Origin of the sequence: Anaerocaecibacter muris, from assembly GCF_943192945.1 — a bacterium.
GTDB lineage: Bacteria > Bacillota > Clostridia > Christensenellales > Pumilibacteraceae > Anaerocaecibacter > Anaerocaecibacter muris.
On sequence record NZ_CALPCE010000001.1, the window covers coordinates 288357 to 346027 of the forward strand.

Annotated in this window: 36 protein-coding genes, 6 tRNA genes and 1 pseudogene (2 of these 43 cut by a window edge); 39 read left to right on the plus strand and 4 right to left on the minus strand. The window is 45.4% G+C overall.

Features of this window, described 5'->3' with window-relative positions; all coding sequences use genetic code 11:
* The 13 genes from NFR57_RS01100 to NFR57_RS01155 all read left to right on the plus strand — a co-directional run.
* On the plus strand, positions 1-6568 hold the 3' portion of the coding sequence (locus NFR57_RS01100; RefSeq protein WP_251181990.1) for a leucine-rich repeat protein. 752 nt of this gene lie to the left of the window's left edge; only the last 6568 of its 7320 coding nucleotides appear in the window; its start codon lies off the left edge, out of view; the stop codon is at positions 6566-6568.
* Positions 6568-8073 (plus strand): leucine-rich repeat protein, encoded by a 1506-nt coding sequence (locus NFR57_RS01105; RefSeq protein ID WP_251181991.1) that lies wholly within the window; start codon positions 6568-6570, stop codon positions 8071-8073. Before NFR57_RS01100 ends, NFR57_RS01105 begins: the two co-directional genes overlap by 1 nt.
* 3 nt (positions 8074-8076) lie before the next feature.
* Complete coding sequence (locus NFR57_RS01110; RefSeq protein ID WP_251181992.1) at positions 8077-9522, plus strand: M26 family metallopeptidase; 1446 nt, start codon at positions 8077-8079, stop codon at positions 9520-9522.
* Between the two features lie 60 nt (positions 9523-9582).
* Positions 9583-12159, plus strand: coding sequence for an ABC transporter substrate-binding protein (locus NFR57_RS01115; protein ID WP_251181993.1), 2577 nt, complete (start codon positions 9583-9585; stop codon positions 12157-12159).
* Positions 12160-12176: 17 nt separating this feature from the next.
* The gene (locus tag NFR57_RS01120; RefSeq protein WP_251181994.1) at positions 12177-13172 is read left to right on the plus strand and encodes an ABC transporter permease; all 996 of its coding nucleotides are present in this window, start codon (positions 12177-12179) and stop codon (positions 13170-13172) included.
* Between the two features lie 13 nt (positions 13173-13185).
* Positions 13186-14526, plus strand: coding sequence for an ABC transporter permease (locus NFR57_RS01125; protein ID WP_251181995.1), 1341 nt, complete (start codon positions 13186-13188; stop codon positions 14524-14526).
* Between the two features lie 7 nt (positions 14527-14533).
* On the plus strand, positions 14534-16303 hold the full coding sequence (locus NFR57_RS08805) for an ABC transporter ATP-binding protein (protein WP_420840759.1): 1770 nt from the start codon (positions 14534-14536) through the stop codon (positions 16301-16303).
* A 359-nt stretch (positions 16304-16662) separates the two neighbouring features.
* Positions 16663-17574, plus strand: a complete 912-nt coding sequence (locus NFR57_RS01135) for an ABC transporter ATP-binding protein (RefSeq protein WP_338022258.1) — start codon at positions 16663-16665, stop codon at positions 17572-17574.
* Between the two features lie 5 nt (positions 17575-17579).
* Complete coding sequence (locus NFR57_RS01140) at positions 17580-17852, plus strand: hypothetical protein (protein WP_251181997.1); 273 nt, start codon at positions 17580-17582, stop codon at positions 17850-17852.
* A gap of 91 nt (positions 17853-17943) precedes the next feature.
* On the plus strand, positions 17944-18069 hold the full coding sequence (locus tag NFR57_RS08690; protein WP_275557160.1) for a P-loop NTPase family protein: 126 nt from the start codon (positions 17944-17946) through the stop codon (positions 18067-18069).
* Between the two features lie 86 nt (positions 18070-18155).
* Positions 18156-19223: an alpha/beta hydrolase gene (locus NFR57_RS01145; protein WP_251181998.1), complete on the plus strand. Its 1068-nt coding sequence runs from the start codon at positions 18156-18158 to the stop codon at positions 19221-19223.
* A gap of 88 nt (positions 19224-19311) precedes the next feature.
* Entirely contained in the window at positions 19312-20814 is a 1503-nt protein-coding gene (locus NFR57_RS01150; RefSeq protein WP_251181999.1) for an O-antigen ligase family protein, read from the plus strand.
* Positions 20801-21637: an Mrp/NBP35 family ATP-binding protein gene (locus NFR57_RS01155; RefSeq protein ID WP_251182000.1), complete on the plus strand. Its 837-nt coding sequence runs from the start codon at positions 20801-20803 to the stop codon at positions 21635-21637. Before NFR57_RS01150 ends, NFR57_RS01155 begins: the two co-directional genes overlap by 14 nt.
* A gap of 89 nt (positions 21638-21726) precedes the next feature.
* Here the strand turns inward: NFR57_RS01155 and NFR57_RS01160 are convergent, their stop codons facing one another.
* Positions 21727-22233 (minus strand): DNA-deoxyinosine glycosylase, encoded by a 507-nt coding sequence (locus NFR57_RS01160; RefSeq protein ID WP_251182001.1) that lies wholly within the window; start codon positions 22231-22233, stop codon positions 21727-21729.
* A gap of 163 nt (positions 22234-22396) precedes the next feature.
* Here NFR57_RS01160 and NFR57_RS01165 point away from each other — a divergent pair, with 163 nt between their 5' ends.
* From NFR57_RS01165 to NFR57_RS01205, 10 genes and pseudogenes are all read left to right on the plus strand, one after another.
* A complete protein-coding gene (locus NFR57_RS01165) occupies positions 22397-23014 on the plus strand; it encodes a sugar O-acetyltransferase (protein ID WP_251182002.1) in 618 nt (205 codons plus the stop codon).
* Between the two features lie 249 nt (positions 23015-23263).
* Positions 23264-34333 (plus strand): leucine-rich repeat protein, encoded by an 11070-nt coding sequence (locus NFR57_RS01170; protein WP_251182003.1) that lies wholly within the window; start codon positions 23264-23266, stop codon positions 34331-34333.
* Positions 34334-34567: 234 nt separating this feature from the next.
* Positions 34568-35659: an InlB B-repeat-containing protein gene (locus tag NFR57_RS01175; protein ID WP_251182004.1), complete on the plus strand. Its 1092-nt coding sequence runs from the start codon at positions 34568-34570 to the stop codon at positions 35657-35659.
* Between the two features lie 26 nt (positions 35660-35685).
* Positions 35686-36846 (plus strand): AAA family ATPase, encoded by a 1161-nt coding sequence (locus tag NFR57_RS01180; protein ID WP_338022257.1) that lies wholly within the window; start codon positions 35686-35688, stop codon positions 36844-36846.
* A complete protein-coding gene (locus tag NFR57_RS01185) occupies positions 36846-37745 on the plus strand; it encodes a DUF58 domain-containing protein (RefSeq protein ID WP_251182005.1) in 900 nt (299 codons plus the stop codon). The genes NFR57_RS01180 and NFR57_RS01185 overlap by 1 nt, the downstream gene beginning before the upstream one ends.
* Positions 37742-37915, plus strand: a pseudogene (locus NFR57_RS08810) (BatA domain-containing protein); the annotation flags it as partial. The gene NFR57_RS01185 and the pseudogene NFR57_RS08810, both read left to right, overlap by 4 nt.
* 33 nt (positions 37916-37948) lie before the next feature.
* Complete coding sequence (locus NFR57_RS01190; protein ID WP_251182006.1) at positions 37949-39634, plus strand: DUF58 domain-containing protein; 1686 nt, start codon at positions 37949-37951, stop codon at positions 39632-39634.
* Positions 39635-39779: 145 nt separating this feature from the next.
* Positions 39780-42362, plus strand: a complete 2583-nt coding sequence (locus NFR57_RS01195; protein ID WP_251182007.1) for a vWA domain-containing protein — start codon at positions 39780-39782, stop codon at positions 42360-42362.
* A gap of 29 nt (positions 42363-42391) precedes the next feature.
* Positions 42392-45178 carry a leucine-rich repeat protein gene (locus tag NFR57_RS01200; protein ID WP_251182008.1) on the plus strand — a complete coding sequence of 929 codons (2787 nt, stop codon included), beginning with the start codon at positions 42392-42394 and terminating at the stop codon, positions 45176-45178.
* A gap of 77 nt (positions 45179-45255) precedes the next feature.
* Complete coding sequence (locus NFR57_RS01205) at positions 45256-46404, plus strand: FprA family A-type flavoprotein (RefSeq protein WP_251182009.1); 1149 nt, start codon at positions 45256-45258, stop codon at positions 46402-46404.
* 141 nt (positions 46405-46545) lie between these two features.
* Here NFR57_RS01205 and NFR57_RS01210 read toward each other — a convergent pair.
* Positions 46546-46621 (minus strand) — tRNA-Lys (locus NFR57_RS01210).
* A 184-nt stretch (positions 46622-46805) separates the two neighbouring features.
* On the opposite strand from NFR57_RS01210, the gene NFR57_RS01215 reads away from it, so the two are divergent.
* From NFR57_RS01215 to NFR57_RS01230, 4 genes are all read left to right on the plus strand, one after another.
* Positions 46806-46882 (plus strand) — tRNA-Ile (locus tag NFR57_RS01215).
* 6 nt (positions 46883-46888) lie between these two features.
* A tRNA-Asp gene (locus NFR57_RS01220) sits at positions 46889-46965 on the plus strand.
* 6 nt (positions 46966-46971) lie between these two features.
* Positions 46972-47047 (plus strand) — tRNA-Phe (locus NFR57_RS01225).
* 17 nt (positions 47048-47064) lie between these two features.
* Positions 47065-47140: transfer RNA gene (locus NFR57_RS01230), tRNA-Thr, on the plus strand.
* 184 nt (positions 47141-47324) lie between these two features.
* Here the strand turns inward: NFR57_RS01230 and NFR57_RS01235 are convergent.
* Positions 47325-48023: an esterase/lipase family protein gene (locus NFR57_RS01235; RefSeq protein ID WP_251182010.1), complete on the minus strand. Its 699-nt coding sequence runs from the start codon at positions 48021-48023 to the stop codon at positions 47325-47327.
* Positions 48024-48143: 120 nt separating this feature from the next.
* Between NFR57_RS01235 and NFR57_RS01240 the strand changes: the two genes are divergently transcribed.
* From NFR57_RS01240 to queF, 8 genes are all read left to right on the plus strand, one after another.
* Positions 48144-48935, plus strand: coding sequence for a formate/nitrite transporter family protein (locus tag NFR57_RS01240; protein ID WP_251182011.1), 792 nt, complete (start codon positions 48144-48146; stop codon positions 48933-48935).
* 23 nt (positions 48936-48958) lie between these two features.
* Complete coding sequence (locus tag NFR57_RS01245; RefSeq protein WP_251182012.1) at positions 48959-49804, plus strand: DegV family protein; 846 nt, start codon at positions 48959-48961, stop codon at positions 49802-49804.
* Between the two features lie 54 nt (positions 49805-49858).
* Entirely contained in the window at positions 49859-51121 is a 1263-nt protein-coding gene (locus NFR57_RS01250) for an MFS transporter (protein WP_251182013.1), read from the plus strand.
* A 252-nt stretch (positions 51122-51373) separates the two neighbouring features.
* On the plus strand, positions 51374-51793 hold the full coding sequence (gene queD / locus NFR57_RS01255; RefSeq protein ID WP_251182014.1) for a 6-carboxytetrahydropterin synthase QueD: 420 nt from the start codon (positions 51374-51376) through the stop codon (positions 51791-51793).
* Between the two features lies 1 nt (position 51794).
* On the plus strand, positions 51795-52460 hold the full coding sequence (gene queE, locus NFR57_RS01260) for a putative 7-carboxy-7-deazaguanine synthase QueE (RefSeq protein ID WP_251182015.1): 666 nt from the start codon (positions 51795-51797) through the stop codon (positions 52458-52460).
* An 8-nt stretch (positions 52461-52468) separates the two neighbouring features.
* Entirely contained in the window at positions 52469-53041 is a 573-nt protein-coding gene (gene folE, locus NFR57_RS01265) for a GTP cyclohydrolase I (protein WP_251182016.1), read from the plus strand.
* Positions 53038-53724 (plus strand): 7-cyano-7-deazaguanine synthase QueC, encoded by a 687-nt coding sequence (gene queC, locus NFR57_RS01270; RefSeq protein WP_251182017.1) that lies wholly within the window; start codon positions 53038-53040, stop codon positions 53722-53724. Before folE ends, queC begins: the two co-directional genes overlap by 4 nt.
* A 1-nt stretch (position 53725) precedes the next feature.
* On the plus strand, positions 53726-54217 hold the full coding sequence (gene queF, locus NFR57_RS01275; protein WP_251182018.1) for a preQ(1) synthase: 492 nt from the start codon (positions 53726-53728) through the stop codon (positions 54215-54217).
* 252 nt (positions 54218-54469) lie between these two features.
* On the opposite strand, the gene NFR57_RS01280 is transcribed toward queF, so the two are convergent.
* Positions 54470-54544: transfer RNA gene (locus NFR57_RS01280), tRNA-Gly, on the minus strand.
* Between the two features lie 159 nt (positions 54545-54703).
* Between NFR57_RS01280 and rpmF the strand changes: the two genes are divergently transcribed.
* The 4 genes from rpmF to smc form a co-directional block, all read left to right on the plus strand.
* On the plus strand, positions 54704-54892 hold the full coding sequence (rpmF, locus tag NFR57_RS01285) for a 50S ribosomal protein L32 (RefSeq protein ID WP_251182019.1): 189 nt from the start codon (positions 54704-54706) through the stop codon (positions 54890-54892).
* Between the two features lie 53 nt (positions 54893-54945).
* The gene (gene plsX / locus NFR57_RS01290; protein ID WP_251182020.1) at positions 54946-55968 is read left to right on the plus strand and encodes a phosphate acyltransferase PlsX; all 1023 of its coding nucleotides are present in this window, start codon (positions 54946-54948) and stop codon (positions 55966-55968) included.
* On the plus strand, positions 55961-56617 hold the full coding sequence (gene rnc / locus NFR57_RS01295; RefSeq protein WP_251182021.1) for a ribonuclease III: 657 nt from the start codon (positions 55961-55963) through the stop codon (positions 56615-56617). The genes plsX and rnc overlap by 8 nt, the downstream gene beginning before the upstream one ends.
* An 88-nt stretch (positions 56618-56705) precedes the next feature.
* A protein-coding gene (gene smc, locus NFR57_RS01300; protein ID WP_251182022.1) for a chromosome segregation protein SMC crosses the window boundary here: on the plus strand, positions 56706-57671 show its start. 2664 nt of this gene lie beyond the right edge of the window; only the first 966 of its 3630 coding nucleotides appear in the window; the start codon lies at positions 56706-56708; its stop codon lies beyond the right edge, outside the window.

The following is a 57671-nucleotide window of genomic DNA, read 5'->3' on the forward strand; positions in this document are numbered from 1 at the left end:
CGCCGTTGTTCCGTATCTTACCGCTACCAAGCAGTCCGCGCAGCAGAGCGAAAACGTAAACGAAGATAATCTTTACTTAAAGAGCAAGTTGCCGTTTGCATACGACTATGCGGACAGCGACGCCAACGTATATCCCAAGGAAGCTCACGGCACGCACGTCGCGGGCATTATCGCAGGCAAGTCGGACGAAATTACGGGCGTTGCGACGGGCGCGCAGATTGCTACGTTTAAGGTATTTTCGGATTTCAGAAACGGCGCTGAAACCGAATGGATTTTGGCGGGCTTGGAAGACGCCGTTATACTCGGTGTGGACGCTATCAACATGTCGCTCGGCACGTCGTGCGGTTTTTCGCGCGAAGTGGACGAGGAAGCTATAAACAAGGTTTACGACGCTATCAACGAAGCGGGCATTTGCCTTGTCGTTGCGGCGAGTAACGACGCTTCGTCGGCGCAGTCCAGCACGTGGGGAAATACCAACCTTGCGAGCAATCCCGATTCGGGCACCGTCGGGTCCCCCGGATCTTATACAGCCTCGCTGTCCGTCGGTTCGGTCAGCGGCGTTAAAACCAAATATTTCACAGTTGACGGCAGAGAGATTTACTTTGCCGAGTCGCGGCTTGTAGGTAAAACGGACGCAAACGATTTTGTCGGGGAGTTGCTTGGCGATAAAGAATCGGGTGAATACGAATACGTCGTTATTCCCGGCGTAGGTTTGTCCGCCGACTATATGGGCTTGGACGTCAACGGCAAAATAGCGGTTGTCAAGCGCGGAACGACCAATTTTGAAGAAAAAGTTAAAATTGCGCAAAACTTGGGCGCGGTCGGCGTTATAGTTTATAACAACGTTTCCGGTACAATCAGCATGTCTGTCGGCACCAAGCCGCTTATTCCGAGTTGCTTTGTAACAATGGACTTGGCGGAACCGATTGTGGCAAGCGGATCTGGCACGCTCAAAGTGTCCAAAGAATTTCTTGCCGGTCCGTTCATGTCCGACTTTTCGAGCTGGGGCGCGTTGCCCGATCTTACGCTCGCTCCCGACATAACGGCGCACGGCGGCGAAATTTATTCGTCAATCCCCGGCGGCGACAAGTACGACAAAATGAGCGGCACGTCCATGGCGGCGCCTAACCTTGCGGGCGCGCTTATTCTCGTGCGTCAATACGTAAAAGAAAAATACGGCGAGAACGCAAGCACTACGTCTATTCGCGACGAGTCTTACAGCCGCATGATGAGCACGGCTACCATTGTCAAAAACGAAGAGGGCAACCCTTATTCGCCGCGCAAGCAGGGCGCGGGCATTGCCGACATTGCGCACTCAATAAACACAAAGGCTTATCTTACGGTGGACGGATCGAATAAACCCAAACTTTCTTTGGGCGACGATCCCCAACGCACGGGCGAATATACGTTGCAGTTCAACATAGTCAATACGTCCGAGAGCGCGTTGAGCTATAACCTCGATCAGTTTGTAATGACGGAAAGCATGTCGAGCGACGGCAGAACGGTCGCCGAAAAAGCGTACATGTTTAACGACACCGTCAATACTTACGCATTGCGACAGGTCAAGGGTAAGGCGTTTATAAACGACAAAACGATTACCGTCGGCGGCTATGGCGAAGCGGCGATAACAGTAAAGATCCAACTCTCGCAAAAGAACAAAGATTATCTTAATTCCAACTTCAAAAACGGCATGTTTGTCGAGGGCTATGTAAGACTTGTCAGTAACAACCTCGACGGAATAGACCTTAATATCCCGTACATGGGATTTTACGGCAACTGGGCGGACGCGCCTATGCTCGACGTTACCGCATATCAGGTAGGCGAATCGGAAGCTGACGACTCGATTCTTCCCGAAGAAAAATTGCGCCCCGACGTGTACGGCACTTTGCCTTATTCCGGTTTCGCTTCTTCGAGCGGCGTTGACGGCATGGGCTATTGGGGCATGGGTAAATTCACGTTTATTCCCGCAAGCGGATATGCCGAGCCTGCCGCGCAAGAGAAGTACGCGGCGCTTACTACCAATACCGACGGCGACTATTTGTTCTATATGGTCAGCGCGGGCTTGCTCCGCGGCGCAAAGCGCGTAGATATGGAAATACGCAACAGCGCGACGGGCGAGCTTATTTGGTCGGGCGTCGATTACAATGCGCGTAAAAGCCATTCTTCGGGCGGCGAGCAATCGGGCGGCTATGTGGAAGTCGATCTCGATATAAGCAAACTCAACCTTCCCAACAACTCCAAGTACACTTTTACAATGAAGTGTTATCTTGACTGGAAAGACGGCGACGGCAACAATACTTACGGAAACAATAACGAGTTTTCGTTTGAATTTACCGTCGATAACGAAGCTCCGTCCGTTTCGGACGTTGCGGTTAGAGAGGAGCAAACTCAAAACTCCAAGCGTCATATACTCGAATTGACGTTGTTTGATAACCATTACATACAGGGTTATGCTGTTTATACGTATTCGGGTAAGGACAGCGACGGCATGCTTACAGGCGTAACAAGTCTTGCCGACGGCATGATCCCCGCAGATTCGGAATTTAATACTAACACCAAGTTCGAGCTCAACGTTTCGCAGTATTGGAGCACAATTCAAGCTAACGGCGGTAAAATGTACGTAACGGTTTACGACTATGCCAAAAACCAAGCGTCTTACGAAGTCGTTGCAAAGCAGGAATCGGACTTGCGCATAGAAAAAACGCGCAATGCAAAAGATTCGTATGTGCTTGTGCCCAACGGACAGATCGACATGTCCGATAATATCATTGTTAAGGCTAACACCTTTGACGACGTTGACGAGGAAGACAAATCTTATGTCGAAGGGTATTGGTCGGAAGATCTTATTTGGGAAAGTTCCGATCCGTCGGCTGTCGAGGTAGACAGACACAGCGGACTTGTTACCGCGCTTAAAAATTGCTCGGGCGTAATCATAACCGTGCGCACGAACAATGTAGACGCATTTGACGAAAACGATAAACTGCACTGCTTGAAGTTCGAGTTTTCGGTAAGCGGCACGCCGACTACCGTCAATATTTCGGGCGTGGATATGTACGAGGTCAAGCAATCGCCCGACGGCGGCGACGGCGTTAAGTATCTTACGGACGGGCTTGCGCTCGAACGCGGCGAGAGTGCGACGCTATCCGCCGAAATCAAGCCTTACAATTTCAAAGGCGATTTCGAGTTGGAGTGGACGAGCACGAGTTCCAATGTAAAAATTACAAACGTATCGCAAGATGGCTTGTCCGTTGATATATTTGCGGTGCAAAGCGGTTCCGCGACAATACGCGCTACCGTAAAGGGCAGTCGTATATCCGGTTATGTTTCGGTGCGCGTAAAAGAAGAGTTCACCATACATAACAACGTTTATTTGAAATCGTATACCGGTCGCGGCGGCGATTACGTAAACGAGCGCGGCGAAACCGAGCACAACGTTGTAGAAATCCCCGGAGATAAGGGTATTGTTTATATTTACCCGAACGCTTTTGCGGGCAACGAGTATATCAAAAAAGTAATTATACCGGAAGGCGTTACAACCATAATGCGCGGCGCATTTGCAAGCTGTCCGTCGTTGGAAGAGGTTGTATTGCCGTCTACCGTCGAAACGATCGAGGAATTGGCGTTCTTCCAAGGCGTAGATAAATCGGGTAAATACACGGGCAATCTCAAAAAGATAAACCTCGGCAATGTAAAAACAATAGGCGAACGCGCGTTCTTGGGCGGCATGATGGAAGAAATCGATCTGTCCGAATGTACGTATATTGACGCGCTCGGCTTTGCGTATTGCAACAAACTCAAAAAGTTCGACCTTTCGCGCGTCGGTACCGTCAGCGGCGGGGCGTTCTTGGGGTGCGGCGCGCTCGAAAGCGTTAATATTCCCGAAAATACGACGCTCGGCAGCAGAACGGCTAATTTCGGCGAACTCGGTGTGTTTGAGGGTTGCTCGGCGCTCAAAACGGTTACTATTCGTTCCAAGACGGTAGGCAACCGTGCGTTCTTGCAGTGCACCGCGCTTAAAAGCGTAACGTTTATGAACGACGTCGATGTAATCGGTATAAACGCGTTTGCGGCTTGTACGGGCTTGACCCAAGTCACATTTAACGGTTCCGTTTACAAGATTGACTCCGCGGCGTTTTATAAATGCAGCGGTCTTACAAGCATTACGTTGCCCGCAGGTCTAACCATACTCGGCGCATACGTATTCTCCGACTGCGCAAACTTGAAAACAATCAAAATTTCGTCCGGCGCGCTTTTGACCGACGTAAATATGAGCGCTCTGTTTAACGACAACTTGCAAGCTCCTATACAGTCTTTTGTCGTAGAAAACGGCAATAAATATTTGTCGTCAGAAGACGGTGTGTTGTTCGATCGCGGCAAAAAACGCCTTGTTGCGTACCCGTTCGGCAAAATGAGCACGTCGTATAAAATTCCCGACGGCGTCAAGACAATAAGCACCGGCGCGTTCTCAAACGTGTTAAATCTTGAAACAATCGATTTAAACCAAGTCGAATTTATCGAGTCTTATGCTTTTGCCTATGCGCGTTCTTATACTTATACAAACGGCAGCGTAGCGTTGCTCGGAATAACGAATTACCAAAACGTTAAGCATATCGGTACGGGCGCGTTTTTGAGCGCAAACATAACCGAATTGCCCATTTCCGAAAATACCTCTTATATCGGCGACGGCGCGTTCCAAGGCTGTGTCAAGCTGTCCGCGGATATTGACAGCTTAACGATTGGCGAAAACGTTAAATATATAGGCGATTTCGCTTTTGCGGGATACGAACTTAAAGCCGGCGGAATTGTGTCTTTACCGTTAAAAACAGTATCGTTTGAAAACAGTTCGCTCGAATATGTCGGCGCAGGCGCGTTCGCATACAATACCAATATTTCGTCCGTCAATTTAGGCAAGCTCAAAGCGGTGAGCGAGGGCATGTTTATGAAATGCACGGGCTTGTCACGCATAAAAATCCCCGACACTGTTACGAGTATCGGTGCGTCGGCGTTCGGAGCAAGCGGTATTGCAAGCGTTACGTTCACCGATAAATCCGCGCTTACATATATCGGCGACAGTGCGTTCCTCGAAACGCGGATTATGACTTTTAACGTACCGAGCGGCGTTAAAGCAATCGGCGACAATGCGTTCAGAGGCTCGCAGTTGATTAATATAAATCTTAACAATGTGGAAAGCGTAGGCGAGTATGCTTTTGCCCAAACCCCGTTGGTGTCGGTGTCGTCCGACAAGTTGACCAAAATCGGCGAAGGCGCGTTCAACGGCTGTGCGCGGTTGACGGAAGTATCGTTGGCTAACGCAACCGATATTGGCGCGGCGGCGTTCTCCACTTGCTATAATCTCGCCACCGTATCTTTGCCCAAAGTCAAAACGATAGGCAACGACGCGTTTGTCGGCTGTTCCGCGTTAGAAAAACTTACGCTTGCAAATGTCGAAGAAGTAGGCGACAGAGCGTTTGAAAACGCGAGCAAACTTAAAACGCTCGAACTCGACAGCGTAAAGAAAATAGGAAAACGCATCATTGCGGGCACGGCTGTTTCGACGCTCAACTTGCCCGTATCGCTCCAAAAGGTAGCCGAGGGCGCGTTTGTCGGCGCGTCAAACCTCGAACGCATTTCCGTAAACGCGGCAAACAAGTCGTTCGTAACCGACGAGCACGGCGTGTTATACAGCGTAAACGACAAAGGTTTTTACACTTTGTTGAGTTATCCTGCGGGCAAGACCGATAAAGAATATACCGTTCTCGACAGAACGATTAAGCTCGGCGCGCGTTCGTTTAACGGTAACAAGAGTTTGACGAAATTAACGTTGCCCGTGCATTTGCAGGTGATCGGTATTTCCGCTATGAGCGGCATGAGCAGTCTTAATCAAATTGTACTCAATGCGGTTGACGCTCCCACGCTCGAAAGCGAAGTTTATACGTACTACAAGACGAACGGAAGCGGGAAGCCGGAACTCGACGAAAACGGCGAACCCATTATCGATCGTATTGAAAACGTGTACGACAACTTCCCGTTTGCAATAAACGGCGAGGCGGGCGCGGGCTTCTCTATCGTAACGCCCAAAAATCACAGCGGTTACGACAATCGCGTATGGAAGATGTACGTCGGCAAGTATATCCGTCACTCCGACAAGGTTCACGCGTCGATAGCGACTTTGGACTATATCGAGCAAATAAAAGCGCTGCCCGAAAATCCGTCGGCGGAGTATGCCGCGGAAATAACGGTGCTTGTGCGTATTTACAACATGCTTACCGCCGAACAGAAGAAGTTTGTAACGGGCGACTACAAGACCAACGACAACTCGATCGACGTCGATTATTACACCGCGTTGTTGGGCGGAAAGAATTACCGCGAGGAACTTCTTAAAAAACAGAGCAACATGCAAAAGGCTTCGGCACGCGCGCTGATTTCCGCGGTTGCGGGCAATACGTCTGTGCGCGCCGATAGCGGCTTTGCCGTTGCGCCTTGGATAATAGTCGGCACTGTTGTGTCGGTGGTTGCTACCGTGATTGCGTTCGCCGCAATAGCTAATAAAAAGAGGAGCGGCAAATAATGAAAATCGGAAAGATAAAAACAGGAATAATTTGCGGCTTGACGGCTGTGTCCGCGACGGTGGCGTTGTGCGCGTGCGGCGATAAAAATACCGCTAAAAAATATACGGTATCGTTCGATACTCGCGGCGGCACAAATGTTTCTTCGTATTCGCTGGAAGCGGGCGCGACGGTGCGCCGTCCTTCGGGCACGCCTACAAAAGAAATGTTTGTGTTCGACGATTGGTATACCGACACTTCGTATACGCAAAAGTTTGAGTTTAATTCGCGCATGCCCGCTTACGACATTACCGTATATGCGGGGTGGATTGGCGAAGCGAGCGTTATGGTTACATACGACGCAAACGGCGGCAAATATGCCGACGGCGCTAATACCATGGACGGCATAGGCGTTGTGGGCGAAGCGTTTGCCGCGCCGACGACCGTGCCGACGCGTAACGGCTATGTATTCGGCGGGTGGTTCACGGATCGCGCATGCACTGTTCCTTACACGTTTTCGTCCTATCCCGTGGACGCTTTGACGCTGTATGCGGGCTGGAATACCGACGCGGCTTATGCTTACTATTCGTATTACGGCAACGGCAGACTTATAGACAAAGTGCCTGTCAAAAAAGGCGAAACTGCGGAAGCCCTTGAATTTTTGGACGACGAGCTTGTGTTCGACGGCTGGTACAGCGACGAGAACTTGACAAGAAAATACACTTTCGGAAGTGCGGCTGCCGATGTTAATCTGTATGCGGCATATTATACCGACGGACTGACCGTGAATAACGGCAAAGTAGTAGGTTACAGCGGCACGGTGGGCGACGTAATTGTCCCGCACATTTATAACGGCGTAAAAGTAACCGAAATAGGCGATTATGCGTTTTACCGTTCGAGCGAAACCACGGCGATCACTTCCGTAACTTTGCCTGATACCGTAAACAAAATAGGCAAGGGCGCGTTTTATGACTGCCAGTACTTGACGGACGTTAATCTTAATTCAAATATCACGGTTATAAGCGACGAAGCGTTTTACAACAATATGCGGTTAAAAAACTTCGGCGACATTTCCAAAGTAACCAAAATCGGAGAAGCTGCGTTTATCGGTTGCAAAGCGATAGTCGAATTGACTTTGCCGAGCGCTCTCACATCGATCGGCGAGTACGCTTTTGCGGATTGCACTACGCTCCAAGAATTGACCGTGCCTGCGGGCGTTAGGGTAATTTCCGACTATATGTTCAGCGGTTGCACGTCGCTCAAAAAGGTAGATATTCAGTCGCCCGTATTGAGTACTATTTATACAGACGCGTTTGAAAGGTGCTCGGCGTTAAAAGAAGTATATATCAGATGCACTCAATTCAGATCTACGCTGTTCGAGGATGCGGAAACCTCAATGGAAAGTCCGTTTGCATACATTGCAAACGTTACGGTTTACGTTCCGTCGTCTTTGCTCGATTTATATAAAAACGAATACGGCGTGCTCGATAACGGCACTTTGGCGGAAAAATTTGCGGTGATAGGATAAACAATGAACAAAAACATCAGCACAATACGCAGAAAGATAACTCTGCCGATAATATTACTTATCCTTGCCGCTCTTTGCCTGTTCGGTTGCGTCGCATGCGCGCACGAATTTCTTACGGAAGAGGACGTCAAAAAGGATTTTCCGATTGCCGTAATATTCGACTACAACGGCGGAAACGTCGAGGGCGAGGCGACAACCAAAATTCGCGTCAAAGAAAACAGCTATGTGCCCGAACCCGGGAACGAGCAGTTGAGCAATCTTGCCGCGCCGACGCGTGCAAAGTACACGTTAAAAGGCTTTTTCTTGGCTAAAACCGACGAGGACGGCAAACCTATTCGCGGCGAGGACGGCAAACCCGTTTTAGACAGAGAGTGGGATTTCAAGACAGACAAGCCCGACGCGGATATAACGCTTTTCGCCGATTGGTGGGATAACTACGAAATGATCTTGCATTACGGCGACAACCTCACCAAAAGCATAGATATTCCGCGTAATCCCGACGGAACGCCTACCGCAGTAACTGCGGCGGACGCGCGAGTGCTCAATTACACGTTTATAGAGTATTACAAAGACACTCAAAAGAAAGAGCCGATAACATTCCCGCATACGTTCGAGTTTGAACAAGGCAAACTCAAAGTCGATATTTACAGCGATTCGCTCGAAGGCACGTTCAGAATAATCCGCAGGGCGAGCGATTTAACGGGCTTTTCGTTCCTTAACACGACAAATATCTGTTTGCTTGCGGACATTGATATGAATGAAATTTACGACGCGGGCAAAAAATTCTCGCTCCCCGCGACGTATAGCGGACAGTTCTTGGGCAGAAACCACACTATTTCCAATTTAGTCGTTACAGCAAAGGCGTCAGGTCCGCGCGACAGCAACTTCGGACTTTTCAACATAATAGACAGCGGCGCTAATATTTCCGACGTAACGTTTGAAAACGTAACGCTAAATTACGACCTGTCCAACTTGCTTGTATCCGATTATTATGTAGGGTTGCTTGCGGGCAGAGTTCGCGACGAAGCCACAGTTAAAAACGTGCATGTATCGGGTACTCTCAATTACAGTGTTGTAGCGGGTTACGACGGCAGTAAACTTAACGTACATGATATGTGCGGTATAGTTATCGACGGCGCTGAAATGACGGATGTGACAGTTGACGTTACTGCTATAAACGGCGCGGCGGTTGCTTACACCGAGAACAGAGATTATGCCGTTTATGTCAAGTATACAAAGACCGCCGCCGGCACGGTTGCTGGCGATGTGTACGGACTTGCGTCGCGCAACAGCGAAACGTCCAAGCATACCGTCATAAAAGCAAAAGAGGACGGTATCGTAAAAGTAAGCGACGGACAGTGGACGTTTACCGACGAAAGCGGAAAAGTTTACAATATAACGGTTTCGGTATCCGGTAGCAATATCACTTCGACCGTTTCCGCGGCATAAGATTTCGACAAAGTAAATAAAACATAAAATTAACGTAATTGTTTCTGAAAGGAGGCTATAATGAAGAATAAAAGACTATTGAAAACAGTGGCAAAGACCATGTGCGCCCTTACTGTTTGTACGGGCGTTGTAACGCCGCTTATGGGTTGTAAAAAAGACGGTATTTCCAACGAAACCACGCCGTTGGTTCTTGCGACCGATGTTTTGGACGGCGTGTTCAATCCGTTTTTCTATACTTCGGGCACGGACGGCGAAATAGTAGGTCAAACGCAAATAGGCATGCTCACGAGCGACGAGGACGGACAACCGGACGCGGGCTGGGACGAAGCGTGCGTGGCGTTTGACTATTCTGTAGTCACGACAGGCAATAAAGACTTGGTGCAGGGAAACGATTACAGCAATTATTACACCGATTATTACTTTGCCATTAAAGACAACGTCAAGTTCAGCGACGGCGTATTGCTTACAATGAACGACGTTTTGTTTAACGTGTATATGTATCTCGACCCCGCCTATACGGGTTCGAGCACTATGTATTCGGTTGCCATCAAAGGCATCAACAAATACAGAACACAGACCGATAGCGAGGGCGATCAAAATGCGTCGGACAGCTACTTTAATTCGTTGACGGACACGCGTATCAACAGTATTATCGCATGGGCGACCAACGACGAAGAGGGCGATTGGGGCGCGTGGAGCAATTACGAGGACACAAAATATCCAAATACAATGGAAAAAGATATTTTGCAAATTCATAGTTTGTTTAAAGAAGAGCTTGAGAGCGATTGGCGCAATTCCGAATCCATCGATGCGGAAAAAGAGTACGTCAAATATAAAGATCAAAGCGGCAAATTGCTTATAACGACGCACGAGGACGTGTTCCTTTACCAGTACGGCATTTTGGTTATGGTGCCGCACTACGGCGATGACGGTAAAATCGCGTATTACGAAAAGCAAAACAACTATCCGTTTACCGATTACAGTCAAGATAAAGTTATCAATTACGTTTACGCGCGTATGTTTGACAGCTATGAAAATGCGTCTAAAACATACAAGCAGAATTTGTTAAGCGCGATTACTCAATATGCTACCGCTTCCACTTTCCGCAGCTATGTTCGTGCGGACGTTATTCAACGCGAACTTGCCGGCAGTCAGCAGTTCAAAAACTGCGAAGGCGTTATGCCCGAAAAACTTACGGAGATACCTACCGCAGTGGATGCGGAAGGCAATGTTACCGCGACGCGCGAATTAAAGGACGCGGAAGGCAACAACCGCACGTTTGATGTTTTGCATATAAGAATAGACGGCGTTGACCCCAAAGCGATTCAAAACTTTTCGTTTACCGTCGCTCCCGGGCATTATTACGGCAAAGATTGGGATAATGTCGACGGCGTAAATTATTTCGGCGTTAAGTTTGCAAATTACGACTTTATGAACGAAGTGCGCGCAAATCAAGTGCCGCTCGGCGCGGGACCGTATCGTGCAAGCGCGGAAAACGGCAAAGCCAATCCCGCAAAATCCGAATTCTACAAGGATAAAGCGGTATTTTTGGAACGCAACGATTATTTCTTGCTCGGCAAACCGAAAATCAAGAAATTGCGTTACAAAGTAGTTTATAACAACATGTTGTACAACGTCGTTAAGACGGGCGAGGTGCACTATGCGTCGCCGTCGCTTACCGCAAACATGATTGCTTCCCAGCTCGAAGGTTCGGATAAGAGCATAGTACAGTATGCTATGGCGGATAACCTCGGTTACGGCTATATCGGAATAAGTGCTCAATACATTAACAATATTTATATCCGTCGCGCTATTATGTCCACGCTCGACGCGCAGGAATGTGTCGATTATTACGGCGGCGGTAAATACGCTTCGCGCATAGCAAGACCTATGTCGAGAACGCTTAAAGATTATTATCCGACCGATGTAACCGATTTGAGCCGTATCGAATGTATTGACGGATCTATTTTGGATTATGAATATGATTCGCAAGCGGAGCCGGCGGATCGCGGCGCAAAAGCGTTGGCATTTGCTCTCGAGGCCGGCGCGGAACCGCGCAACGGCTTGCTGTATTTGGACAATAAACCGCTCAAATACACGTTTACGATAGCGGGCGACAGCGACGATCACCCTGCAAACGCGTTGCTTTTGAAGTCTGCGGATATACTTAACGATATAGGCTTCCAAATCACGGTAACGCACGACTCGCAGGCTCTTGCAAAGCTCGCCAACGGTCAGCTTACCGTATGGGCGGCGGCGTGGAGTTCTTCGTCCGATCCCGATATGTATCAGGTTTATCACAAAAACTCCTCGGCAACCAGCACCAAGGCGTGGGGCTATTCGTACCTTACGAGTTCGCTGTGCGACGATTATCAGCGCGGTATTCTCGATACTCTTTCCAATTACATCATGGAGGGTCGCGAAACGACAGATAAAAACGAACGTAAAGCTACTTATAATAAAGCGCTCAATGCGTTGATGGAGCTTGCCGTGGAATTCCCGACCTACCAGAGAAAAGTCTTTTACGTATGGCAAAAAGGGTTGCTTGACGAATCCACTATGTTTGCGGAAAAGGAAGGCAAAACTTACCGTTCGCCGTTGTCGGAAATTTGGAACGTAAGTTTTATCGAGGGTTAATCACAAAGGTTAAATAAATGGTTAAGTATATTCTAAAAAGGGTATTGTACTCGATACTCATACTGTTTGCCGTATCGTTGTTGCTGTACTTGCTCATGCGTTTGTTGCCCAGCAACTACATAGACGAAAAGTTCAGAGCACAGCTTGCCGACGGTACGATCAAACAAGAGGAAGTAGACCGCATTAAGGCGCTGTACGGGCTTTTGGATAATTCGTTCGGCGGAATAATGGCGGGCTACTGGGGCTGGCTTACCGCCGCGCTTTCGGGCGATCTCGGTACGTCGTTCTTGTACGGCGTGCCGGTTGGCGAAGCCATCGCCGACCACATGTGGGTTTCCTTTTCCGTAGCTATCATAGCGTATATATTGCAGTTTGTAATAGCTATTCCGCTCGGAATAAAGGCGGCGACAAGGCAGTACGGAGCGGTTGACTACGCCACGTCTGTATTCGCCATGGTCGGTATTTCGTTGCCGTCGTTCTTCCTTGCGATATTACTTATACGCGTGTTTGCGGTAGGTTTGGGCTGGTTCCCGTCGCAGGGCTTGTACGAATTGACGGGCGGCGACGTGAGCGGCGGCGAGCGACTTTTGGATATGCTTTACCACATGGTTTTGCCTATGATTACGATAGTTATAGGCTCCATCGGCGGACTTATGCGGCATACCCGCACAAATACGTTGGAAGTGCTTAATCAGGACTATATTCGTACCGCGCGCGCGAAAGGTCTTTCGGAAAACAAAGTCGTATACAAACATGTATTCCGCAACACAATGGTTCCTATCGTAACAATGACTGCCGGCATTATTCCCAGTCTGTTCGGCGGTATGATGATTTTGGAACAGGTTTTCGCGCTCGACGGAATAGGCAGTTATGCTTACGCCGCATTGAAGTCGGGCGATATTCCGTTCGTCATGGGCTACAATATGTTTATTGCCATACTCACGGTAATAGGCACGCTACTTTCGGATATAACCTATATGCTGGTTGATCCGCGCATTAAGATATCGAAATAGGCGGATTAAACAAATGGCAAAGAAAATTCAAAAAATTACGGAGGAGCGCAACGTTCCCGACGACATTGTCGAAAACGCCGCTACTCCCGACGTGATGCCTGACGCAAATACGGTAAACGGCGATAATACAGTTGCACCCGATTTGAACGTCACCGAAAACCCGTCCGCATCCGTATCGGATTCGACGGTGGCGGAAGCGGTTTTGGAGCAGGAAACAACTGCCGTTGCAAATTCGGTCGCGCTTGACAGCGATCCGATAAACAGACCGATTGAAGGCGAGCAAAAAAAAGCAGAAGAAGCGTTAGCGGATAGAGTGCGCGTTGTATCGCCCATGAAACTCGTTGTAAAACGTTTTTTCAGATCCAAACTGTCCGTTATAGGTTTGGCGGTATTTTTGGCAGTACTATTGTTTTCGTTCCTCGGACCTGTTTTTGTACCGTGGGGCGAGAGCGAGGTGGACAGATCGCCCGCTCAACGTATTCAGTACAACAACATATCCTATACGGCGAACGATCCGAACGACCCTACAAACGAAGATAAAAAATATACATATTACGTTATAGACTTCAACCAACCGCAGGAGTTGAACGCGCATGCGCCTGCGGGCACATACGGAATAAGAAAAGACGGCACGCGTGCGTTGCATGTTCTCGGAACGGACAGAAGCGGGTACGATATATTAGTTCGGCTTATGTACGGCGGACGGTTGTCGCTTTTGTTGAGCTTTTTGGTCGTATTGATTTATACCGTGCTCGGAATTATATTGGGCGGACTCGCAGGATACTTCGGCGGGTGGGTAGACATGATTATAATGCGTATAGTCGATATACTCAACTGTATACCGTCTTTGCCCATACTGCTGATTATCGGCGCGATATTCGACGGATTTATGTACACGACGGGCATTGACGAATCGTTCCGAATTTATTTCATGATGGGCGTGCTTACGTTGTTGAGCTGGCCGGGGACGGCGCGACTTGTTCGCGGTCAAATTCTGTTCTTGCGCGAACAGGAATATATGGTCGCCGCCGACGCGCTCGGTTTCAGTTCGGGCAGAAAAATATTCAAGCACCTTATTCCAAATGTCATGCCGCAGTTGATTGTGTCCATGACGCTCGGACTGGGCGGAACAATCTTGACCGAGGCGTCGTTGAGCTTTTTGGGCTTGGGTGTTCCGAACACGCTCGCTTCGCTCGGACAAATGGTCAGCCTTGCGACGCAACACACCGAAATTATGGAATTCTATATTTTGGACTGGTTGCCCGCGGGCTTGATAATAATAATGGCGGTTGTTGCGTTCAACTTTATCGGCGACGGATTGCGCGACGCGCTCGACCCGAAGATGAAGAGGTAGGTGTCGCATGGCAGAAAAAAAACCTATAATCGCGCGTGTAAAGGCTTGGTACAGACACTTCACGCATAAAGACGATCCGCATTATATTTCGGGCAAGGAAGCGCGCAGAATATCGCGCGAAAATCGCAAGACGACGCGCATGTACGAAAAGAAAAAATTGCGCAAAGCGAGCGAAAGCGAATACGTTACCCAAATGCGCGACCCGTCTAATATTTTGGAAATAGACAATCTTTGCACGTATTTCTTTACCGATGCGGGCGTGTCCAAGGCAGTAGACGGCGTGTCGTTCGATATTCCAAAAAGTTCGGTCGTCGGCGTTGTCGGCGAGAGCGGTTGCGGAAAATCTGTAACGTCGCTGTCCGTCATGCAACTTGTTCAAGCTCCGCAGGGACAGATAGTCAACGGGTCTATTCGGTTTAACACGCAGGACTATAAGTCCGACGAAAACGGCAAGCCTATTCCCGTTTGGGAGTATGAGGAAGTAAACGGCGAGCGCGTTATCAAGACCGAACCCGTGCTCGATAAAAAGGGCAATCCCGTACTTGATAAAGACGGCAAACCCGTAATGAAAAACGTTCAGGCGTTGGACGGCAACGGTTTTCCCGCGTTCGAGCTCGAAGATAAAGTTTTCGACATTACAAAAATGCCTACAAATGCGATGCGGCGTATTCGCGGCAAGGAAATCGCAATGATCTTCCAAGAGCCGATGACCAGCCTTAATCCGCTGTTCACGATAGGCAATCAGTTGGACGAAGTCGTTTTGCTCCACACCCCTGGGGCGGATAAAGCGCTTGCAAAAAAGCGCACGCTCGAAATGTTGGGGCTTGTCGGCATAGCTATGCCCGACATTGTTTACAAAAGCTATCCGCACGAGTTGTCGGGCGGTATGCGTCAGCGCGTTATGATTGCCATGGCGCTCGCTTGCAATCCCAAATTGATAGTAGCGGACGAGCCGACCACCGCGCTCGACGTGACAATACAAGCCCAAGTTTTGGACTTGCTCAAAGAAATCAAAGACAAAATCAACGGGTCTATCATGCTTATTACGCACGATTTGGGCGTTATTGCGGGCATGGCGGATTACGTTGTCGTTATGTATGCGGGACGCGTAATAGAAAAAGGCACTGTCGAGGACATTTTCGATATGCCGTTGCACCCTTATACGATAGGACTTCAAAAAAGCAAGCCCGTTATCAACAAGGATACGGATTGGCTGTACAGCATAAAAGGTCAGGTGCCTAATCCGATTGATATGCCCAAATACTGCTATTTTAAAGACCGTTGCGAGGAGTGTAAAGAGTGCTGTGAAGGCGAGTATCCGCCGCTTGTTCAAGTAACGCCCACGCACAGCGTGTCGTGCTATTTGGCTAAAGAAAAAATGGCGGAAATTGAGTCGAAGAAAAAAGCCGAAGCGGAGCGCGCGGCAAGCAGTCAAACTGTTGAGGAAGTCGCCGAACCGATTGCCGAAGAACCTGCGCCGCAAAGCGAACCCGTCGCGGAGCAAGCCGAAAAATCGGTGAAGGCCAAAAAATCGAAATCGACGGCAACAGCAAAGTCAAAATCGGCAAAATCCGATACGACCGCAACAGACGCGTCAAACGCGAAAAAGAAGACGGCGACAAAAAAGCCCGCGACTAAAAAAGATATAAACGGAGGCGCGGCTAAAACGGCTTCCGTTGCAAAAAAGACGGGCACTGCGGCAAGTAAATCTACATCGGCAAAGAAACCCGCGGCAAAAAAATCGACGGCAAAACCGAGCGCAAAGGAGAATAAATAATGTCAGAAGAATTATATACTCCCGAAACGGCGGAGAATACAGTCGATACGCCTGAAAACGGCGATAATGCAGTTGTTTCGGAAACGCCCGACGCACAAGATAACGGCAATATTATTCTCGAAGTAAGGAATTTAAAAAAGTATTTTCTCACTAAAAAAGAGTGGAAAATAGTAAAGCAATTAGTGCCGGACGTCGGCGAAACTTCTGAAAATACGAATAGCGACGAAACGTCGCGAGCCGATGCGACAGCGGAACAGGGTATCGAAGAACCGACAGCGGAATTGAACGCGGTCGAGCAAGAACCCAAGGTCGTTGACGTACAGAGCGAAGCGAACAAAACTCAAAAGTACACGCATAAGATAGTGCGCGAAAAAACTTTTGTAAAAGCCGTGAACGGAGTCAGTTTTAATATGACTTACGGCGAAACGCTGGGCATAGTCGGCGAAAGCGGTTGCGGTAAGAGTACTATGGGCAGAAGCGTTTTACGCTTGCACCCTATAACGGAAGGCAACGTTATTTTCGAGGGAACCGATATTACTCGACTTAAATCGAGCGAAATGCGCAAGTTCCGCACGAAAATGCAAATAATATTTCAGGATCCGTACAGCAGTCTGCCGCCGCGTAGTCCCGTAGGGGAAATTATAGGCGAAGCGGTCAAAGTGCATAAAATAGTGCCTAAAAGCGAATACCGCGATTACGTCATAGATATAATGCGCAAGTGCGGACTGCAAGACTTTTACTTCGACCGTTATCCGCACGAGTTTTCGGGCGGTCAGCGTCAGCGTATTTGCATAGCGCGCGCGCTTGCCGTCAAGCCCAAGTTTGTAGTTTGCGACGAGCCTGTGTCCGCGCTTGACGTGTCGATACAAGCGCAGGTCATTAACCTGTTGAAAGAGCTTCAACGCGATATGAACCTTACGTACCTGTTTATATCGCACGATTTGAGCGTTGTTCAGCATATTTCGGACAGAGTGGGCGTTATGTATCTCGGCAGTTTTGTCGAGTTGGGCAGTAAACGCGATATTTTCGATAAGCCTATGCACCCTTACACTCACGCTTTGCTGTCTGCCGTGCCTGTGCCCGATCCGCACTACAAAGGCAATCGCATTGTATTGCACGGCGATATTCCCAGTCCGGCGCACCCGCCCGAGGGTTGTAAATTTCACACGCGCTGTTCGCGCTGTATGGAAATTTGCAAGCACGTCGAGCCTAAATTCAAGGATTACGGCGACGGGCACATGTGCGCTTGCCACTTATATCCGCAGGATTAAAAAAAATGTTCGGAAAGAACAAAAAGAAAAAACATTATGATGACGACGACGGCAGAACTATCGTAAACATGAACGTGGACGGTATGCCGTGGTATCAGCCTCACGCCGATAAGAACAAAAAGGTTAGCGAGGAGGATAAGCCCACGCGCAAGGAAACTTGGGCAATGGTGAAGGCATGGTTTGCCGCTTACGCGCCCAGAATTTTGGCTGTGCTTATAGGTTTCGGGCTTACGATTGGTATAATAGTTTGTTGGCTTAACGGTTGGTTCGTTAATTAAAAGTTTATTGTCGGCGCGCTTTGTCGCGCCGATTGTTTTGTTAAGATTTTATTTAATATCGATTATAATACGATAAAGCAAGGGGCGGCGAATGTTTCCTTACAACAGAGTTATCATAGTAGGCAACAGCGGTTCGGGTAAATCGACTTTGGCGCGCGAAATGGGCGAGCGGTTCGGCTTGCCCGTTGTTCATTTGGATAAATTGTTTTGTGTTTAAAATTTTCTCAATTACAGTCGGCAGGGCAAAGGTCTTGACAATATTGTCGAATTATTGTAAAATACTAAAAAGGAAGAACAAGTTTTATGGATAAAGACACCGAAAAAATGCGCGACGGCGCTACACAATGCAATAATACCGCCGAGTACATCAACGGCGAAATTTCGAGCTTGACAAAACAAGACCAAAAGGAACTTTCGAGTTTGGAAAAATGGAAGCGCAAACGCACCGTTCGCAATGCGAAGTTGTTGTTTCGAGCGATTGACGTGCTTTTTAAAAAAGCGCAAAATTCTTGCCCGTATGTGGACAAAGATAACGCAAAGTCTATACACTGCATAAAAGATATTGTTTACGACGAAGCGCACGCCGAGGTGTGCAAATTCGATTTTTACAGGAAAAAAACGGGTGGGAAATTGCCTGCCGTAATTCTTATTCACGGCGGCGGATTTATTGCGGGCGATAAAAAATACAGGAGAGGCAGAGCGCAGTATTTCGCACTAAACGGATTTGCTGTTTTTTGCATAAATTACGGGCTTGCGCCGGACTTTACTTTTCCGGAGCCGCTTATTCACATTGTCACCGCGGCAAATTATATTTACGACAATGCCGAAAAATACAACATAGACATCGGTAAAATTTTCGTGGACGGCGACAGCGCCGGCGGATATTATGCGGCTATGCTTTCCGCATTTAATTGCAATGATAAATTAAAAGAGGTGTTCGGTTGCGCGCCCAAGTTCCGTATTTTCGGCGCGCTGTATAATTGCGGCGTATACGATATGCAGACCGTTATCGATACCAAATATCCGTTCGACATTGCTGACGGCGTTATTTTGAGCCTGACGGGCGTGCGGAGTTCGGACTTCGAGAGCTATGAACATAAAGACTATTGCGTGCCGATTGAATTTGTGTCCGCCGACTATCCGCCGACTTTTTTGATTTATTCGGATAACGATACTTTTTGTAAAGGACAGGGGAATAAAATGCTCGCCGCGCTTGATTCCGTCGGCGTGTATTGCGAACATTACGTCGCTCGGCACTCTACGTCAAATCACTGTTTTTCGCTTACGTGGACGGGCGAGGACGCGTCGGTCGCTAACGAGTTGATGATGTCTTTTGCAAAGCGTCTTGCTGCGGACAAAATCAAGCTGTAAACGGAAACGCGGTGTAAATCGCCAACAACATATAAATCGCCGCGATAAAGGCTTGCTTTTGCTTTATTAAAGTTGTATAATAATCGAGATGAGAGAAAAGTTCCGAAAAATAGTGGAAAGCCCCGTCGGCGTTCGCTTGGATAAATTTTGCAATTCTGTGTGGTACATCATAGCGATAGGCTCGGTGTGCGTGCTTTGTCACTCCTTGGATATACCTGTCGTCGGCGCGGCGTTATTGACGGTGTTGCTTGTTCCTGCACTGCTGTTTTGCAAAAATTCGTTTGTTCTTGTACCTTTTTTAATGATGTGCGCCTTTGTTTTGTCCGAGGAAACAAAACCCGATACGGGATATTATAATACGCCGTTGCGCATTTCTGTTTTATGTATAGCTCTTGCAATTATTATTACGGCATTGTTGTTTAATTTAATTTATTACGGAAAATGGAAATATATTTTTAAAAAAGCTTATTTTTCGGCGTCGTTGTCGTTGATGTCGGGCGCTTTATTGATTGGCGGTATCGGTGCGTCTACTTTTACGTTTAGCGGCGTCGGTACGGCTATTTCTATCGCTATTGCGTCTTTTTTACCTTATTCGCTTATGATTAACTGCGGCATATACGAAGGTAAAAAAACAGTCGATTATTTTTCGTGGACGTTAATCACTGCCGCGGCGGTAATCGCACTCGGATTTTTACAGCAATTCGTCAGAAACGATTTCATTTTTGAAATGAGCGCGGTTAAGGATTTTCTGAAACTCGGATATGTCGGTCCGAATACGGGCGCGACGATAGTGACAATGGCTATACCCGTAACTTTTTATTTTGTTTATAATTATAAGCACGGATATTTATTTATGCTGTTGGTTGCATTGGAACTTTTTGTTGTAATAGTAACGTATTCGCGTGCTTCGCTGGTCGTTGCCTTACCGGGAACGGTCATAGTATCGATTGCATTGTGTTTTAAAAAGAAATCCGGAAGATTAGGTTATCTTATTACTTTCGGTTTGTGCGTGATTGCCGTGGCTGTTATAGCAATAGTATTTAGAAATTATATTATCGATAAGCTAACTGCACTTTTTGCGGGTAACGTAACGGGAAGCGGAAGAACTAATCTGTGGAAGAGCGGATTTGACGCTTGGTGCAAAACGCCCATATTCGGAATAGGAATTTGGTTTTTGCGTATCGACGGCGCGCATTGGTATTATTCTTTTCACTGTACGCCTTTGACTTATCTGTTTTGCGGCGGTGTTGTCGGGCTTGCCGCATATCTATATCACAGATATAAAACCGTGCGGATCGTGTTTTCGGCAAAACTGACTTCCGAACGAGTGTTTGTCGCCTTGACTATGCTTGCAATGCTTTGTAACGCATTGCTTGATATTGCCATGACGTCGCCGACGCATTTGCTGTATTACGGAATAATGCTCGCGCTTATGGAGTGCGACGTTAGGAAAATAAAATCACAAAGTGCGGTGCAAACTACCGCTGAACAGGTTGAGAAAAATTTGAACGCCGTCAATCTCGAAATTTCGAGCGACGGCGAAACAAACACTGAAAATCATAGCGAGGAATTTAATAATGAGCGCGTGTAACCACAACTGCGAGAGTTGTAAAGAAAAATGCGACGCACCGCAACAGGAACAGCCGCACGAATTGTCGCGCATTAAGCGCGTTATAGCCGTTGTAAGCGGCAAGGGCGGGGTCGGCAAATCGTCTGTAACGGCGTTGCTTGCGTCGGCAATGCGCGGCAAAGGCTATAACTGTGCCGTGCTGGACGCGGATATTACGGGCGCGTCGATACCTAAAATGTTCGGCGTAAACGGCGGACTTAACGGCGACGGCACCGGGATATTTCCCGCACAGGCGAAGTCGGGTATAAAACTGGTATCGTCTAATCTGCTGCTCGAACACGAAACCGATCCCGTGGTTTGGCGCGGTCCTATAATAGCGGGCATGGTTAAACAGTTTTGGACGGACGTAATTTGGGGCGACGTTGATTATATGTTTATCGATTGTCCGCCGGGAACGGGCGACGTGCCGTTGACTGTATTTCAGTCGATAAAAATCGACGGCATAGTAGTCGTAACTACGCCGCAAGAGCTTGTTTCCATGATAGTCGAAAAAGCGGTCAACATGGCTAACATGATGAAAATTCCCGTGTTGGGCATTGTGGAAAATATGAGTTATGTTCTGTGTCCGCACTGTAACGATAGAATCGACGTTTTCGGCACGGGTAAAGCGGTTAAGGAAGTTTCGCAAAAATTCGGCTTGCCGTTGCTTGCCGAAATCCCTTACGATAAGGGCATTGTAAAAGCGGCGGACGAAGGCAAAATCGACGAATGCGATAAGAAGTATATCGCATCCGCCGTCGATATTTTGGAAAGCGGTTTGCCTGTGTCAAAGCACACTGACTGATTGCATAAAAAAATAAAAGCTCGATAAATGAAATGCGCCCAAAAGTTAGACAAAACTAACGGATGTGTATTTCACTAGTCGGGCTTTTTCTATTCGATAATTATCGAGTATGCGGCAATCAGTTCTTGTAACGATGTTTTGCAGTTTTGCGGACTTGTAGACGGCAAAGAAACTGCGGCGGCTATTACGGGATTATTGACGACTTTGTTATATTTCATTAAAAGTTTGTTCGCCGTGCCGCCCGTTGTGTAAATCTTTTTAACATTAGGGTAACGCGTCAATAATGTGTCTATGTCGTTAAATTCGACGTTTTTTATCGTGCTGTCGGACGCGCCTACAATGTCGCAACTTTCTATGACGTCCCACAACGCAACTCCGTGCGACAATGCGAGCCGCGCGCGCCCGTCGCTATCGGCGGGGCAGTCGCAATCGAACAGTGCGGCGAGCACGCGCCAAAACCTGTTTTGCGGGTGCGCATAATAAAATCTGCGCTCTGCGGATTTTGGCGAGAGCATGGAGCCGAGAACAAGAATGCGGCTGTTTTCGTCTATTAACGGTGCGACAATATCGTGTTTTGCGTGGCGTATGTTGTCCATATAACGGTAAATACTCCGAGAGTTTTGCGGCAAATTTAACACATTATCATTATAACATTATTCGGGAAAAATGTCGAATAATAAATAAAAAACTTATGTTAATTTGCTATCTTTATAGGCAGATATGTGATAGAATAGGCGTAAATCTACAACGGAGAAGGTTATGACCGAAAAAGAAAAAATGCTCGACGGCAAAATATACGATCCGTCCGACAGCGAACTTGCCGAGTTGAGAATCAACGCGCACAAATTGAGCAAGCTCTATAACGATACGTTCGACGACGAAGCCGACAAGCGCGCGGAAATTCTCGATAAGCTGTTGCCCAATAAAGGAGAGGGAGTCAATCTTCAAGGCCCCATATATTTCGATTACGGCGTTTTTACGACGGTAGGCAAAAACTTTTTTGCAAATTTCAATTTGACGGTTTTGGATACATGCCCCGTAACGATAGGCGACGACGTGTTTATCGGTCCCAACGGATCGATACTCACGCCCAAACACCCGCTCTGTCATGAGGATAGAAACGTATATAAAAAAGCCGACGGACGTATAACAGATAAAGAATACGGCGCGCCGATAACAATCGGTGACAATTGTTGGCTTGCGGGCAACGTGACCGTGCTTGCCGGCGCAAAAATCGGTGCGGGTTGCGTAATCGGCGCCGGTTCGGTCGTAACGGGCGAAATCCCGCCGAACAGTTTTGCATACGGCAATCCTTGCCGTGTCGTCCGCAAAATAACCGAGCAAGACCGACTGATTTATAAAAAGGATTTGTTTTAGTTGATTGCAAATTGAATTAAATAAAATGTTACAACAATACACGTTTTTTGTTTTATACGCATAAAATGGATAAGCGGAACGTAAAAATTAGTCTAACATGTGACATAAGCGGATTTTAAATATATAGAAATCGCTTGACAAAAGAAATAAACGTGTGATATAATTACTCAAATCGACAAAGGCGTCGCAAAGTGATTTGCGGTGCCTTTTGTTTTTTGAATATTTACGCGCACAATTTGGAGGCAGTTTATGAAAAGAACAAAACTGTTATCGAGTATCATAATCGGAGTAACTTCGTTGGTTGGAACGGTCGCCGTTGCATGCGGAAATGATAAAGTGCCAGCGCAAAAGAAAGACGGCGTGGAAACGGGCGTGTATTATTACGATTCCATCGGCGGCAGCGAATATTTATTGTCGCTTTACGGCGGGGATAAAGCAACTCTTGTCATGGAAAACAAATTTTCCGCAGGTACATATTCCAAAAAACAGGACGAGATAAATATCATATTTAATTCCACCGATTTAGGCACACTTTCGGCTGTGTTTGACGAATCTAACGGCATTGTTACATTGACTTATAACGATGTCGATATGCGTTTTTTGCGTCGAATAGATTATACGGTTAAGTATGACAGCAACGAGGGGAGTTCCGTAAACGACGATGTGGTTATAAACGGAAAAACGTTGGCTAAACCAGAAGACCCCGTGCGTGACGGGTATACTTTTGTCGGATGGTATATTGACGAAAATTTCAAAAGTCCGTTTATGTTTGGCACGCAACCTGTTGTTGCCGACACGACTTTATATGCGCAATGGGTGCGCAAAGAATACGGAAAGAGCGAATATACGATTAAATTCGATGCGGGCGAATATGACGGCGCGCCGAGCATAGAAAGTAAAACTACCGTAAGCGGTAAACTTTACGATTTAGAAACGCCAGAACGTGATAACTATACGTTTAAGGGTTGGTGGTATAGCATGAGCGGTAAGCGCGACGAACTAACTTATGTTGTCACGACAGATACCGTATTTACCGAAAGCACCACTTTATATGCCTTGTGGCAGGGCGCGACAGAAGGACAGAAGTTGCCCGCGCCGATAGTAAATATTAATCAAAACAATGTCAGTTGGGAGCCTATAAACGGTGCAAGTTCGTACCGTGTAGAGGTCACCGGTCCGAGCGGTTTCGATACAATAACGCAAAATCCGTCCGAGACTAATATTAACGTAAGGTTTACGAACCCCGGGGATTATACGATTAAAGTGTCCGCCGTGTCGTCTGCCTCTGCGGAATTCGATTCCGACGTAACCGTCAGACATTACAGACACAAGGCATTGTCCAAAGTATCGCTATTCAGTTTTGTAGAACCGTCAACATTGCTTTTTAACGAGGTAGAGCACGCAGAAAAGTATTTGATTTATATCGATTGCGGCGATAAAGGACATAACCATGCGCCGTTCGATAACGGTAAATCTACCAATTTCAATTTTGCCAACTGTGCAATGCAAGACGGCGGAATCAAATTCAAGGTAGAGGCGGTTGCCGAAGGATATGCGTCGTCTATTTCGGAAGAACATGTTTTCAACAAAACGCTCGAAAAAATTTCGGGATTGAACTATGACGCGCAAACCCAAACGGTTTCTTGGGCGGCGGTGCCGTATGCGACTAATTACGTCGTTTCCGTAAATTGCGGAATTTCCGATCATGACCATAAAATTGTTGATATAGGCAATAAAACTAGCTATTCAGTAAAAGAGTGCGAGCAAAAGTCGGGCGGTATAACCGTAAATGTTTATCCTCGAACAAAGGGATACAACTCGCCTGTACCTACATCAATAACTTTTGAAAAAAACATACCTGCGACGCCGCGCAATATAAAAATTGTAGGCAATAAATTGCGTTGGACGCCTGTATCCGGAGAAAATATAAAATATAGCGTTAATATTTCCGATACGGAATATTTGACCGAAACGAACGAACTTGATTTATCTGAATTGGAAGATTTTTCTTTGGAACAAGGCAAGGACTATATGATACGCGTTAAAGCCGTTATGGAAAACGGAAGCGAAAGCGTATCGTCGATTTGGAGCGATCAAGTAGACGCGCGTTGTTTGGCGTTATACAGCACAATGTCTTATAGCCGTAATACCGTGTCTTGGCGTCATGTTGTGGGCGTAAGCGGTTACCACGTGAGAGTGAACGGCGATAACGGTAGCGTGCAAAAGATAACCGACGGGTCCAACTGTGCAAAAGTTGTTCTTACGCAATCCGGTATAAACAAAATAGAAGTTAGGTATTTTATCGGCGAAGAGTCCAACACAAGCGATTGGGTAAGTTTGAGTGTGCGCGCTTACGCCATGACGTTTGATACTCGCGGTGGGGTTGTGGCCGAAGACGGCGCGTGCGCTCCGCGATATTATGCCGTCGGCGACGAAGTGTCGCTTCCCGATAACAGTTCCGTAACACAGCTTGGATTTGAGCTTGACGGTTGGTATAATGCGCCCGGCGGCGCATACGGCAATGGCGCGCGATACACCGATAAAACTTTTGTCGATGTCGGCGATATTGTGTTGTATGCCAACTGGAAATCCAAAGAATATAAAGTTACGCTTGATTATAATAACGGTGGCGACGGAATTAAAGAAGTAACGGTAGAGTACGGTAAAGAATTTAAATTGCCGATGCCTACAACAACATTAGACGCAACGACCATATTCGGCGGTTGGTGCACTACCGCGTCAGGCGACGGCATAATGCTTACCGACGTATACGGAGAGAGCTCTGCGGCATGGCGTTATGACGGCAACAGAACAGTTTATGCGCGTTGGATCGCCGCGCTCCAATACGAAAAAATTGAGGGCGGGGATGCCGGATATTATTACATGGCTAAAGCAGGTAAGAACGGAAGTGGCGCCGTCCGCAGTATAACCGTGCCCGAAAAATATCAGGGTTCCGGCGACGTCGTCGCTTATCCCGTGACGCAGTTGTCCAAAGACGTATTTACAAAAACCAAATATCCCAATCTCGAAGTAATAAATATTCCGGCTACTATCGATACAATAGCTCCCGAAACTTTCAGAAGCGCGGCGGAAACCGTCAAAGAAATTCATGTTTACGATGTTGCGGGAATTCGCGCGCCTGTGTTTTGGTCCGATGCAGACGGAGTTATATATTACAATAACGAAACAACTTCGGCAGTTCAGTTATGGTTTTTTCCCTGCGCAAAAACAGGCGAATACACAATCTCTGACAGAGTTACCGATATAGGCGAACGTGCGTTTTATTATTCTCCATTGGACACTTTGAATATACCTGCGTCCGTAAGCAGAATAGACTCCAATGCTTTTTCCAGCACCAAAATAAAGAATATAGTATTTTTATCTGCCAAAGAAGGAGAGCCTGCTCCCAGAGGCGTAACTATTTTCAAAGGCGCTTTTGATTTAGCGTCGTCGATAGAGTCTATCCATTTCCCGTCGCATAAAATTTTTATAGCCGATAAAAAAACAGAAAATGTTATAACCAATGAAAAAATAGATTATTACTGCGATTTGTTTTACGGCACGACTAAACTTAAATCGATTACTGTTGAACAAGGTAATCCGGATTATAAAGACATTGACGGATTATTCTGCGCTAACGATGTAAATTCGACTTTGTTATATGTTCCGCGTGCGCTTACAGGTGAAACAGTTGACGAAGTCGATAATGTATTTACAATTCCGCAAGGGATATTTTCTATTGGGAAGAGAGCGTTTTCCGGTTGTACTTATATACATACGGTAATTATCCCTAACTGGGTAATGTCCATACAGGACGGGGCTTTCTCCGGCTATAATGGCGTTATTCCAAGCGGAAGCACGTCCAGCTTTAATCCGTGCGGCGGAGCTTTGGCTAACGGCGGACTATCGGTTATTTTTAAAGGTAATGCCGCCTCTGCAATTACGATTGGCGATCGTGCTTTCGGTTCGGATGTTGTAGCTCATGCCGCAAAATATAAATCGGTAGTATTTGAACCCGGTTGTATGCTTACGCATATAGGCAAATATGCTTTTGCCAACGGTAATTTAAAGAACTTGAAAATACCCAAGACCGTCGCTTTAATCGACGAAAGTGCGTTTGAGGGTTCGCAGTTTGACGAAGTTGAATACGAAGAAAACGGCGTTGATTTGAGTTTTGAAAAAAATGTTTTTAGAAACTGCACGTTATTGGAAACTATGTATTTTCCTGCAAACGTCATCAAAATAGGCGACGGTATATTCAGCGGTTGTAAAGTATTAAGGGAAGTTGTAGTTGCAGAGGAAAATGAACGTTATGCGACTTTTGACGGCGTATTGTTCGGTAATTTATTGGACGATAAAGGTTCGCCTGTTTTAGACGAGACCGGTAAAGCCATTCTCGATATAATAATTTATTATCCTGCCGGTAAAACCGACGGTTTTACACTGCCGTCGAGTATTACTAAAATAGGCGGCGGATTGTTTAAAAACAATAAGGATATACCCGGCATAACAATCCACGAAAACGTTACATATATCGGCGCCGAAGCGTTTTACGGTTGCACCAACCTTTCGGAAGTAATTATTGCAGACGGAAATAAAGCGTTGGAAATATGTGCAGGCGCATTTTACGGTTGCACAAATCTTTCTACGATCACCGTTCCGTCGCGCGTTGACATAATATCCGACGATTTGTTTAACGGTTGCAAACTTTTAAACACCGTATACATCAACGGAGATATTACTTCTATCGGTGAGCGTGCGTTCAAGGATTGTGCGACGCTAAATAAAATTATCAAATCCGATTTAACTCAATTTGAGGGAAGTTCGGAAATTCCCAATTTGATTTATATCCCGTATACTGTAACGAAAATAGGCGACGAGGCGTTTTTGAATTGTAGCGCGGTAACTCGCGTTTACTTTGCCGAGCAAAGTTCGGTTGTAGCAGAGGGCGATCAAACGCAAACCGTTGCTAATCCTTATACAATCGGAAATTCTGCTTTTGCTAACTGCGGTGGATTGATTAACATAAATTTACGCGTAGGCTTGACGGAGATAGGCGAGCGGGCGTATGAGAAATGTACGTCGTTGAAAAATATCAATATACCTTATACTGTCAAAGTAATCGGCACGTATGCTTTTAGCGGCTGTACAGATTTAGCAATCATTGCTTTTGACAACACCCCGTTAGACGAAAACGAAGAACATATTGTTCGCGCCGATATTGCGATCGGATCTTTTGCAATGTACGGTTGCTCCAGCTTAACAGAAGTTATTTTGCCGAGCGGTCTTGATAGAATATCCGAATCTTGCTTTGAAAATTGCGTCAACTTGCAAACGGTATATATTCCTTCTACTGTATCTAATGATTTAACTTGGCAGTCCGGCAGTACTGCACAGCCTGTAGCTGTGGGCGATAGAGCTTTTTACGGGTGTGTGGCGCTTCATGACGTAATATTTGAGCCGGGTGACGGTGATCCGTTAAGTTTGGGCCACAATGCTTTTTACGGTTGCACTAATTTGACGGAAATTAACTTGCCTAAACGGTTGCAAGACGCTAAAGATAAAAACGGTAAAGATGCAAGCGCTTTGGGCGAATCCTTTTGGTCCGGAGCCGTACAGACAGGATTTAACAAAACAATTTATACAGCTTTTGCTATGTGCGAGAATTTGTCTGCCGTACATATCGAAGACGGCGGAAAATATTATAAGTCAGACGCAAACGGTTTGGTATACAAATTGGGAGAATTTACATATAGCGAATACGTTTACGACGAAGAAACAGACGCTTATGTGGATACCGTAAGAACAGAAAGCGACGGGGTTAATCTTGTTTATGTGCCGTTTGCAATCGGCGATACCGTAACGGTTGCTAACGATTGCACGTTAATTAACGATATGCTGTTTCAAGGCAAAACACCGTCATTAGGCGGAGCCGGTTTTTACAAGAAAATAAAGAATTTTGTTTTTGAAGATGGCGGAACCGCAGATCTCCGCATCGGGAACGGAACGAATACTACCACCGGTTTACAGGGTTCGATATTTAATTGTACCGGCGTAGAAGAAATTAACTTCCCGTCGAGAGTCGTTTCTATCGGCAATCAGGCTTTTGCGGAATGTAATTCATTAAAGAAAGTTACGTTCGATGCCGATAGCCGATTGAAAGAAATTCGGATGCAAGCATTTTCCAAATGTCAAAATTTGCAATATATTGAATTCCCGGCGAACTTGGAAGTAATAAGCGAATCTGCGTTTGAAATGAACAAGACCAAGACGTCGGCGCTCATTAACTTGCGGTTTGGTAACGGCGCGGCAAAAGTTGATGACAGCGGTAATGAGTTAAAAGATATAAACGGTAATACAATATACGAAGTAGACGAAGCGTGTAAATTAAAAACGATTATGACGAAAGCGTTCTATGGTACGGGGATAACGAGTTTTGTCATACCCAATTCCGTGGAAACGTTGGGCGAGTTTATATTTGAGAGTTGCCGTAAACTTAATACCGTAACGTTATCGAGAAATTTAAAAGTATTCGATAATGCGTTTAACGGTTGCAAGGCGGTTATTCAAATGCCGGAAGGCGGTGGGATCAATTTCGACGCAATAGACGGCGGCGTAATTTATAGCAAAGATAAAACTACGCTATTGATGTATCCCGTCGGAAAACGTGACGAAACGTACACCGTTCCTTACGGTATAGAAGAAATCGCAACGGGAGCTTTTGCTGGCAATAAGTTTATTAAAAAAGTTTTTATTCCCAATACTGTGAGCAAGATCGGCGAACAGGCATTCTTAAATTGTTATGCGCTTGAAGAAGTAGAGTTTGAATCGGACAGTGTTATTCATACCGACGAGGATGGAAACAATATTCCTATTGCTCAATCTTTGACGGTAGGCATTACAAACAGAAAAAATAATACATCCTCTTATCCCAGCACTCCTTCGGCAAGTAGCCTTCTTGGCAATTCTCATGTCTTTAGAAGTTGCGAGTCGCTTAAAAGAGTTAATTTCCCCAAGCGTACAGTCAGCGTTGGACGGTTTACGTTCTATAATTGTCTGAATTTGGAAGAAGTTACGTTTGAAAGCGGTTGTGAAATGCAGGTAATGGAAGCGCTTATGTTTGCGAATTGCTCTAAACTGCGTACTGTAACGTTACCTGACGGGTTAGAGCGCTTGGGTGTTGCTTATAACACATCGACGGAGGAAATTAACAATAACTCTTTGGCGTACGGCGCTGTTTTTTCAAATTGCACAGCGCTTCAATCCATTACGTTGCCAAATACTCTTAAGTATATTTCAAAACAAGCATTCTACAACTGCGGAATAACAAGTATTGTTATTCCGGCTAATGTCGAACGTATCGGAGTAAATGCATTTGAAAATTGCTTAAATCTAAAAACGGTAGAGTTTGCAAGGGGAAGTAATTTAGAGTACTTTGTTTATTTGGATACAGGCGTCAGTGATGAAGATGGTAATTCTTATATTTTCCAAAATTGTTCCGCTCTCGAATCTGTGATATTGCCGTATAGTTTGTTATCTCTCGGTAAATGCGCTTTCAAAAATTGTGAATCGCTTACGACTGTTAAGTATTGGAACGGATCCGGTACTTCCGAATCTGTAAATGCTGTAGTGGGACTGCCGACTAACTTAAAATATATAGGGCAGTCGTCGTTCTTTAATACTGCGTTGGGCGATATTACCGGCGCGGCAGATCCTCAAACCGTATTAAGTACGCTAAATATTCCGTCTTCGGTTTATTTTATCGGGCAAGACGCTTTCTTGGGTACAAAAATCAAGGAAGTAAGATTTGCGGAGGGCGAGAATGTTGTTATAGAAGCGGGTTCTAAAAGCACGGGCGGTGTATTTAACGGTTGTACTTTATTGGAAAAGGTTGATTTTGGCGGACGTACAATCAAGAGCGGAACAGCGGCGTCGGCTGTTAATGTGCTTGGTAAATACACGTTTTATAATTGCACAGCTTTGGAACAAGTGATTAATGTCTCCGACGCATTAAAAACCATAGATCAATATGCTTTTTACGGGTGCACTGCGTTAAAAGATTTTCTTGTTTCTGGAGATTCCAATACCTCTGGCATAATAATCCCTGGTAGCGTAACTATTATAAATAAGGCGGCTTTTGCTCAAACCGGTATAGAAACGGTTAAGTTGCTCGACGGTAGCAATATTTTGCAGATAGTCAACGGTAGCGTAGATAGTAAAGACGTTTGCGCAGGTGTTTTTGCTCAATGTCCCTTGTTAAAAACCGTAGATATGAGCAAGCGAAAAATAAAAGCTTCTAAAGATAATTATCTCGGTATGTATATGTTCTATCAATCGGGATTAGATGTGTCGGTTGTTGACGGTAAGGGCTTTACTGTTATTTTACCTGACAGCCTTACCAATATCGATAATTATAGTTTCGCTGAAAGCGGGTTAACCGACATAGAGATTACGGCTTCCGTAAAATCTATAGAAAAAACGGCTTTTGTAAAGTGCACAAAATTGACGGGATTGACTTTTGAAAGTCGTTCATTAAGCATTGCTTTTGTAAACGGCTTGAATAGCAATGAGGGCGCGTTTAACGGTTGCACTGCGCTGACTTCCGTTGTATTGCCCGATCATTTAAGTAACACCGGCAACTATACGTTCTACGGTTGCACTTCGCTTAAAAATATTAATCTCGGTAGCGCTACGACCGTCGGTAATTATTCTTTTTACGGTTGCACTGCATTGACCGATATAAATTACGGTACGGCGACTAACGTTACGATTGGTTCGTATTCGTTTGCAAACACCGGTGTCGTAAACCTTGTAGTAGGCGATAACGTCAAGGTTATAGGAGCTTCGGCATTCCGTAATTGCGGCAATTTGTCGTCTATCGTATTTGAAGACGGAGTGTTGAATGAAATCGGTAACGACGCGTTCACGTCATGTGTTAAACTTACAGCTGTCGAAATTCCTTCTACCGTAACAACAATAGGATTAAGTCCGTTTGCAAGCTGTGTTGCGCTTGCTTCCGTTACGGTGGCGGCGGAAAACGAAACTTTTATTTCGTTTGAAGACGGCGTTTACAATAGCGATAAATCTGTGTTGTACTTCTTTGCTACGGGCAAGGCTGTGGAATTCGTTTTGCCCGAAGAAACGGTTGAAATCAGACAGGGTGCGTTCTTCGGCGGAAAGATAACAAAACTCACAATTCACAAAACAGGCGAGAGCGAAGTCGAGATTGCGCAATATACTTTCCAAAACTGTCAAAATCTTGCCGAGATTGATATAAATTGCAAGATTTCGGTTGGGTATAGTGCGTTTGGATATTGCGATGCTTTGACTGTTGCCGAAAAGACCGTGTTGGGCAACGACTGCGTGCTTGCCGATAATGCTTTCCGGTATTGTGAGAATTTAGAGGGAATTACCGCTCCCGATAAAATAGTAATGTCATTGACTGCTTTTAACGGTTGTGATAAGTTTAACAACAAAAATATATCGGATATAGCCGATTTTACGTACAGCGGTTATAAAGTCGATTCCACAGGCGCTGTTATAATTACATCGAGCACAAATAAGATAGCTGCTGATGCATTTAAAGGCAATACCGATTTAACTTCCGTTGTGCTTGCCGAAGGTATTACGCATATAGGCGCAAATGCGTTTGAAGACTGCGTAAATCTTAAAAACATTAAATTGCCGAGCACGCTTATCGAAATCGGAAAATTGGCTTTTTATAATAGCGGTTTGACAGGTTCGTTGACTATTCCCGCAAGCGTAACCGATATTAAAAATGCTCCTTTTGCAGGAACTGATATTTCTTCGGTTATATTCGAAAAAAGCGATACAACATTAGCTATGGTAAGTGGCGGGAGCTTGACTGTAGTCGGCAGTGCAAATGCTTTCGGATATATGGAAGAGTTGGTGTCGGTCGATTTTAATCAAAGACCTTTTAAAAACAACTCAATGCCCGGATTTATGTTTGTCGGCAGTACAAAATTGAAAGAAGTCAAAAATATTTCCCAATCCGTAACGGCTCTTCAAAATTCTATATTTGCGAAGTCGGGATTGGAGAGCTTTGTAATACCGAACGAGTGGGCGACTATTACGTCCGCGGCAAGCACTATGTTTACGGAATGTGAGAACTTAAAAACAGTTACGTTCCCTAATGATATGCCTGTAATAAAATGGACGTCTATGTTTAAAAATTGCACGAGTCTTACTTCCGTGACTTTGCCGAGCAACTTGACAGTAATTCCCGCAAATACGTTCGAGGGTTGTACGGCGCTTACAAACATAACTTTGCCGAATACACTTGATAACATAGGAGAGGGGGCTTTCCGTTCATCCGGTTTGTACGGCATGCTTACTGTTCCTTCGAGCGTAACGTTTATAGGCAAATCCGCTTTTTCCGGAACAGCGATTAGCTCTGTGGAGTTCGAGGCGAGCGATGAAGTGCTTACATTGAAAAAAGGCGGCGGTTATACTACAATCGGTAGCGTCGGTGCTTTCGGCATGATGTCGGAGTTGCAGTCAGTCAATTTTAACGGCAGAAAACTCGATGCTCAAATGTCATCAAGCACAACTATCACGAGCGAAACATTGGCTGATTATACATTCGCTTGCGATCCCAAGCTCACATCCGTAACAAACTGGTCAAACGAGGTTAAATCTATCGGTCCGTATGCTTTTTACGGTGCGGGTTTCACAACGTTCACAATACCTGAAACTTGTAACGTATCGGTAGGCAATTACGCTTTTGCCGAATGTGTAAATCTAAAAGTATTCAACGCGCCTAATCATGTTAACAATGTAAAGAACGAAAACCAATATTATTACCTGGGTACGCATGCGCTTAAGAATACCGCAATAGAGAATTTCGATGTTCCCGAAGGTGTTTTAGCTGTTGCTCCTAACTTGTTTATGGATTGCGAGAAGTTGAAGTCGGTTACTCTTCCAAGCACATTGAAAAACGTCAGATCAAATTCGTTTGAGGGGTGTATTTCGCTTACAAGCATCGATATTCCGGAAGGTGTAGAATGGATTTACGCAAGCGCGTTTCTTAACTGTACTTCGCTTACGCACATTACTATACCTACCACATTGACAAAAATAATGAGAAATGCATTCGAGGGCTGTACGGTATTGACCGATGTTGTTCTTTATGAGGGTATCGATGTTATAGAGGCTGACGCGTTTGTCGGCTGGACGGCTAATCAAAGAATATATGTGGTCGGTAATATTGCGCGACCCGATGGTTGGGTATCCGGTTGGAGCAGCGGTGCTACCGTTGTGTGGGATTACAGTCTGCCTGAACAGTCGTTAGCGGCATAATGTCCGCATAGTACGTTAACAATTTGAACATGGATAGTTCGGCAATTTCGTTATCAAGAGTTGCGAAATTGCCGAATTATCGCATTTTTTTGCGATACAGCCCTTAATTTGGGTGACATAGAGCATTGAATATGGTATAATAAAATCCATGGTATTTAAATATCGGTTAATCATATTTCAAGGCTGATATCGCTAAACAATCTATAATTTACTTTTTAAAAGGAGGCTCATATCATGGAAGCACATCAAGACGTTTTTGCCAAATGTCGTAAAGACTTGGTAAAAGAAGGCGTTATCAAATCCGCTATTTGGGGTTTGGTTGTAGGGTCGGCTGTATGCTTTATTATTGCATTGGCTACTTGGTTTACCGATTTTAACGGCTTATGGCTGTCTATCGGAGCTCTTATTGTTTTGTCGATAGCGATGACGCCTGTTTTTTATTTTACGTTATATCGTCCCAATAATAAACGCGTCGCGGAAAGATTGGACAGACTGGGTTTTGACGAGCGCATTATTACTATGAATGAGCTTAAAGACGACGATTCGTTTATTGCAAGATTGCAACGTCAAGACGCTGTAAATACGGTAGTTGAGGCAAACAAACGCGCCGGCGGTAAACTTCTTACCGTCAAGGTTGCAATTGCCGCTATTGTTGCAGTAAGTGTTATCGGCGCTTTCGGTGTCGGAATGACGGCTGTAACCGGATTGGCGGCATACGGCGTCATCCCCAACGGCGCGGACTTATGGCACAAAACGTTCTCTTCGGACGACAATGTAGTGTATACCGTAAAATACAACGCCGATAACGGTGGAAAAATACAGGGCAATGTTGTTCAGTCTGTTCAATCGGGTAAGAGCACACTTGCTGTTGTAGCAACCGCTGATGACGGATTTATGTTCGTAAAGTGGATTGATTCCGACGGTAACGAATATACCGAATCGCCTTCGCGGTATGAGGATAAAGTGTATAAGAACATGGTCTTTACTGCGTATTTTGAAGAAGTGGACGATGTCGAAGACGACCCGTTAGAGGGCAACGAGCCGCCTGATGATAGTAATCAGAATCCGTCAGATGATTTTGCGCCCGGCGATCCGAATAATTCCGACCAGCAAGGTCCGTCTGATCCGGGCGACCCCGGCGACGGTAATGGCGGCGGAGGTACCAATCAAAACGATTGGATTATAGACGGCAATACTCCGTATGAAGAAAAGTTTGACTATTACTATCAAATGGCCATGGATAAACTTGCTAATAACGAGGAAATTCCGCCGGAATTGCGGGAAATAATCGAAGGGTATTTCGGTATACTTTTGCCGAATAATTAATTACAAATAACTCACGAGGTACTAATATGGTAACAGAAGCCAGTATCGCAAAATTCAGCGAGCAATGCAAAAAGATTTTTGAACAGGTCGAGCGCGACGTAATAGGTCAGACCGAAGTTGTTGAAGGCACGATTATCGCAATGATAGCGGGCGGCAACGTATTGCTCGAAGGCGTTCCGGGCGTTGGCAAAACCCGTCTTGTAAGATCGTTAGGGCGAGTGTTTAATTTGCCGTTTTCGCGTATTCAGTTCACGCCGGATTTGATGCCTGCCGATGTTACGGGTACCAATATTATTGTAAAAGACGATAAGGGCAATTCCGGTTTTCAGTTTCAACAAGGTCCTATTTTCAGCAATATAATACTTGCCGACGAAATTAACCGAGCGACGCCTAAAACACAAAGTGCGTTGCTTGAAGCTATGCAGGAGCATACCGTTACCGTTATGGGCGTTTCCCGTAAACTTAACGAGCCGTTCTTCGTCCTTGCTACGCAAAACCCTATAGAGCAGGACGGTACATATCCGTTGCCCGAAGCGCAAATGGACCGCTTCATGTTTAAACTGATAGTTAAAAACCCCAGTCTTAACGAACTTATGGACATAGTCAACATGACGCAAAAGACTATGGCGGAAGTTGCGGACGCTGCTTGTAGCGGTAAAGAGCTTTTGGAAATGCGCGCGACCGCAAACCAAATTCCGGTAGCGCAAGACGTTATGCGTTATGCTATGACGCTTTGTTCCGCTACTCATCCCGACAGCGAATGTGCGTCCGATGCCGCAAAAAAATATGTTCGTTTGGGCGCGAGCCCGCGTGCGGGGCAGGCTTTGATTTCGGCGGCAAAAGTCAAGGCATTGCTTATGGGTAGATATAATGTATCTTACCGCGATATTAACACTTTGGCATATCCCGTTCTTCGTCATCGCATGAAAATGAATTTCGAAGCTATTGCCGGACGCGTTTCGCCTGACGATGTTATTAAACTCATTATTGAAGAATTGGGAAAAGACTATAAACTTCCGACGGACAGTATGGCTGTAAATAACGTTTCCGACGTGAATAGTGTCGAAAACACCAACGACGAGCCTTCCGTTACCGCGGTAATCGACGAAAACCAAACCGTGGAAAAATCTGCGGATGAAGAAAACAAAGCCGAAGCAAAAAAGAAACGGAGATTTTCTAAAAAATAATGGCAGTCTCTTACTTAAATGATGACTTTTTCAGTCGGTTAGAGACGTTGGCATTAAATCTTAACTCGGATTTGTCAGGCTTTTTCGGTGGTAAACATTTAGTACGGACTTACGGACAGACTGTTGAATTTTCCGATTTTCGGGAGTACATGCTCGGTGATGATATTCGTCGAATAGATTGGAATTTGTACAGTCGATTTGAAAAGTTTTTTGTAAAGTTATTTACCGATGAACGGCAAATGCACGTCCAGATTTTTTTGGATTGCTCTGCGTCTATGGGAAAAGACAACCCGCAAAAAGCCGCTTATGCGGTTGGCGTATGCGCCGCGCTGGGTTTTCTTGCCGTTCATAATACCGATAAATTGTCGTTCAAACTTATGAAAAACAACGGTATCGATGATCCGTTCGGAACGATTGTCGGGAAAAATTCGTTTTTTAGGGCTATTAATGAACTTGGTAAAATGGAGTTTTCGGGCGAAAGCGATATTGCGGCTGCGGTAACTCAATGTCAAAACGTCGGGTCCAATGACGGTTTGACGGTTATAGTTTCCGATTTCTTCACAGAAAGCGATTGGAAAAAAGCTATAGACTATTTGTGTTATAAAAAACGACAGGTATTACTTGTTCAGGTGCTTACGCCTAACGAGGTAGAGCCGGTGTATGACGGACGCGTTAATCTTATAGACGTTGAATCGGCGGATTTGATGGACAGTAAAAACATGAAAGTCCGTATCACACGAAGTTTGCAAAGAGCATACGCACAAGCTCTTAACGACTATAAAGACGAGTTGAAAACTTTTTGTAATTCGCGCGGTGCGGATTTTATATCGGTTACTACCGATAATGCGATTGAAAAAGTTTTGTTTGGAGAGTTGCTCAAGGTAGGTATAATGGAATGAGCTTTTTACTTCCTTTGGGTTTTCTCGGTTTGTTGGGATTAGCGATATTAATCCTGATTTACATAATAAAACCCAATTATCAGCAAAAACTTATTTCCAGTACGTTTGTATGGAAATTGAGTTTAAAATATCAAAAGAAGCGAGTTCCTATCAGCAAATTCAGGAATTTGTTGATTTTAATTTGTCAAATTCTGATATTGACTTTGTGCGCATTTCTTCTTGCTAAACCTGCCGTAAAGCATGACGTTGCCGGTAGTAGTGCGGAAAAAATTATTATAATAGATGCTTCGGCAAGCATGCTTGCTTCCTATAATCAGGAAACACGGTTTGAACGCGCGGTTTTTGAGGCGAAGAGTTTGGCGGAAAGCACGCTTGACAAAGGCGGTGAAGTTACTTTGATTTTAGCGGATGATTCGGCGGATTTTATTGTCGAACGAATCGGCGCGGATAAAAAATTGGAAGTATCTACCGCGTTTGACGATTTGCTTAAAGGCGAGGGAACATGCACTTACGGATCGGCGGATATTGACGGCGCAATAGTTCTCGCGGAATCTATCACTGTTGCAAATCCGCTTGCGGAAGTGTTACTGTTCACCGGTAAAAAATATCTTAACCCGGGCGGTGTTACCGTTGTTGACGTTGCCAGACCCGAAGAGTGGAATGTTGCTATTCATAATGTTCGCGCTACAATGGACGAGGGCTATTATACGTATGCTGTGGACATTGCATGTTACGGAATGGATAAACAGGTACAAGTAAACTGTTATATCGAAATCGACGAATACACGGACCCCGTGCAAATGGGCAAGGTTGTCAAGTTAAACGACGATATAGTTCACACGATAGAATTTAAAACAGGTGCGGCGGATAACGTAAAGGATAGGGTGTCCGAATTTACGAGCGTTCGTATTTCCGTACAGGAAAATGATTCTTTTCAGGAAGATAATTCGTTTGTTTTGTACGGCGGAATGAAGCCGACGTTAAAAATACAGTATTACAGCGCTAAACCGAACACATTTTTCAGTGCGGCGTTTATGATCGTTGCAAGCTCTTTAAGCTCTCGGTGGGATATAGATATAGATGAAGTTCGCGGCGACTCGCCTGCGGCGATAAGCGGTTATGATTTTTATGTGTATGAGGATAAGGCGCCCGCGACTTTGCCTAAAGACGGCGTTGTATTTTTGGTTAATCCCAGCGCTTTGCCCGCAGATGTAGAGGCGCGGTTGAGCGAACCTAAAACAGGCGAAAAATTTACGCTCGCGCCCGGTGTGCCGCATGAATTGATGAACTTTATAAATTTCGGAAATATTATAGTATCGAATTATCGAGCTATAAATATCGGCGGACAATCTGATTTCGAGCCTATTATGTACTGTGCCGGCGAGCCTGTGTTTGTAGCTAAAAATACGCCTGATTCTAAAATTGCAATAATGTCTTTCAGCGTCAATTATTCTGATATTTCCATGCAATGGGAATTCCCCGGGCTTATTTACAATATGTTCGAGTTTTATTTGCCGTCTACATTTACAAAGTATGTATTCAATGTCAACGAGTCGATTACGTTAAAGGCGCGCGGTACAAATTTAAAAATTAAGGGCGTAAACTTGGAACAGAATATATCCGAAACGCCTTATACTATGATTTTGAAAAAAGTCGGAACTTATACTACTACGCAAGACACTCTGTTGATGCGCGATGTGCGTGAGAGTTTTTACGTAAAAGTTCCCGACGACGAAAGTAATATTAAAATAGTTATAGACGTACTTCAAAATTCCGTTATTAAAACTATCGTTTCGGATACGTTTGACGATTTATTGTTATATTTTGCAATAGTTCTTGTAACACTGCTTTTTGCCGAGTGGTGGTTGCAATCTCGGACAAGGATTTAGCGGGGTATATATGTCGAATTTCAGAATTGAATTTTTAAACTCCCCGTGGTGGTTATTACTGTTGATTCCGGCGTTCTTTTTGACGCTATTCCCGTATTTTCGTATACAAAAAAAGTATCGTCGGAACAGAAACAGAATAATATCTATGGTGTTGCACCTTGTTATAATGGTGTTCTGTATCACCGTACTTTCGGGAATGTATTTTACTTACGACACGCCCAATACTAACAATGAAGTGTTGATTTTGGTTGATATGTCGTACAGTAATAGCGATAATAGCGACATGAAAGACGATTTTGTTAAATCTGTTATTGACGAAAGCGCTTCTCAATATCGCGTGGGTGTAGTTACGTTCGGGTATAATCAGGTTTATGCCGCTCCGTTCAGTACGGACACCGAAGAAGTATATAAACAGTATATTAACGCTGAATTGCCCGATATGAGCGCGACGGACGTATCGTCCGCGCTTAACTATGCGAGAAGTTTATTTACTTCGCGCGCGCAGAGCAAAATAGTTTTGTTATCGGACGGCGCAGAAACCGACGGCGATGCTCAAATGGCTGTTCGCTCGCTTGCCGCGCACAATATACAAGTGAATACCGTATTTTTTCCCAACGACTATTCCGATAACGAAATGCAGTTGATAGATATTGTTTTACCTGAAAATAATGTCAAAGTGGATGAAGAATTTAAAGTCAATGTGACTGTTCAATGTCGTAATTCTGGAGTTTCTTCGGCTATTCTTAAACTGTTTGTCGGCAACGAAATAGACGGGGAAAAAGAAGTTATTTCCCAAACCGTAACGGTTAAAGGCGGAACCCAGAACTTCGAAGTTGGATGTACCTTGACTTCTCCGGGATTGCATCGTATTAAGTTTACGCTGTCGAGTGAAAACGACGACGAACTTCAAGAAAATAACGAATACTATTCTTATGTTTATATAGAATCTTTTAACAGCGTATTGATAATTGAACGTGATAGCGGCGAGTCCGATAAACTCAAAGATATTTTGTCGAAAGATTATACCGTTGATGTTGTCGATGTCAGCGATAAAGGCGCTATGCCGAGTTCTTTGGATGCGTTGCGCAAATATGACGAAATAATTATGTTCAATGTTGCTAACCGCGATATGCCGAGCGGGTTCGACGCGATTTTGTATGACTATGCTAATAAAGTAGGCGGCGGCGTTTTGACCGTCGGCGGTAATTATGTCAATGAGTACGGCAAGACGGTAGCAAATATGTACGATCGTCAAGATATGGCGGGAACGCTGTATCAAGAAATGTTGCCTGTTCAAGCGGTAGATTATACTCCGCCTTTGGGCGTTATGCTTATTATCGATCGTTCAGGCAGTATGAATAATAAATTGCAACAGGCAAAAGAAGGAGCGATAGCCGCATTGTATGCATTAAGCGAGCGTGATTATTGCGGTGTTATGACTTTGGATACCGAATTCAATATCGAACAGAATATTATTCCCGCGACGCAACAGGCACGATTGATAAGAACTATCAACGATATTCAAATCGGCGGCGGAACAATGTATTCGGGCGCAATAAGGCGTGCGGGCGAAGCGTTAAAGTCTTGTAATGTACAACGTCGGCATATAATATTGATTTCGGACGGTCAACCCGGCGAAAATTATGAAGATTACGCGTCGGCGATAAGAGCTAATTTTAAGTCTGATATTACTTTTTCTATGGTCGCTATCGGAATTTCCGACGGTTCCAAAGAAAATAAAGAGATGGAAGATGCTGCAAAAGAGGGCGGTGGTAGATATTACAGAATAGAAGACGAATCTCTATCGGACAAAATGAGCCAAGAGCTTAAACTTGAAAAAATAAAAGATATGAATCAAGAGGAATTTCGTCCGAAAATAAATGACTATACGACTGTCGTAAACGGCATTAAAGCAGAGGAAATACCGATATTGGGCGGTTTTTACGGCGTAAAAGAAAAAGAAGGCGTTGTTACTCCGCTCATGAGTGCATACGCTCCTGTCTATTCGCAATGGAATTTCGGACAAGGACGTGTCGGGAGTTTTATGTGTGATTTGAATGGCGTCGATTGGTCTAAAACCTTTATGCAGGACGCTATCGGACAAAAAATATTGTGTAATATCGTTTATGCGTTGTTGCCGTCGCGTAACATAAGACCGAACGAAATAACAGCCGAATTTAAAGAAAAAAATTACACGACAAACGTTAGCATTTATACTGATTTGAAAGATGGCGATCGTGTTGAATTAACGGTTACTTCCGTGCCTGTTGACGGTAGTGAACCCGAAGTTGTACAAAAGTTAACGCCTTCCGATGAAGAAGGATTTTCGCGTATGACGTTTGCTATAACGAAAGCCGGTATTTATAATGTGACTATAAGTAAACTCGATGCCGACGGCAAACTATTGGCGCAATTAAGTACATTTAAAGCGTTTTCGTATTCGGACGAATATAATATGTTTCTCGACATGGAAGAATGTGAAAACAGATTAATCGCCATGGCTCAAGCCGGACACGGGCAGGTAATAAATATCAGCGAACCGTGGAGTGTGTTTGAGGGTATGGAAAAATCAATCCACAATAAAGTCGATCCACGAATTGCGTTGTTGATTATTTCTATTATTTTGTTCTTGCTCGATATAGCTGTACGTAAGTTCAAGTTTAAATGGTTGCACGAAATTATCAGAGAGAGAAAAGAATTGAAAAAAACGACTATTGATCAGCAATGATTGGTCAAAATCTTCGTTACGGAGGAGTCATGAAAAAATTAAGACTTTTTATAGTTTTATATATAATAATATCGTGTTTGGGATTTGTTGTGGCTTGCAGTTCTCCGCAACTGGCAAGCCCTTCCGATTTGCATGTTGTTGATGGCGAAACTTTAATGTGGAACACCGTTTCCAATGCGCGCGGTTATACGGTGAGTATAAACGGAGTTGAAACGGATACGCGTCGTACATCTATTTCTTTGGTCGATCTCGAACCGGGTAACTATGTTATTAAAGTTAAAGCGCGCGGGGACGGAGATAATTACGAAGATTCGGCTTGGGTTCAAATACAGTATAATAGAGAAAAAAATTTAGGGCTTAAATATTCGCTTATAAATAATAATCGAGAATATGAAATTACAAGTATCGGTTCTGCATCCGGTGATATTGTTTTAGAAGACGAGCATAACGGAAAGCCTATTACTCATATAGGCGAGGGAGCATTTGCGAATGCCGGTGCAATCACAAGTATAGTTTTTGGAAACAACATCAAATCTGTCGGAAGTCGAGCTTTTTATAATTGTTCTTTTTTAAGCAGTATATCATTTTCCGAAGCGTTAGTAGAAATCGGCAGTCAAGCATTTCAAAGTTGTCGGAGTTTATCGGAACTTGTAATTCCGAATAACGTAACAATTATTGATAGCGAGGCTTTTTCTTATTGTCGTGGCTTATCGAAAATCACTCTCGGTAGCAATTTAAAAGTTATAGGAACTAAAGCATTTTTTTCTTGCGAATTATTGGAATCCGTATCTATACCCGATACCGTTTATTATTTAGGAGAAAAAGCCTTTGCCGAATGCGGTAGCATTGCGGAAGCAGAAATTAACGGAAATCAGTTGACGATAGGTAAAAACGCTTTTGAACGGTGTAATAATCTTGCGTCGGTAACTTTGGGCGAAGGTGTGCGCGCTATTGATTCTTCCGCGTTCTATTTGTGCGTTGGCTTAAAAGACGTTATAATACCGAATAATGTTGAAGAAATTAGCGAAAATGCATTTTATAATTGTAATTCTTTGAATAATGTTGTGATCGGTAATGGCGTGCAGCGTATTGGCGGAAATGCTTTTTACGGTACTAAAACTTGGAGTAGTCAAGAATCTACTGTAATTGTAGATCGATGGTTAGTTGATATTAAAGATAAAAGCATTAGTAGCATAAATATCGAGAACGAAAATATTTACGGATTGGCAGAATACGCGTTTTTTAAATGTAACAATATAACAGGCATAATATTGCCGAAAACGCTTGTCACAATAGGTGAGTTTGCATTTTACGGTTGTAAAAGTTTAAGCGCAGTTATTATTGACGATAATGTCACCACAATAGGCGCAGGTGCGTTCTGTTATTGTGAAAACATGCGATCGGTTAATATCGGCGATAATGTTGTTTATATCGGAGCAAATGCTTTTGCGGGCTGTAAAAATTTATCTGCCACAAACATCAGTTTGCCTGATACTGTAAATTATATCGGACCTTTTGCCTTTAAAGATACCGCTTTATGGAACGAGTCCGAAAACGTTGTATATATAGGTAAATGGGTTGTCGGATGTAAAGATACCGCGACGGGTGTTATTACTTTAAAGAACGATGTATCGGCGATTAGCGATTATGCGTTTAACAAATGCAATAAAATTTCAAGCATTTATATTCCCACAACAGTAACATTTATAGGTAATTTTGCTTTTAGCGAATGTTCTTCGCTAACATCGATAGCAATTCCGAATAGCGTTAAAGAATTAAGCACAGGCTTGTTCTATAATTGTAAGAATCTGAAAAGTGTTGAACTTCCCGACGGTATAAGTTCTATTCCCCAGTATGCGTTTGCTTTTTGTAACAGTTTAATTTCTGTTACAATTCCGAATAGCGTTACGGAAATAGGAGAATTTGCATTTTTGGCATGTAACTCTATGGAAAGTGTCAAATTCGGCGACGGTATCACAAATATAGGCAAACGCGCATTTAGCGGTTGTGAAAATTTGCTTGAAGTTGTGTTGCCGAACAGCGTGCGAACAATAGGCGAACGCGCTTTTTATAGGTGTTATAGGTTGAATAAAATTGACTTCGGCAATGGGCTTGTATCTATAGGCGAACGCGCTTTTTATCAGTGCGAGTCGCTTTGTACACTTGATATGCCGGACAGTCTTGTGACGATAGGTCCGTATGCGTTTTATAAATGCACTAATATCGGTAGCGTAAAAATAGGCGGTAGGGTCACGGAAATAGGAAATTACGCATTTTATAAGTGTACTAATTTAGTTGTTGTTGTTATTCCCGAATCCGTTACAAGTATAGGCGCTTATGCTTTTCGCGGTTGCGTCAGTTTACGTAGCGTGACTTTGGGTAGCAGTATCACTAATATCGGCAGTCATGCATTTTACGGTTGCGGGGATATGACAATTTACAGTTCCGCTACTCAAGAATATGCGAATTGGAGTTCCAAATGGAATTCATCGTTTAAACCTGTCGTTTGGGGCTGTGAGATTGTAGAGGGAAATTATGTTTATTCCATTACTGTAACTCAAAATACCATATCCAACAGCGACGCAAGCGGCGGGGTTGTTAAGCCTGTGCGAAAAGGGTACGAATTTGAAGGCTGGGCGACAGAAGTCGGAGGTGAAGTTGTTTACAATCCGTATGACATTACGACAGGAATAGAACAGGGCACAACGTTATATGCCGTTTGGCGTGAGAAAACAGAAGAGGAACTGAAATTAGAAAACCCCGATCCTCCTCCGCCGAATTCTGTCGGTCCTGATTTGTTTGGTTGGGATAAATAACGGATTATTGTGTCGCTTTGCTTGCGTAAAATTCATTAACTATGTTATACTACAACTAAATAATTGCGGAGGTTTGTATGCAAATTACAAATGAGATTAAATATGTCGGAGTGAACGACAGAACTATCGATTTATTTGAGGGGCAGTATGTAGTGCCTAACGGTGTGTCTTATAATTCTTATGTTATTATGGACGATAAGATTGCCGTTTTCGATACCGTGGATAAGCGCAAGACCGAAGATTGGTTGAGCAATGTAGAAAATGTTTTAGGCGGAAAAAAGCCCGACTACCTCGTAATTTCGCACATGGAACCCGATCACTCGGCAAGTATCGATGCGTTTCTAAAAAAGTATCCGTCGGCAACAGTTGTCGGCAATGAAAAGACGTTCAATATTGCCGAACGCTTTTTCGGCGATATTTTCAAAAACAAGCTTGTTGTTAACGAGGGCGAGGAATTATCGCTCGGCAAACATAATCTTAAATTTGTTTTTGCGCCGATGGTACATTGGCCGGAGGTCATGTTCACTTACGAAACGACCGAAAAAGTTTTGTTTTCCGCCGACGCTTTCGGTAAATTCGGCGCGCTGGACGTTGACGAAGAATGGGCGTGCGAAGCAAGACGGTATTATTTTAATATCGTCGGAAAATACGGCGCTACCGTGCAAAGCGTTCTTAAAAAAGCCGCCGCGCTCGATATTAAAATTATTTGCCCGTTGCACGGTCCCGTGCTTAATGAAAATCTCGAATACTATATCGGCAAGTATAATATTTGGAGTTCCTACCAGCCCGAAGATAAAGGCGTGTTGATTGCTTACGCTTCGATTTACGGAAACACCGCAAAAGCGGCGGAGCAACTTGCCGAACTTTTGCGCGAAAAAGGCGAGAAGGTGGCTGTTGCAGACCTTGCGCGTTGCGACATGGCGGAAGCGATAGAGGACGCGTTCCGTTACGACAGGCTTGTGACCGCGAGCGTGACTTACGACGGCGGTCTGTTTCCTGCAATGGAGTCTTTTTTATCGCATCTTAAAGCTAAAAATTATCAAAACCGCACAGTCGCTTTTATCGAAAACGGGAGCTGGGCGCCTATGTCGGGTAAGCTCATGCGCGGATTTTTCGACGGCATGAAAAATATTACCGTTATAGACAAATTAGTTACGGTCAAATCCGCAGTTAAAGACGATACAAAAGAGGAACTTAAACAGCTCGCCGCAGAGCTTGTCAAATAACTTTATTTAATATCAATCTTGATAGGGAATTAAACAAAATAAACCCGTTCGTTAATTTAAGTTTTACGGACGGGTTTTTATTTTACTTAATAGCATTTATTCGCAAATTAAATCGACTTGCGTTTAACAAGTCGAATATTTTGGTACACCCTCGGAGACTCGAACTCCGGACCCACTGATTAAGAGTCAGTTGCTCTACCAACTGAGCTAAGGATGCTCAAACATCAATATATTAGCACATACACGTTCCGTTGTCAAGGATTTTGCGAGCGTTATGCAAAAATTACTGCACACAATTTGGCGGTGCGAAAAAAAATTAAAAATCATTGAAAAATGCCGTTTATTTTGTTGACAAAATCTTTAATATAGTGTATAGTAATTAAGCTATTGAAGTAGGTTATGGACCTTTAGCTCAGTTGGTTAGAGCAACCGGCTCATAACCGGTTTGTCCGGGGTTCAAGTCCCTGAAGGTCCACCAAATTGTGGCCCGGTAGTACAGATGGTTAGTACGCCAGCCTGTCACGCTGGAGGTCGAGGGTTCAAGTCCCTTCCGGGTCGCCATATCTTGCCTCGGTAGCTCAGTCGGTAGAGCAAGGGACTGAAAATCCCTGTGTCGGTGGTTCGATTCCGCCCCGAGGCACCACAACCTACTCTCTGCGCGCCGAAGTAGCTCAATCGGTAGAGCAACTGACTTGTAATCAGTAGGTTGCGGGTTCAAGTCCCATCTTCGGCTCCAAAACATCGGATTGCTATTCGGTGTTTTTTTGTTTTTAAAATTTGTATGTATGCGACAATAGTGGCGGGCTAAACCGCGTGGGCATTGCGTATCGGCTAAAATCCGTGGTTGTTCAGACCTTCGCACAGTTGCGAATAAAATTCGCAGATGCGGGCTTTTTTCTTTTTGGTTATTGCAAAACCGACTATTTGCGAATGGGATAAAGACGCGTCAACGCAGTTGCCTTTATACTCGCCGAATTTACGGAAACAAGCCCGTCGGTAGGGTGATTTTCCGTGCGTCTCGAAAAAATGAGAGGTATGCTCATTATAAAATCGTCGCGGCATTTTTCGAGTGTTGTAGAATAGCTTTGACAGTAAACGTCGGTTGGCGCATACAAGTTGCAATCTTGTTCCGACAGTTGTAGCTGTTTGCATACTTTTAATGCGTCGGGGTGTTTGTCGCCGAAAATTTTATAAATTAAGTTTACCCAAAATGCGGTTATCTTTATTAAAAATTTGGGCAATCGCAATAGCTTTGTTGCAATAGGCGATCCTTTGTGCGGAGTGCAAAGCGTTGTAAGCGATGCTACATGCTCCGCAAAGTTTAGCTGATTTATCATATATTTGCTGTCGAGTCCGCCTTTGGAATGGGCTATCAGATTGACTTTGTCGGTGTGTTCGAGTTCGAGTATTTTTAGTATGTGCGATTTAAGTTGTTCGGCGTTGTTTTCTATACTGCCAAACCCGTCCGTTTTTGCGGTGTAAACTTTATAGCCCTGACGTTTTAAAGTTTTTTCGATACGTCCGAACGCCTTGAAAAACACAATGTCTTTCAAGATAATACCGTGTACCAACACGATCGGGTATCGGGTATGTTTTTGCGGCTGCGGCGTCTTTTTCATATCTATTACATTTTATCACAATCGGCAAATTAAATCAATAATTATATTAAAAAGTAACGGCATGGCGAACAATGTAGAAATCGGTTGACAAATATCGACTATTGACGATATAATAGATTTATGAACCAACCGAAAGATATAGCGTTAAACTATATAAGCGTCGCGCAGGGTAAGACGACGCAAAAGTGGTATAAGTTGCTTATACTTGCTGTGCTTGCGGGCGCGTTTATTGCGCTGGGCGGCGCGTTGGCGACATTTGCGGGCGCGGGTTTTACAGGCACACAGGCAAGTCTTATTAAAGGCGCGGTTTTCCCGTTGGGACTTATGCTTGTTGTCGTTTGCGGCGCGGAGCTATTTACGGGCAACAGTTTGTTGATTGCGCCGCTGATCAATAAGGATATTAAGATTACGGGCATGCTCAAAAATTGGGGCATTTTGTATATAGGTAACTTTATCGGCGCGGTCGTAATAGCCGTTCTTGTCGTGTTTAGCCATGCTTACGGCGACGCGGCTGCGGCGGCGAGCGTTGCGACAGCCGCGGCGAAGTGCAATTTGAGCTTTGGCGACGCAATGCTTCGCGGCATACTTTGCAATATGTTGGTATGCCTTGCGGTATGGGCGTCTATGGCGAGCAAGAACGTTGCGGGCAAGATATTAGCTATTTATTTGCCTGTATTCGCGTTTGTAGTATGCGGGTTTGAACATAGCATAGCAAACATGTATTACATAACGTCGGGATTGATGACGTCCGCCGAATACGGAATTGTTGCGGCGGGGCTTAACTTCGGCAACGGATTATTGTACAGTTTGCTCCCGTCCACATTGGGCAATATTATAGGCGGCGGGCTGATTGCCGTCGCGTATTGGGCGGTTTATTTTAAACGCGAAAAGCCCAAAGATCCGCAACAATAAACTAAAATAATACAGGTGATTTTATGATTAAATTATTGGTAGATTCCGCATCGGATATAGATTTGACCGAAGCGCGTGATCTCGGTATCGAACTTATTCCCATGCTTATTACAATCGGCGAAAAAGAGTATTCCGACGGCGTGGGTTTGTCGCACAAGGAATTTTTTGAAAAGTTGATAGAAAGCGACGAGCTTCCGCAGACAAGCCAGATAAACGAGTGTCGGTTCGACGAGCGGTTTTCCGCTTTGACGGCAAACGGCGACGATGTGATTGCTATTGTTTTGTCATCCAAACTCTCCGGCACTTATGATTGCGCTTGTCGCGCCGCACAAAAGTATGACGGCAAAGTTCGAGTGGTTGACAGTCTTAACGCGAGCGCGGGCGAGCGTATTTTGTGCATGCATGCCGTAAAACTTATTAACGAAGGGCGACTGTCTGCGGCGGAAATAGTTGACGAACTCAATATTAAAAAGACCAAGATACGCTTTTTGGCGTTGCTCGGCACTTTGGAATATCTTAAAAAGGGCGGACGAATTTCGTCGGTCGTGGCGTTTGCGGGCGAAATGTTTTCCATTAAGCCCGTCGTATCCGTTACTGACGGCGAAGTCAAGTTGGTCGGCAAGGCTATGGGCTCGAAGCGTGGAAGCAACTTGCTTTCGCAGTTTATAGACAAGTACGGAGTGAATTTCGATATGCCGTTTGCTCTTGTGTATTCGGGGCTTACCGATGAATTTTTGACTAAATACATCACCGACAGCGAAAAACTTTGGGTAGGGAAAACAGATTACTTGCCAAAGTATTTAATAGGCAGTACGATTGGCACGCATATCGGTCCCGGCGCAATCGGGGTTGCATTCTTTACCGAATAAAATCCGTTTGATCGTTATCGCGATTATAAGCTATAATGTCGGACGAAGGACGTTATGTTCGGATTGTTAATAACAATAATATACGTCAGTTTTATTAGTTTGGGCTTGCCCGATTCGCTTTTGGGCGCGGCGTGGCCTGTCATGCGCGTAGAGTTTTCCGCGCCGTTGTCGTATGCCGGTATAATTTCCATGATTATAAGCGGCGGCACAATTATGTCCAGTTTGTTAAGCGACAGGCTAACCAAAAAATTCGGCACGGGCTTGGTTACGGCGATTAGCGTTGCCATGACCGCCGCCGCGTTGTTTTGTTTTTCTGTAAGCACGCAATTATGGATGCTGTTTGTATTTGCCGTGCCTTACGGCTTGGGCGCGGGCGGCGTGGACGCGTCGCTCAATAATTACGTCGCGTTGCATTTGAAAAGCCGGCACATGAGTTGGCTACACTGCATGTGGGGCGTCGGCGCCGCCGTAAGCCCTTACATAATGAGTTATGCGCTTACGGGCGGAAGCGGCTGGCAACAGGGCTATCTTATTGTCGCTATAATACAGATTGTATTGTCGGTCTTTATATTCGTAAGTTTGCCGTTGTGGAAAAAGAAACCGCTTGCGATCGCTTCCGAAGCGGTTGAAGTCGCAGAGGAAAACAAAACGGACGAGGAGCCGTCTGTGAGTGAATCGACGGGCGAAATTGCGGACAATATCGAAAAGTCGGAAACGAAAAGTAAGCCGCTGTCGTTTAAGCAGATTTTAAAAACGTCGGGCGCGGTGCCGTGCTTTATTTGCTTTTTTTGCTATTGCGCGCTCGAACAAACGGCAATGCTGTGGTCGAGCAGTTATATGGTATACCACAACGGATTGAGCGTGGAAACCGCCGCGGGCTTTGCGAGTTTGTTCTTTATAGGGATTACGTCAGGCAGGGCTGTAAACGGTTTTTTGACTTTTAAATTCGGCGATAAGACGTTGATAAGAGCGGGACAGTGCATTATGCTTTGCGGCGCGGCGTTTATATTTATTCCCGACGTTCCCGTAGTTACGTATATCGGATTTACTTTGCTCGGTTTGGGTTGTGCGCCTGTGTATCCGAGTATTATTCACATGACCCCGACGCTGTTCGGCGCGGATAAATCGCAAGCAATGATAGGCGTGCAAATGGCGAGCGCGTATCTCGGTTCGTGCTTTGCGCCGCCGCTATACGGGCTTATGGCAAACCATATCAGTCAAGCGGTGTTGCCGTACTATTTGTTGGTGCTGCTCGCGCTGATGGTTGTCATGCACGAACTGACCGTCAAAAAGACGGCTAAAAATGTAATGACATAGGTTGTCGCTTATAAACGCAATGCAAAAAATGACGCTTGTTACGTCGATTGGGTATTTTTAAAATATGCAGAGCGTAAACCCTTCGATTGAGTTGACATACGTGTTGCGGAGTGGTATTATATAGTTAATTAAACGGACAGTTCGTTTGCGCCATCCTGTCGTTAAACAAAACCAGGGCATCTTAATGAGAAAAGTCTTTTAGGGTGCAGTCGTTTTGTAGCGACTGTATTTTTTTCGCAACGGGAGAGATATATGTATTATTTAAAAACTTCGGCATGTTTTGACAGCGCGCACTTTCTTCACGGATATAACGGCAAGTGCGCAAACATCCACGGTCACCACTGGGTGGTGGAAGTAAAGATAAGCGGTGACAAATTGCAAAAAAGCGGTGAAAAGCGCGGTATGCTTTTGGATTTCGGCGATTTTAAGCAGACGGTTAAAGAGCTTGCGGAAGGCTTTGACCATAAACTTATTTACGAAAAAAACACCCTTAAACCCGTTACCGTTGCCGCGCTTAAAGAAGAAGGGTTTTCGATGATCGAAACGGATTTCAGACCAACTGCCGAAAACTTCGCCGCGCACATATATGCCGAACTTTGCAACAAAGGCTTGCCCGTATCCTGCGTGGAAGTTTATGAAACGCCCAAGAACTGCGCGGTGTACGGTGAGTAATATGTCATGTTTTAAAGTTGCCGAAAAGTTTGTAAGCATAAACGGAGAAGGTCAGCGCGCGGGCGAGCTTGCCGTGTTTTTGAGATTTTGCGGTTGCAATCTAAATTGCGACTATTGCGACACGCGCTGGGCAAATACCGCAGACGTAAAATACGAACTTGCTTCTGCGGAAGATCTTGTTACATACGTAAAATCGACGGGCGTAAAAAACGTTACCTTGACGGGCGGGGAGCCGCTTTTGCAAGCGGATATTGCGCGACTTATAGTTCTTCTGGGCGCGTCGGGCGCAGAGGTTGAAATAGAAACCAACGGAAGCGTGTCGTTGGAAGAAATAAATTCCCTTAAGCCGCGTCCCTCCGTTACCGCCGATTATAAACTTCCGTCAAGCGGAATGGAAAAATATATGTTGACCGAAAACTTTTCTTGCCTTACGTTACGTGATGCGGTCAAGTTTGTGGTAGGGGACATGTGCGATCTTGCGCGTGCGGAGGAGATTATAAACGAGTACGGACTAATAGACAGGTGCCGTGTTTATTTCAGCCCGGTGTTCGGAAAAATCATGCCCGAAGAAATCGTGGAGTTTATGAAAGAGCGTAAACTTAACGGCGCACGTCTGCAATTACAGTTGCACAAAATTATATGGAAACCCGATATGCGCGGGGTATAGGAGAAAGTATGAATATAAGCGAAATAGAAAAACATGTCCGCGGGTTATTAGTCGCCATTGGCGAAGACCCCGACAGGGAAGGTCTGCGCGAAACGCCCGCACGAGTGGCGCGCATGTACGAAGAAGCGTTTGAAGGGATAAAATACACTAACCGCGAAATAGCGGATATGTTCGGAAAAACGTTTGAAATTCCGTCCGACCCGAATTCGGGCGGCGCGGTAGTCATAAAGGACATTAGCGTGTTCAGCTATTGCGAGCATCATTTAGCACTTATGTACGATATGAAAGTTGACGTGGCGTATGTTCCGCGAGGGAGAGTTTTGGGATTGAGCAAAATCGCTCGCATTTGCGATATGGCGGCAAAGCGGTTGCAATTGCAGGAGCGTTTGGGGCGGGATATTGCCGAGATAATTTCGCTTGCGGCTTTATCTCCCGACGTAGGCGTAAGGATAGAGGGTTGTCACAGCTGTATGACATCGCGCGGGATAAAAAACGTATCGTCAAAAACGGTTACCAAAACTTACTTCGGGGCGTTCAAAGACGATGTTTCGTTACAAAATCTTTTAGGGGATAGGCTATGAAAGCATTAGTTTTATTAAGCGGCGGAGTGGACAGCGCGACTTGTCTCGGGCTGGCGGTTCAAAAATACGGCGCGACGGAAGTTTCCGCCCTTACCGTATACTACGGTCAAACTCACAGTAAAGAACTTGACGCCGCGCAAAAAGTTGCCGACTTTTACGGCGTCGTATTAAAACGGCTGGATCTTTCGGTTATATTCGAAGGGTCGGACTGTTCGCTCTTGGCGCAGTCGCATAATGATATACCGTTGCAAAGCTATGCCGAACAGCTTTCCGTAACGGGCGGCAAGCCCGTTTCGACTTACGTTCCTTTCCGGAACGGACTGTTTCTATCGGCGGCGGCAAGCGTAGCGCTGTCGCACGGGTGCGAAGTAATTTATTACGGCGCGCACAGTGACGACGCGGCAGGCAACGCCTATCCCGATTGCAGTGAAAAGTTTAATTCCGCGATGGGCGAAGCTATCTATACGGGCAGCGGCGGACAGCTTAAAATACTTGCGCCTTTTGTAAACTTAAACAAATCGCAGGTTGTCAAAAAGGGGCTCGAACTCGGAGTTCCGTATAAATATACGTGGAGCTGTTATTCGGGCGGAGAAAAACCTTGCGGCGTATGCGCTACCTGTCGCGATCGTGCCGCCGCATTTAAAGCCAACGGAATACAAGACCCTGCAATAAAAGGAGAATAACATGTCAAGAGATAAACAGAATGAAGGTATTACCTTGCTTGGAAACAACAACACCAAATATCCGCAGACTTACGACCCGTCCGTTTTGGAAACATTTGCAAACAAACACCCCGGAAGAGATTATTTCGTAAAGTTTAACTGTCCGGAATTCACAAGCCTTTGTCCGATTACGGGACAGCCCGATTTTGCTACGGTCTATATTTCGTACGTGCCGCGCGAAAAAATGGTTGAAAGCAAGTCTTTAAAGCTGTATCTTTTCGGGTTCAGAAATCGCGGCGATTTCCATGAAGACTGCGTGAACATAATTATAAACGATCTTATAGATTTGATGGATCCCGCATATATCGAAGTATGGGGCAAATTTCTTCCTCGCGGCGGAATTTCCATAGACCCTTATTGCAACTACGGCAAAAAGGGAACCAAGTGGGAACAGGTAGCTTGGGACAGGCTTGCGCGCCACGATATGTATCCCGAAAAAATCGACAACAGATAACTAAATATCCCCGCGTATTATCGCGGGGATATTTAGTTTACAACGCACGTATTTTCGGACAATAACGGGCAAAATTTTTTTGTTGTGTCTAACGCAAAAATAGGGAAATGACAACGAAAATAAATTTAATCCACGTCGTGTCGGGCATGTATTGCACGAAAAGGGGAAATACCGAAAATAGCACGATGCTCCTTTGCATAAAAAAAGACACACGCAACGGAGTTTTGCCTGCTCCTATTGCGTGTGTCTTTTTGGAGCGGAAGACGAGATTCGAACCCGCGACCCTCACCTTGGCAAGGTGATGCTCTACCCCTGAGCCACTTCCGCATAGTTTGTTGCGCTCTGTTTAAGAGAGCATAGTAAATATATCACTAATAGAATATATTTGTCAAGCATTTTTCATTAAAAATTCGTTAATTGCTTAAAAATGTTTGACAACGGAGTTAAGATGCGATATAATCGTGATGTAACATAAGGAGGTGGATTATGGCTGTCCCCAAACATAAAACGTCTAAACAGCGCACGCATACTCGCGGCTCGCAATGGAAGCTCGCGGCGCCCACGTTGGTAGAATGTAAGAATTGTCATCAGCTCGTTCAGTTGCATCGTGTTTGCCCGAATTGCGGTTTCTACGACACCGAACTGAAAATCGACAAAAATCAAGGTAACGACTAAAAAAATTTACCCCGTATATACACGGGGTATCTTTTTATGTGTGAGAGGTTGCAATGAAGATTATTATCGACATAGGCGGGTGTGACAATCCGCAAAAGATGATTGCCGGCGCGGTAAACGCCGCTAACGAATTCGGTAAGTATACTATGGTCGTCGTCGGCGACGAAAATTTTATTCGTGCCAACATTAAAGAACCTTTGCCGAAGAATTTGATTATAAAGCATGCGCCCGACGTTATCACAAACGACGATACGCCTACACGCGCAATCAGGCAAAAACCCGATTCTTCGCTTATTCGCGCGTTTAAAACGCTTACCGAATCGGACGACGCAGTCGGGTTGGTCAGCGGCGGAAGTACCGGCGCGGTGCTTACGGGCGCAACGTTGCTTGTGGGGCGCATAAAGGGCGTGCACCGTCCCGTGCTCGCGTCGTTGTTGCCGACGGCTATTGACGGCAAGCTCGTGTGCGTTGCCGATTGCGGCGCGAACGTGGACAGCAAGCCGGAGTTTTTGGCGCAGTTCGGTGTTATGGCGGATATGTACGTCCGCGCGTTGTTCGGCACGGAAAATCCGCGCGTAGCGTTGCTTTCCGTCGGCACCGAGGAACATAAGGGCGACGAACGTTCAAAGGCGGCGCATGCGTTGTTGAAAGAACAGCCTATCAACTTTGTGGGCAACATGGAAGCGCGCGACGTTTTAACGGGGGATTACGACGTTGTCGTAAGCGATGGTTTTTCGGGCAACGTGCTTATCAAATCGGTAGAAGGCACGGCTAAAATGGTTATGGGACAACTCAAAAAAGCCATGTTCTCATCGGTCAAATCAAAGCTCGGCGCGTTGATGATGAAAAAATCGCTTAAAGGTCTTAAATCTAAAATGGATTACCACGCTTACGGCGGCGCGGCGTTCCTCGGCGTTAAGAAAATAGTGGTTAAAACACACGGTTCGTCCAATGAGGTGTCCACCAAAGCGTCCGTTGCGAACATTATCAGATTGCATGAACATCACATTATAGAAGACATTACCGCGGGCATTACGGCGGAAGTAAGCGCGCCCGCAGAGAGCGAAAGTGAATAATTCGGATATTAACGCTATTCAATCGCGCATAGGTTACGTTTTTAAAAATCCCAAATTGCTTATAGCGGCGTTTACTCACTCGTCATACGTAAACGAACATGAGGTTGCAGGCAACGAACGTATCGAGTTTTTGGGCGATTGCGTGCTTAACTTTTTGGTCGGCGAGCGGTTGTTCGGACTCGATCCGTCGGCGAGCGAAGGTAAGCTGTCCGCGCGCCGCGCCGCGCTTGTTTCGCGCACTCCGCTCGCGCGCATTGTGAGCAGGCTGGGGCTTGTGGACTATTTGCGCGTCGGCGCGGGCGTTAACAAACTCAATTTTTCGGACAAGGCGCGTTCGGACGTACTCGAAGCGCTTATAGGCGCGGTGTACCTCGACGGCGGTATCGATGCATGCCGAAAACTGCTCGATTCGATATTCTTTCCGTTTGTCGAGCCCGAGCGCGACTACAAAAGCGCATTGCAAGAATACGCCGCGACGAATGGACAGACTGCGGAATATTCGACAACCGCCGCGCCTAACGGCGGATTTGCCGCGACGGTTACGGTCGGCGGGCGTAAATTCGAGGGGTTCGGCAAGACTAAACGGTTGGCGCATGCAACCGCGGCAAAGCGCGCGCTCGAAACTTTGTCGCCCGAAAATAGCAAGTAAATCCCGAATTTACAAAATTCGTTCACATACGTCTTAATTCGATTGATTTTTTGCGCCGCGCATGGTATAATTCATAGGTGAATGTATAATGCGCAGTGTGCGCGAAGTGCAACGGGTGTCGGCATTGAAGTTTAAAAAACTATCCTTAATAGGATTCAAATCCTTCGCAAACAAACTCGAAGTCAAATTCGGCGAAGGCATAACCGCAATCGTCGGTCCTAACGGTTGCGGAAAGAGCAATGTTGCGGACGCGGTGCGTTGGGTGCTCGGCGAGCAGTCGGCGAAACTTTTGCGTGGCTCTAATATGCAAGACGTCATATTCAACGGCACGGAAAAGCGCAAGGCGTTGTCTTATGCCGAAGTATCGTTGACGTTCGATAACCACAATCGGTCGTTGTTCCCGTCATACGATTACGAAGAAGTCGTAATTTCCCGTAAGCTGTTCCGTTCGGGCGAAAGCGAGTATTACCGTAACGGCAGTCTTTGCCGTCTGCGCGATATTTCGGAAATGTTGCGCGACGCGGGCTTTTCGGTCGAGGGCTATACCATAATCGGTCAAGGAAGGGTTATAGAAATAATCAATTCCAAGCCCGAGGACAGGCGAGCTATTTTCGAGGAAGCCGCGGGAATTACAAAGTACAAATTCAAAAAGAACGAGGCGGAGCGCAAGAACGCGCGTACGCGCGACAATCTTGTGCGGCTCAACGATATTTTGTCTAACGATACGGAACGGCTCGGACCTTTGGCGCGTCAAGCCGAAAAGACCCGCACGTACAGGGATTTAAAAGAGCGGCTAAAACATCACGAAATAAATCTGTACATAAACCAATACGAAACGGCTTCGAGCACAAAAGATAGGCTGTCGGAAGTTATTTCGGGTATCGATGCGGAAATTGCCGAAAAGCAAGCCGCATACAATCAGGCTTCCGCGGACTATAACAGCGCAATGAACGAGTTGCAGTCCATAGACTATAATCTGGAAAAATTGCGCACCGAGCTGATGGATTTGTCCGTCGATAAAGAGAAAATATCGGGACAGATAGGTTTGTACAAA

Bases quoted from the DNA above. Each gene is read 5' to 3' on its own strand.
- NFR57_RS01175 (WP_251182004.1), top strand. From the start codon at position 34,568: ATGGAAGCACATCAAGACGTTTTTGCCAAATGTCGTAAAGACTTGGTA.
- NFR57_RS01185 (WP_251182005.1), top strand. From the start codon at position 36,846: ATGGCAGTCTCTTACTTAAATGATGACTTTTTCAGTCGGTTAGAGACG.
- NFR57_RS01110 (WP_251181992.1), top strand. From the start codon at position 8,077: ATGAACAAAAACATCAGCACAATACGCAGAAAGATAACTCTGCCGATA.
- NFR57_RS01165 (WP_251182002.1), top strand. From the start codon at position 22,397: ATGACCGAAAAAGAAAAAATGCTCGACGGCAAAATATACGATCCGTCC.
- NFR57_RS01155 (WP_251182000.1), top strand. From the start codon at position 20,801: ATGAGCGCGTGTAACCACAACTGCGAGAGTTGTAAAGAAAAATGCGAC.
- NFR57_RS01180 (WP_338022257.1), top strand. From the start codon at position 35,686: ATGGTAACAGAAGCCAGTATCGCAAAATTCAGCGAGCAATGCAAAAAG.
- plsX (WP_251182020.1), top strand. From the start codon at position 54,946: ATGAAGATTATTATCGACATAGGCGGGTGTGACAATCCGCAAAAGATG.
- NFR57_RS01125 (WP_251181995.1), top strand. From the start codon at position 13,186: ATGGCAAAGAAAATTCAAAAAATTACGGAGGAGCGCAACGTTCCCGAC.
- NFR57_RS08690 (WP_275557160.1), top strand. From the start codon at position 17,944: ATGTTTCCTTACAACAGAGTTATCATAGTAGGCAACAGCGGTTCGGGT.
- queC (WP_251182017.1), top strand. From the start codon at position 53,038: ATGAAAGCATTAGTTTTATTAAGCGGCGGAGTGGACAGCGCGACTTGT.
- NFR57_RS01235 (WP_251182010.1), bottom strand. From the start codon at position 48,023: ATGAAAAAGACGCCGCAGCCGCAAAAACATACCCGATACCCGATCGTG.
- NFR57_RS01240 (WP_251182011.1), top strand. From the start codon at position 48,144: ATGAACCAACCGAAAGATATAGCGTTAAACTATATAAGCGTCGCGCAG.
- queF (WP_251182018.1), top strand. From the start codon at position 53,726: ATGTCAAGAGATAAACAGAATGAAGGTATTACCTTGCTTGGAAACAAC.
- NFR57_RS01140 (WP_251181997.1), top strand. From the start codon at position 17,580: ATGTTCGGAAAGAACAAAAAGAAAAAACATTATGATGACGACGACGGC.
- queD (WP_251182014.1), top strand. From the start codon at position 51,374: ATGTATTATTTAAAAACTTCGGCATGTTTTGACAGCGCGCACTTTCTT.
- NFR57_RS08805 (WP_420840759.1), top strand. From the start codon at position 14,534: ATGGCAGAAAAAAAACCTATAATCGCGCGTGTAAAGGCTTGGTACAGA.
- NFR57_RS01250 (WP_251182013.1), top strand. From the start codon at position 49,859: ATGTTCGGATTGTTAATAACAATAATATACGTCAGTTTTATTAGTTTG.
- rpmF (WP_251182019.1), top strand. From the start codon at position 54,704: ATGGCTGTCCCCAAACATAAAACGTCTAAACAGCGCACGCATACTCGC.
- NFR57_RS01105 (WP_251181991.1), top strand. From the start codon at position 6,568: ATGAAAATCGGAAAGATAAAAACAGGAATAATTTGCGGCTTGACGGCT.
- NFR57_RS01115 (WP_251181993.1), top strand. From the start codon at position 9,583: ATGAAGAATAAAAGACTATTGAAAACAGTGGCAAAGACCATGTGCGCC.
- NFR57_RS01205 (WP_251182009.1), top strand. From the start codon at position 45,256: ATGCAAATTACAAATGAGATTAAATATGTCGGAGTGAACGACAGAACT.
- NFR57_RS01200 (WP_251182008.1), top strand. From the start codon at position 42,392: ATGAAAAAATTAAGACTTTTTATAGTTTTATATATAATAATATCGTGT.
- NFR57_RS01245 (WP_251182012.1), top strand. From the start codon at position 48,959: ATGATTAAATTATTGGTAGATTCCGCATCGGATATAGATTTGACCGAA.
- NFR57_RS01170 (WP_251182003.1), top strand. From the start codon at position 23,264: ATGAAAAGAACAAAACTGTTATCGAGTATCATAATCGGAGTAACTTCG.
- NFR57_RS01145 (WP_251181998.1), top strand. From the start codon at position 18,156: ATGGATAAAGACACCGAAAAAATGCGCGACGGCGCTACACAATGCAAT.
- folE (WP_251182016.1), top strand. From the start codon at position 52,469: ATGAATATAAGCGAAATAGAAAAACATGTCCGCGGGTTATTAGTCGCC.
- NFR57_RS01195 (WP_251182007.1), top strand. From the start codon at position 39,780: ATGGTGTTGCACCTTGTTATAATGGTGTTCTGTATCACCGTACTTTCG.
- NFR57_RS01120 (WP_251181994.1), top strand. From the start codon at position 12,177: ATGGTTAAGTATATTCTAAAAAGGGTATTGTACTCGATACTCATACTG.
- NFR57_RS01160 (WP_251182001.1), bottom strand. From the start codon at position 22,233: ATGGACAACATACGCCACGCAAAACACGATATTGTCGCACCGTTAATA.
- NFR57_RS01150 (WP_251181999.1), top strand. From the start codon at position 19,312: ATGAGAGAAAAGTTCCGAAAAATAGTGGAAAGCCCCGTCGGCGTTCGC.
- queE (WP_251182015.1), top strand. From the start codon at position 51,795: ATGTCATGTTTTAAAGTTGCCGAAAAGTTTGTAAGCATAAACGGAGAA.